This window comes from Pseudomonas sp. 2822-17 (assembly GCF_002742485.1).
In the GTDB taxonomy this organism is placed as follows: domain Bacteria; phylum Pseudomonadota; class Gammaproteobacteria; order Pseudomonadales; family Pseudomonadaceae; genus Aquipseudomonas; species Aquipseudomonas cyclaminis.
The window spans coordinates 57,672-114,544 of record NZ_LJRZ01000421.1 but is presented as its reverse complement, the minus strand read 5'-3'; the positions used below and the strand labels follow the sequence as shown (position 1 = coordinate 114,544).

Genomic DNA, 56,873 nt, shown 5'->3' with positions numbered 1-56,873 from the left:
ATGCTGCCGGCAGATGAACTGGGTCAACCACTGCTGCGGCGCATGAATGACCTGGGGTTTGCCCAGGATGACTTCACCCCGCTGCGCCCTGCCGCCGCACTGCTGGACAAGGTGCTACAGCGCAAACGCGGGCAACCCCTGGCCATGGGGTTAATTGCCATGGAGCTCGCGCGACGCCTGGAGATACCGATGGTTGGCGTGAACTTCCCCGGGCACTTCCTGCTGCGGGTGCCCGGTGCCGATCACTTGCTGGACCCGTGCGGCGGGCGGCGCCTGTACCCCAACGATTGCCGTGAACTGCTGCAACGCCAGTACGGGCCCAACCTCAAGTTGCAGGCCGACCACCTGCACACCGCCGACGCGCGTTCTATCCTGCAACGACTGTCGCGCAACCTGCGCCAGTTGCACCTCGCCAACGACAACCCGCTGGCAGCCCTGGTGGACGCCGAGCGCGTATTGGAACTGGGCAGCGCCAATGCCGCCGACTACCTGGCACGGGCCAGCCTGTATCAACGCCTGGACTGCCCGAACGCCGAGCGTTTTGACCTGGAACACGCGCTGATGCTCAGTGAAGATCCGATCCAACGCCTGCGCCTGACCGAGCGGCTAGGGCACTTGCCGCCCAATTCAGTGGTGCACTAACACTCAGGCGCCTTGAGAATATCGCCAGGCAGCGCGCTCTTCGGCACATCACCCCCTGGTGATCGGACCTGAATAATCAACAATGCCGCCATCACCGCCGGTATCGCGCAGAAGAAAAAAATCTGCTGCACCGGAATATGCATCGCCAGCAGCATGCTGCCAAACAACGGCCCCAGGATCGAACCAAAGCGCCCGACACCGAGTGCCCAACCGGTACCGGTGGCACGCACATGCGCCGGGTAAAAGTTGCTGGCGAAAGCATTGAGGGTCAATTGTCCCCCGATGATGCAGAACCCGGCCGCAAACACACAGGCCACCAGATAGTGCGAATTGTCGTGGTTCAGCCCCAGCAAAACGGTGCACACCGCAGCCGCCGCCAACACACCGGACAGCAGGCGTACCTTGCTTTTGAGCCGGTCGGCAAACCAGGCCATGCCGATCGCGCCCAAGGTGCCGGCAAACAGGAACATCGACGTCACCAAATTGGCCTGATTCAGCGCCAGGCCACTTTCCAGCAACAGCGACGGCAGCCAACTGATCATGAAATACAGCAAGATCAGACTGACAAAGAAGGTCGCCCAGATCAGCAGCGTCGGACGTGCATAGCCATGGCGGAACAGCTCGACCACCGTCAGCTTGCTGCCCTGCGCTTGAAGGTTTTCTGCCTCGTTCGCCGGCGGCGGTTGCCAGTCGGGCAGCATGCGCGAGGTCACGTTGCGCAATCGCCGATACGGCGGTGCATCGCGCAACAGGCGCGGCAACGATTCAGGCAGCAGCCACACCAGGAACGGAAACAACAGCAACGGTGTGACGCCACCGGCCAGGAACACCGCTTGCCAGCCGAAGCTGTCGATAAACCCCGCCGCCACAAACCCACCCGCCGCACCGCCGAACGAGAACCCGCACGCCGCCAAGGTCACCATCAGAGTGCGCAGGCGCGGCGGCGAATATTCCGACATCAACGCCATGGCGCTGGGCATCGCGCCGCCCATGCCGATGCCGCAGATAAATCGTGCAGCCATCAGGGAGGTCAGTGAGTGGGCGAACACCATCAGCAGAGTCAGGCAGGCATAGATCAACACGCAGCCCAGCAAGATGCGCCGTACGCCAAATCGGTCAGCCAAAGGCGTCACCAGCAGCGAGCCTAATGTGAGCCCCAGCAGGTTGGCGCTGAACACCGGGCCGAACGCAGCTTTTTCCAATCCCCAATCCGACGCCAAAGCCGGCACTACATAGCCCAGCACCTGAGCATCGTAGCCATCGGTCACCAGCAGCAACGCCAGCAACAGGAGGATCAACCACTGATAGCGCGACACCGGACGGGCGTCGAGTGCCGCGCGAAAGCTGGCAATCTGATTGTGCATCGCAAGGTACCTGTTTATTTTTATTGGTAGGTGACGCAAATCCACTGCGGAAGGGACGGTGCAAGCCTTGAGCGTTATGGGGTGTCAGGTTGGTTGGCGGGGTGGGCCTGAATGAACGCCGGATGCTGCGCCGCCAATGCCGCCACCCGGCCAATGCGCGGATACGCCGCCAACGGCACTTTGAAGCGCTCCGCCGCGTACAGCTGGGGAATCAGAAACGTATCCGCCAGCCCAGGCTGTTCGCCAAAACAAAACCCCGCATCGCCAATCAACTGCTCCACCGCGCCCAGTCCCTGGCTGATCCAGTAACCGATCCATTCCAGCAATTGCGCCTCATCGTGCCCCCACTGCCGCAGCAGGTTCTGGGTGCTGGAGTTGTGCAGCGGATGGATATCACAGCCGATGATCGACGCCACGGCACGCTCGTGGGCGCGGGTGGCCAGGTCTTTGGAAAGCAGCGGCGCCTGTGGATAACGTTCGTCCAGGTACTCGATGATCGCCGAAGACTGAATCAACAGTTCGCCGTCATCGGTGCGCAAGGCCGGCACGCGGCCTTGAGGGTTGATTGCCAGGTACTCCGGCTGGCGATTGGCGCCGCCCGCCGGTACCAGCAGGTTCACCGGCACCGCCGTGAAGTCCAGGCCCTTGAGGGCCAAGGCGATACGCACCCGGTACGACGCGGTGGAGCGGTAGTAGGTATAGAGTTCCATCACCCTGCCCTCTTAACGTGCGGCGACCACAGTGCCACGGCATTCGCCGAAGCCGATGGAGGCGAAACCGTCCCGGTTGCAGCGGGCGCGCAGGATGATTTCATCACCGTCTTCCAGGAACCTGCGCACTTCGCCGGATGGCAATTCGATGACCTTCTTGCCGCCTTCGGTCATCTCCAGCAGGCTGCCGAACTGCCCTTCCTGCGGCCCGGACAGGGTCCCGGAACCGAACAGATCACCGGCCTGCAACTGGCAGCCGTTGACGCTGTGGTGTGCCACCAGTTGCGCCACAGTCCAGTACATATGCAGGCTGTTGCTCAGGGCCAGGCGCTGCGCCGGGAGGTTCTGTTCGCGCATGGCCGCGGTGGTCAGCAGCACTTCCAGTTCAATGTCCAGGGCACCGGCGGCCTGGTCACGTTTATCCAGCAAGTACGGCAGTGGTTGCGGATCGCCCTCGGGACGAGCCGGTTGCGCCTTGCGGAACGGTTCCAGTGCTTCGGCCGTGACGACCCAAGGCGAAATCGTGGTGATGAAGCTTTTCGACAGGAACGGCCCCAGCGGCTGGTATTCCCAGGCCTGGATGTCCCGCGCAGACCAGTCGTTGAGCAGACAGAAACCGGCAATGTGCTCGGCGGCGTCGCCGATGGCAATCGAGTCGCCCATGGCATTGCCCTGGCCAATCCAGATGCCCAGTTCCAGCTCGTAATCCAACCGTGCGCAAGGGCCGAAGGTCGGTTCGGTCTGGCCGGCGGGCAGGGTCTGGCCCTTGGGGCGACGCACATCGGCACCGGAGGCGCGAATGGTCGAGGCGCGGCCGTGATAACCGATCGGCACGTACTTGTAGTTGGGCAGCAGAGGGTTGTCGGGGCGGAACAGCTTGCCGACGTTCTGCGCGTGCTCGATACCGACGTAGAAGTCGGTGTAGTCATTGATCCGGGCCGGTACATGCATCTGGCAATCGGCGGCACGGTGCAGTACCTGCGCCTCACGCGCTTGCAGCGGGCTGCCCTCGGCAAGCAGTTCCAACAGGCGCTCACGCAGCGCAACACGCGGGCCACGGCCCAGTTCAAAAAACGCATTCAACTGGCCGCCCGCGGTCGCTTCAACCGCTCGGCGTGCTTCACCCTCAAATGCTTCCAGAGCGGCATGCAGGTCGAAGATGCAGTCCCCAATCGCCACGCCACTGCGCGGGGCCGAACCGTTGATGCTGAACACGCCCAACGGCAGGTTCTGCAAAGGAAAGTCGCGGTGGCCATTGGCGCAGGCCACCCAGCTTTGGGTAGAAGTGGGCTGAGTCATGGGTTATCTCCGGTTCGGGTTGAAGGTGTTGGGCAGCGAGGCCCAGCACGCGTCATAAGCAGGTTGAAGTTGCGGGCAGTCCAGGGCGAACTGGGTGGGACGCAGCACTTGGCTGGTCTCGAACATGAAGGCCATGGTGTTGTCGATCTTGTGCGGCGCCAACTCGGCGTTGATCGCCTTGGTGCAGGTCTCGCCGTCCGGGCCGTGGGCGCTCATGCAACTGTGCAGCGACGCGCCGCCGGGCAGGAAGCCCTCGGCCTTGGCGTCGTAGGCGCCCTGGATCAGGCCCATGTATTCGTTCATCAGGTTGCGGTGGAACCACGGCGGGCGGAAGGTGTTTTCGGCGACCATCCAGCGCGGCGGGAAGATCACGAAGTCGAGGTTGGCCAGGCCGTGCACGCTGGTGGGCGAGGTCAATACGGTGAAGATCGACGGATCGGGATGATCGAAACTCACGGTGCCGAGGGTGTTGAAGCGGCGCAGGTCGTATTTGTAAGGCACGTTGTTGCCGTGCCAGGCGACCACGTTCAGCGGTGAGTGGTCCAACTCGCAGGCCCACAGCTCACCGAGGAATTTCTGCACCAGGGTTGTAGGCTGTTTCAGGTCTTCGTAGTGGGCAACCGGCGTGAGGAAGTCACGGGGGTTGGCCAGGCCGTTGCTGCCGATAGGTCCAAGGTCCGGCAGGCGCAGCGGCGCGCCGTGGTTTTCCGCGACATAACCGCGTGCTTGCGCATCCAGCAGTTCGACGCGGAATTTGAGACCACGCGGGAGCACGACGATCTCCAACGGCTCCACCTCCAGCACACCGAGTTCGGTGGCGATACGCAAGCGGCCCTGCTCGGGGACAATCAACAGTTCGCCATCGGCATTGAAGAACACGCGCTCCATCGAACGGTTGGCGCGGTAGGTATGGATGCTGATGCCTGAGGGCTTTTCTGACCCGGCGTTCGCCACCATTGCGACGAGGCCGTCGATAAAGTCTGTCGGCTCGCCAGGAATATCCAACGGGTTCCAGCGCAGGCGATTGGGCGTTACCGCGCCCAGAGGGCCACCGGCCAGCTGTCGCTCCAGCTTGATGAACGCCGGGTGATTGGCCGATGGCTGGATGCGGTACAGCCAAGTGCGACGGGCTTCGCTGCGCACCATGGTGAAGGCGGTGCCGGAAAACAGTTCGGTATACATCCCGTAGGGCGCTTTTTGCGGGGAGTTCTGGCCGACCGGCAAGGCGCCGGGCAGGGCTTCGCTGGCGAATTCATTGCCGAAGCCCGAAAGATATTCGAGGTTCATGGAGCTTCCTCTGGGGTCAGTTGTTTTTATCGTAATCCAGTTACGCATAACGTAATTTGATCACCATCGACCGTCAAGCTATAAAGACGCCCATTCATCTCTCGGATTCTCGCCCTTCCATGGAAAAGCCCCGCGACACCGGTAAACAGAAAGTCCGCTCGGCCGAAGTGGGCACCGACATCCTCAAGGCCCTGGCCGAGTTGTCGCCCGCCACGTCCCTGTCGCGCCTGGCCGAACATGTGCAGATGCCGGCAAGCAAGGTGCATCGTTATTTACAGGCGTTGATCGCGTCTGGTTTTGCCGAACAGAACACCGCCACTAACCACTATGGCCTGGGCCGCGAGGCGCTGCGGGTGGGCCTGGCCGCACTGGGCAGCATGGACGTACTGAAAGTCGGCGCGATGCCCCTGGCAGAACTGCGCGACGAGTTGAATGAAACCTGCTTCCTGGCGGTATGGGGCAACCAGGGCGCGACGGTGGTGCAGATCGAGCCGGCGGTGCGCGCAGTCACGGTGGTGACGCAATTGGGTTCGGTGTTGCCGCTGCTCAGCTCGTCCACCGGGCTGGTGTTCAGCGCCTTCCTGCCGTCGCGGGAAACCGTCGAGTTGCGTGAGCGTGAAATCCAGGCCGGTCTCGCCCACGCCCTGGCCGACGACCAGGCTTACGCCATCACCTGCGAGCAGATCCGCAGCCGTGGCCTGCACTTTGTGCATGGCCTGCTGATGCCGGGGGTGGATGCGCTGTCGGCGCCGGTGTTCAACGCGGTTGGGCAAGTGGCGGCGGTGATGACCGTGGTTGGCCCCACCTCGCTGTTCCATGCCGACGAAGATGGCCCGGCGGCGCAGCGTTTGCTGGCGGCGACCCAGGCCGTGAGTTGGCGGATGGGTTATCAGCCCTGAATCAGTCGTGCCAGTGCGCCAGGGCCACGGCCAGGCGGTTTTCCAGGGCGCGGATCGGCGCTGCATCGCTCAAGTAGTTATTGCTGATCATCGAAAACACCAACCGCCGCCCTTCGGCATCGGTGATGTAGCCGCTCAATGATGACACCCCGGCCATGGAGCCGGTCTTGGCGTGCAGGTTGTTTTCGGCAGCCGTCCCGCGCAGGCGATAACGCAGGCTGCCGCCGGTCATACGGTCGGCATTGCCGGCAATCGGCAAGGCGTTGTACCAGGCGTCGAACCAGGGTTGTCTGGCGCTTACCAGCAGCAGGTCCGCCAGGTTCTGCGCCGACACCAGGTTGCGCCGCGACAAACCCGAGCCATCCACCTGGCTGAGCGTCGCCGGGTCCAGGCCCTGGCGCTGCATAAATGCCGCTACCGCCGCCACACCCGCCGCCGCCGTCCCCGCGTTCGCCGTTTTACGGCCCATGGCCTTGAGCAACGCTTCGGACATGTTGTTGTTCGAGAGCTTGAGCAGCGGCGTGATCAGTGCCTGCAACGGTGCCGATTGATGCTCCGCCAGCACCCTGGCCGTCCCAGGGCTTGCACCGCCAATCACCCTGCGCCCCAGCACCTCGATACCCTGCTGCGCCAGGGCCTGCTCGAACAGATGGGCCACCAGTTGCGTCGGCTCCCACACGCTCACCCACTGCCGGCTTTGCTTGCCCGGCGCCAGCGTGCCTGTCAGTTGCAGCAGATTGGTGCCGTGCTGACGGGTGATGCCATAGCTGTTGCCGGGGCCGCTGACGGCGCGGTTGCTCAGTTGCACGTAATCCGTGGGTGGGCTTAAAGAAACAGTCACCGGCTGGCCGGCAATGACCGGCGCCTTGGCCGTGACGATCAGGGTGCCCGCGTCAAAATCCGCATTGGGTGACACCGTCAACGCCGAAATCTGCGCGCCATAATAGGTACTTTCATCGTCCTGGGCCCAGTCGACGCCCAGCCGTTCGGCGTCGAAAAAGCTGTCGTCGAACACCAGGTCGCCCTGCACCTGGCGCACGCCCTGGCTCGCCAGTTGGGCGGCGAGTGCCTGGTAGTCGGCGAACTGGGTGGTCGGGTCACCCAAGCCGCGCAGGTAGAGGTTGCCGACCAGGCGCTCACCTTGTTGCGGGCCGTTGCTCAGCAGTTGCGTGGAAAAGCGGTATTGCGGCCCCAGCACATCCATCGCCGCAGCAGTGGTGAGCAACTTGAGGTTGGAGGCAGGGATCAGGCGTGTGCGCGGGTTGTGTTGATAGAGGGTGCCGCCACTGCGGGCGTCGCGCACCATGACCGAAACCGTGGCGCCGTTGAGGGCAGGATCGGCCAACAGGCGGTCCAGCGTCGAGGACGTGGACGGCTGCGAAACACTCGCACAGCCGCCCAGTAAAATGCTCAGGCACAGCAGGTGTAGCCATCGTCCAAAGTGCATCGGTACCGTGTTCCGCAAAGCCATTAATGGCCGCAACGCTAACAGCTCCGTACCTTTGTGGCGAGCGGGCTGGGGTTTAGAACTCCAGGGTGCTGGACACCGACACCTGCCGCGCATCGCCCATGGACACAAACAGGCGGCTGGCCGCCGAGGTGTAGTAGACGCGGTCGAACAGGTTCTTCACGTTGACCTGGAACTTGACCTTCTGCCCGTCGATCCGGGTGTCGTAGGTGGCGAACGCATCCGCCACGGTGTAGCCCGGCAGGTCGAAATCGTTGGCGGCGTCGCCTGCGCGCTCGCCGACATACCGCGCACCCGTGCCGACGCGCAACTGATCACCGCCGAAAATGTTGCCGAAGTCGTAGGCCACCGACAACGAGCCGGTGTGCCTGGCCACGTTTTGCAGGCGGTTGCCTTGCAGCGTCGGGTCGTTGTCCTTGATGTCTTCGGCATCGGTGAAGGCGTAGCTGCCGATCAGGCTCCACTTGTCGGTCAATTGGCCGCTGGCATCCAGTTCCAGGCCACGAGAGCGCACTTGACCGGCGATGCTGTAGACGGTGTTCGCACCAGAACCCACCGACACCAGCACGTTGCGCTTGTCGATGTTGAACAACGCCGCGCTGGCGGTGATGCGCCCAGGAATGTCGAGCTTGGCGCCCAGCTCCCACGACTTGGATTCCTCCGGCGTGAGGTCACCGGTCAGCGTACTGCCATCGGCCAAGGCAGCGATGGTGGAGTTGGGCTTGAATGATTCGGTGTAGCTGCCGTAGAACGACAGCTCATCGGTGTAGCGATACACCAGCCCCGCACGCGGCACCCAGGCCTGGCCGTTGCCGTCGGTGTTGGCCTTGAACGGCACGCCTTTGCCGGCGTATTGGTCGTACATCTGGTAGCGCGCGCCCGCCACGAATATCCACTGGTCGGTGAGGTGGATCGCGTCCTGGAAGAACAGCGAGTCACTGCGCAGCAGGTCGGTCTGGGCGCTGTCGGCGGCGCTGACCGTAGTGCCCGCGACTTCGTTGCCATACACCGGGTTGTTGTAGTTGAACGTGGTGCGCGAGGCCTGGCGAATCAGGTCCGCGCGGTAGACCTTGCGGTACTCGTCGTCCAGGCCGAACACCAAGTCATGCTGCATGCCCAGCACATTGATCTTGCCTTCCAGGCTGGCCGTGGTGAAGCGGTCGGTGGTGATCGCGCCCTGGGTGCCGTCCATCCTGCGGGTCAGGGTGCCGTTGGTGTTCACCGCGCTGACGCGCACCTGGCTGGCGTCGTAGGTTTCGCGGTTCCAGCTGTAGCCGAAGTGGGCTTTCCAGTCGTCGTTCAAGTCGTGGTCGGCTTCAAAGCGGTACAGGTCGGAACGCCCTTCCATATTGTTGAATGGCTCATCCAGACGGCGGGTGGCCGGGATGTCCAGCGGGTGGTTGGACTTGTCGATGGCCGTGCCGCGGTCGAACGGCGAAAGAAATTCGCGGTGCTCGTAGGCAAACAACAACTTGGTGGTGTCGCCGTACCAGGCCAGGGATGGCGCCACCAGCGACTCGCGGTGAGTGCCGAAGTTGCGCCAGTAGTCTTCGTCTTCATGGTCGAGGATCAGGCGATACGCCAGGCCCGAATCGCCGATGGGGCCGGTGGTGTCGAGGTTGCCGCCGCTGCCGTTCTTGCCGTCGCCGAAGGACGAGCCGCGCACGGTCAGGGACGTGGCCTGGGTCAGTTGCGGCTTTTTACTGACGATATTGACCACGCCGCCCGGGTCCTGGATGCCATACAACAGCGACGACGGGCCTTTGAGCACTTCGACCCGCTCCGCGGTTGAGTTCAATGCGCGGCCCTGCACCACCGGCATGCCATCGCGCATGATCGAGCCGTTACGGTTGTCGCCAAAGCCGCGCAGCATCACGGCGTCCTGGGTGCTGGCCAAGGTGTTGGCCTGAGTAATGCCGCTGACGTTGGCCAGGGCGTCATCCAGGTTGCGCGGGGTCTGGTCGCGCAGCACTTGGGCGGGTACCACATTGACGGTTTGCGGGGTTTCCAGCAGCAAAGCACGGGAGCGCATCACCGAACTGGTGGGCGGCGGCTGGTAGCTGGTGCTGTCCTCGGTTTGGCCGACACCGCTGATGGTGGTCGCGCCGAGGTTGAGCGCACCCTCGGTGGGCACAGGTTCCAGGGCCAGGGTGCGGGCGTCGATCTGGCGGAAGGTAAAACCGGAGTTCGCCAGCAAGTGTTGCAGGGCCTGGGTCGCGCTCATTTGCCCGCGGACCGCCGGGGCACTGAGGCCGTAAGGCGCTTCATCGGTATAGATCACGCTGATCCCGGTGACCCGGCTGAAATCGCTCAAGGCCTGGGGCAACGGTTTGGCAGCCAGGGCAAAGGTGAACTGGGCGCTTTGCTGCTCCTGCGCCTGAGCCACGCCCAGGGGCAGCAATGCCAACCCCGACACCGCTAATACCGAGGCTCCCAGCCACTGTTTAACCAAACCGCCTGCCGTCGACTTCATGCTGTGAGAACCCGTGTAGAAAGCGCCGTTAATGCGAATAGATCGCAGTTTCAAGCACTACACGGATGGGCTGGCGATTTACCTCACCTGTATTTGCAAATATTTTTATTTATTGCGCCTGAATGCGAAATCCGAAACGCGGGAAATGCACGTGAACGGTACCGGCGCGTTCGTCGGTGCGGCGCAGAATCAGTTCTTCGCGCCCAGCGAAGAGCAATTCGCCAGCGACCGGGTCGACACCGTAATCGATGGCGCTGATGGTCACTTGCTGGCCGACCTGGAAGCCATTCAAGTCCTCGAACACTTCTTCCGGCAACGGCGCCGGTGTGGCCTTCTGTGCGATTTCCAACGCCTGCTCGGCGGTCATCTGGCTCGCGGTGCCATGGCCAAAACCGAGCACACGGCCCAACCACGCCGACACGGCCGGATACGCGTCCACCAACGGCGCGGTCACCGGCGTGGCCTTGAGAAACCACAGCGGGTGGGCCAGGGCAAAGTCGGCAATCGACGGTTCGCCAAACAGGAAGTCGCCCGGCTCTCGCTGCAATTGCTGCTCCAGCCGCGCCATAATCGCCGGCCATTGATGCTTGGCCAACTCGGCCGGAAGCTTGCTCGCGGTGCCGCCGCTGAACAGCGCGGCGCGGTCGGCGAGAAACGCCTTGATCGCTTCCGGCGGCAACTTGCCAAAACGCACCGCCACCGACTCCGGCTGGAACACCAGGCTCACCGCGTGGGCAAACACCACACTGTCGGCCCAGGTGGCGAAGGTTTGGGTGATCATTTCCTGGCCCAGAGGAAACAACGCAGGTGCAATTTTTTCCTGTTCCAGGCGGCGGGCGATCAGGGCCGTGTCGCAATAAATGTCGGCGCCCACTTGCAGCACCGGGGTTTTACGATAGCCGCCCGTCAAGGCCGTCAGATCCGGTTTTGGCATCACCGGGGAGATATGCACCGAATGCCAGGACAACCCTTTGAAGCCCAGCAACAGCCGAGCTTTTTCCGCGAAGGGGGATGTGGGGTAGTGGTGCAGAATTAGCTCAGACATGCTGGGGTCCACCTAACAAATGAACCCGCAGCTTAGCGCGCATCTTGCTCAGGTGGCGTGATGGGAACCCATCAGTCAGATCAATGAACCACTCGCCGCCAGACACTCCTTCGCACTCTTCTTCAGCTTCTTGATCAAGCGTTCCTGACGCAACGCGTCGCCCTTGCTCGCGCACTGCTCGGTGTACACCAGCGCAACGGCAGGGCTGGAGAGAAAAAACCGTGCGCCCTTGCCGCTCTGATGCGAGGCAAAACGGCGCACCGGGTCGTTGCTGATGCCGCAATACAGCGAGCCATTGGCGGCGCGCACCAGGTAGACGTACCAAGGTTTGGGTTCGACGGGATCAGTCACGGCCAGGTTCAACAGACAAGTGGAACACCCAGCGTATCAACGACTGGCCTGGAATGCCTTCAAGCCTTTATTGGCCTGGGCACGCACGGCGTTTTTCACCAACGGCGTCCAACCCAACAACAGGCCCTTGGTGCCGAGTGCCTGCCGCGACCAGCGCCACAAATCAAAGTGATCGTGGTGCTCGCAAATCTTGCCGTTGCGGAACACAAACCGCGCCTGGATATCGTTGACCACGGTGTTGCCCGTGGCGCTGAACAGGTAGGTGGCGACCCAATGCGCGCCGCCGCTGTGGTCATCACTGCGCACGTTGTCGAAAGTCAGGGAGAAGTCTTTGGCGCGGGTGGTGAGCATGCGCCACATATCGCCGGCATCACGTCCGCGCAGTTCGCCGAAGGCCGGGTCGCTGAACACCACATCATCGGTGTAGCAGGCCGCCATCGCCTCGGCGTCAAGGCGCTGGAAAGCGCTGTAGAACTCGGTGATCAAAGCGTTATGGGCGTCGCTCATGGACAGGTTCCGAAAAGCCATAGGGGTTGCGTACGATAGTGCGCAAACGCGCGGAACACTATCGGCATTTACCAGGCTAATACCGCAGGCTAAGCGCTAAGGCACCATGCCACAGCTACGCGCGTAGGCGAACAGGTCCACATCGGTGGAAATGCACAGCCGATGCATCGCCGTGCTTTTCTGTTTGCTGATGGTTGAAATACTGCGATTGACCCGTGCGGCGATCTGGCTCACGGTCATGCCGCTGGCCAGCATGCGCACCACCTCCCGCTCCTTGTCCGACAGCTGCGGCTGCTGAGACTGATCCCCGGTCCCCGCCTCCACCATTTGTACTCTCAGACATTCGCTGGCAAAGGTCTTGCCTTCACTGACCGCCTTAATCGCCAGAGGCAGTTCCTTGGCCGAGGCACTCTTGGCCACAATGGCCTGTGCCCCGTGGGCAAACGACGCACGCAACGTGGCCACATTGGCGAACATCGTCACCAGAATCACCGGCAACCCCGGGTACTGGCGCTGCAACAGGCTGAGCAGGCCGTAACCGTCAGCCTGCTGGCCACCCGGCATGGCGAAATCGGTCACCAGCACATCGCAGGGTGTGCTGCCCAGCAGCCTGAGCAACTCATCGGGCCCATCGGCCTCCCCCACTACTTTGCACCGTCCATTCGCCTCGATCACGACCCGCTGCCCGATACGCACAATGGGATGATCGTCAGCAATAATTACTTGAAGCATAGGCACCCACGGATGATGGCAACTTGGACGCAGGCAAAATAGCGCCGTGGGCGATCCTCAACAACCGCTCACGACAATGAGCCGGGAGTCTCGTCCAGTGTTTGGTAGCCAATAAGCAACTCCCCACAAAACAAAAAGAAAATACCTACATAAAAAAACCGATCAACACTCGGCAAACCGTCGGCCTCCTACAGGCTGGTCAAGTAGGTGATGTAGGCCTGCAGGTCCGCCTGGAACACTTCCAGCTCGGCCCTGACCGACATCACGCCGTGAGCCTGGACCTGCTCAATCAACTCAACGCCTCTGGCCTCAAGGCCAACCCCACCCAGAAAGGCCAGACTGCCCACCAGGCGATGCAAACGCTCGGCAGTCATTGCCGTATTGCACGTGAGGCGCGCATGTTCCAGCAGTGCACTGTCCTCCCGCGCGGCGACCAGCAGGCTTGCGAGCATCATGTCCACCGCCGATTGGCTGCCGAAGGTCTGGACAAGATCAGCACGGGTGGGCCATGCCACGCCGGGCGGGGTGGGCTTGCGCACCGGCGGCAGCGCACCGGGGCCGGGCAACCAGTACAGCAACACCTTGCGCAGTTGTTGCAGCATCAGGGGTTTGCGCAGCCAGGCGTCCATGCCGGCGGCGCGACATCGTTGCTGATCGTGGAGTGTCAGGTTGGCGGTCAAGGCAATCACCGGCATGCGTGCCAGGCCGTTGATGCGCTCGCGAAGACGGATGGCGCGGGTCATCCGGTAGCCATCCATCAGGGGCATCTGGCAGTCAGTGATCACCAGATCAAAGGGCCGGCTGACGATCGCTGCCAGGGCGCTGCGCCCATCGCTGAACAGCTCAAATCCCAACCCGAGCGCCCCCAGGTACCAGCCCAGCAAGGCGCGGTAGGTGGAATGGTCTTCCACCACCAATACGGTCACATGCTGCCAATGGGCCGACAGTGCCGATTGCAGGTCAGGCACTTCGCCAGGCGGTGGGCAGGACGGCATGATCACCTCGTTGTTACGGTCGGTCCTACTGCCCTCTTTTGACATTCAAATGACTGCTTAAAAACCCACCAAGTATCCCTATGACCATTTTTATGGCGATACAACAACTACGAAAGCTCAACACTTCCTACACATGCTCGGATTTCTTCCGACGCTATTCAGTGCACTCCAGCATTGTCGTAATAGTTGTATTCCCCCCGCCTCAGGTCGCCCGATAAATTGCGCCCCTCTCCAACGTCAGGCTTTGCCCTGGCACTGTAATTCGTCTGTTTTTGCACTGGAACAACCTGAAATGAAGATGTCCCTGATGAGCACCGCCCTGTTGCTCGCGACCACTCTACCCGCCTTTGCAGCCAGCACTGTGGACCTGACCGTAAAAGGCGTGATCACCCCAAGTGCCTGTACGCCTGTAATTGCAGGCGGAGGCGTGGTCGATCACGGAAAGATCGCCTCAAAAGATCTGGTGCAGGACAACCCTACGTCCCTGCCAAGGGTTATGTTGCAATTTTCCCTCAACTGCGAAGCACCAACCCACTTCGCCATCAGGCCCATTGATAACCGCACGGGTACCTCCATCGGAGGCAGCGACTTCGGCCTTGGCCTGATTAATGGCAACAAGAAGTTGGGGAGGTTTTCCCTGACGCCAAGAAACATGATTGCTGACAACACCGCCGTTCAACCGATCGCCTCTATAGATGGCGGGCAAACATGGTATGCGGAGTGGGCCTGGGAACTACAGACCCTATGGGGCGTAGGCGCCCTGGACGACGCCAGCATGCCGATTCCGGTGAAGGACCTGACCTTGGATTTTGAAGTAGGGACCCAGATCGCACGTGCAGACCAGTTCGACTGGAGTAACGAAGAGCCCATCGATGGCTCCGGCACTCTGGAAGTGGTTTACCTGTAGCCCTAACCCCCCCGTCCATCGACCTCTTCTCACAAAGGTTCTTTATCCATGAGCACATTTGCCACTCGCGCTGCGCTGGTACTGCTATTCACGCCAACGGTGTTTGCAGCCAGTAACACGGACCTCGCCATCAAAGGAAGCATCACTCCCAGCGCCTGCGAACTCTTGATGTCGAGTGACGGCGTGGTCGATTTCGGCAAGATGTCGGCCAAGACACTCAATGCTGAACAATTCACCTCACTGCCCAACCAGTCGATGGAGTTTAGCGTGCGCTGTGAAGGCCCGACCTTTTTTACCCTGAACACCATCGACAACCGCGCCGGCAGCTCGGCCAATCATGATAACTGGCATGGGTTGGGCATGACACCCGACGGAGAGAAATTGGGGGGCGCAGCCCTTGCCTTGCGCGAGCTGGTCGCCGACGGCATACCCGCCCGCCCCATCGTCTCGGAGGACGGCGGCATGACCTGGAAAGCGGCAGTGGCGCTCAATCACGTCATGCTGACCGCTGTTGCGATGGGCAACGAACTGGTGCCCATCGCCGTCAAGAACCTGGACGCACAGCTCAGCCTTTATACCCATATCGCACCTGCCGAACGCCTGACTCTCATCGATGAAGTCCCCATGGATGGTCATGCCACTGTGCAACTCAACTATCTGTAATTACTGCAGAAAAATGCAACCGAAAGGAACTCGCCCGCCATGAAAAAAATTTTTAGCACTCTCTCTGCCTGCCTGCTACTCGCGTCCCCAGCCGCTTTTGCGGCCTCCACGGTGGACTTGGCCGTCAAAGGCCTGATCGTCCCCAGCGCCTGCACCCCTAGCCTGTCTAGCGGCGGGGTGATCGATCACGGCAAGATTTCGGCAAAAGACCTGCGCCCGGACAACCCGACGCTGATCGGCACTCACACCATGACCATCGCCGTGATATGTGATGCGCCCATTCAGTTTGCCCTGCACTCGGTCGACAACCGCGCCGGCTCAGCCACTGGTCCTACCAGCTACGGCCTGGGACTGATCAACGGCAACCAGAAACTGGGGCGGTATAACCTGATCCTGAGCAACCCGATTGCCGACAGCGTACCAGTGCAACCGATTGCCTCCAATGACGCGGGTAACACTTGGTACAGCGAGCGCTTCTGGGACCCGGGCCTGTACATGTCCGTTGCAGCCATGGATGACGACACTCAACCGCTATCCGCCAAAGAGGTCGTCATGGATATGCAGGTCGAGACCGTCATCGCCCGCACCGACAGCCTGGACCTGAGCAACGAAGTACCCATTGATGGCTCGGCCACACTTGAAGTGAAGTACCTGTAATGCCTTGCCCACCATGCCGGGGCATATGCCCGGCATGGGTTTTCCCACAGTCGTGCTTATGTGTGCCAGTGATGAACCGATGAATTCGTATGCTCGCTTTCTAGTACTGCTTTTGCCGCTAACCACCAACGAAGTAATTGCCGACTCGCTTGTCGACCTCACGGTCACTGGCAGACTCACGCCCGATGCCTGCCGCGTCGAGCTGTCCGATGAAGGCACCGTCGAACACGGCAAGATTCCCACCTACCGTCTGAACGCCTCGGCACCTACCGCACTGCCCGGGCGGGTGCTCGAATTAAGCGTGATCTGCACACGCCCCATGCTGTTTGCCCTGGTGGGTATCGACAACCGTCCGGAGTCCGCGATAACCCCCGGAACATTCGGCCTTGGAGCCAACGCTCATGTACCGGGACAACGCCTGGGGTCGGTGTCGCTCAGCTACCGCGACTCGATAGGGGATGGACAGCACATGCAGGCGTTGGCATCGATCAACAACGGCGAGACCTGGGTCCCGCAGTCCGCTGCCACACCACAGACCTATATGGGCTTTGCACTACAAGGCGAGCGCCAGCCCGACTTCATCAGCCAGTTGTTCAGCCAGCTCTGGGTCGACACGGTAATCGACGCCACAGAGCACCTGACCCTGGATCGAGACGTGCCGCTTGATGGTTCCATCGTGCTGGACTTGCGCTACCTCTAACTTTTTTGCCTCAACGGATACCCCGTCATGACGACGTTATGTTCAAACACCGCCGCCGGTTTTATCGCCCTGATGCTCTTGCTCGGCACTCAAGTCAAAGCCGACGGCATGGTGCCCGAAAGCTCTGTGGTGATCGTTCACGAAGCCGAGGGCGAGGTGGCGATTTCGGTGACCAATACCGACAGCAAACTCGCCCTGCTGCATGTGACCCTGCAAGACGTCCCCGAAGACACTGAGCCGCTGCTGGTGGTCACGCCGCCGCTGTCACGGGTGGAACCGTCCAAATCGCAACTGGTGCGTTTCATTCTGCAAAACCAGACGCCACTGAAAACCCAGCGCCTCAAGCGCGCGATTTTCGAAGGGATGCCCCAGGGCCGGGCCGCTACGCAGGCAGGCCATGCACGCGTGGGTGTGACCGTGCGCCAGAACCTTCCGGTGATCGTGCATCCAAAGGGCCTGGCACTTAACCGCACGCCCTGGACTGACCTGACCTGGTCATTGCGCGATGGCATGTTGCAGGTGCGTAACGACACGCCCTATGTGGTGCGCCTGGCACAGGAGCTGCGTTTGCTGCCCGGTGACGGCAAGGCCATGTTGCCGCGCACCTATGTGCTGCCGGGTGAAGCATTGAGCGTGCCGGCCAGCGGAGGGCCAGCTAGTAAAGTCCAGTTACAGCCAGCCACGGTGTACGGATTTGCCGTTGCGGCCTACGAAGCACCCATCACGCCCTGACCCCACAAAACAGGCGCGCCAGATGCCTGGATAACGAAGTGATAGCTCATTGACTATCACCGGAACGCCTGCGTGCGCCGGAAAAACCGGGCCTGGGCGTTCACTATTCGAGTGCCTTTCGTGAAAACAGTATTGAGTTACCGTGACGGCAAAGCCATGCCCGAAACACCGCCCCGCCCCGCCTTGCCGATCACGTTGCTGCTGTGCGCCTTGCTGCCGGCCAAAGGCTGGGCAGAGGGCGCTCCGGCGTCCGGCTTCGACGCCATAACCCTGCACCAACGGGGCATCGACCCGCAATTGGCCAGCCTGCTGCTGGATGCGCCGCGCTTTACCGCCGGGCAACATCTGGTCAGCCTGCGGGTCAACGGTCAGCAACGTGAGCGGGTGCGGGTCAGCTTTGATCAGCAGGGCACACTGTGCTTCGACCGCGCCTTGCTGGACGCCGCCAACCTGGTGGTTCCTGACGACGACCAGCACTGTCATGACTTCATCGCGCGATACCCGCAAAGCCTGGTGGAGCCTGATCCCGCCAACCTGTCGGTGCAGCTGGTAGTGCCCACCGAAGCCCTGCGGCCAACACCCCAGGATGTATCGGGTTATCAAACCGGCGGCTTTGCCGGGTTGCTCAATTACGACCTGACCGGGTTCTACAACCGCTATGGCGGTGACGCCAGCCGGTTTGGCTCGGCCAATACTGAAGTCGGCTTCAATGCCGGTGACTGGATCGTGCGCAGCCGTCAGGTGCAGACCTGGCAGGATGGCCTCTCGCGTACGACCCATCTGGAGGCCTATGCCCAGCGCACCTTTGCCAGCCATCAAGCGGTGTTGCAGGCCGGGCAGATCAACCTCTACAACCCGGTGTTGTCCGGCGCACAGATCACTGGCGTACAGGTGCTGACCGAGCAGGCCCTGCTGGAGCAAGGCCAGGGCGCGGTGATCGAAGGCATCGCCAACAGTGCGGCGCAAATCGAAGTCCGGCAGAACGGCGCGCTGATTCACTCCACCGTCGTACCCGCCGGGCCGTTTGCGCTGAACGACGTACGACGCTTGAACACCCGTTCGGACGTGGAGGTCACGGTCAAGGAAAGCGTCGGCGGCGAACGACGCTTCACCGTGCCGGCCGCCATGCTCGGCCTCGGTTTGCCTGCACCGGGTTACTCGGTCGCCGCCGGACGGGTGCGGAATATCGGCGATGCCCAGGGCGATGATCCCTGGGTGGTGAGCGCCGGCTGGACAGGCACCGTGCACCCGCAAGTGACTTTGGGCGGCGGCCTGCTGGCGGCCGATGAGTATCGCTCTGCCGGTGCCAGCCTGGGCTGGCTGCCGTGGCTGGACAGCCAGATCCAGCTGTCGACGCAACTGTCCGATGCCAGTGGCAGAGAACAGGTCAGCGGCGCACAAACCGATCTGTCCTGGTCCCAGCGCTTGAGCGAACAATGGTCATTCAGCGCGGCCAACTCCTGGCGCACCCCCGGCTATCGCGAACTCGAAGAAAGCACCTACGAACGGGACACCGGCCAGCAGCACTCACGCTATCGCGATCAACAAAGCATAACGCTCGGCTGGGCCCATCCGTGGCTCGGCGCATTCAGTGCCGGGTTTTCACGGGCCAGCCGTTTCGATGGCGACAGCAGCAGCCGTGCCTTGGCCTCCTGGGGCACCAGTGTAGGCGGCGTGTCATTGTCGGCCAGTGCCGAATGGCAAATGGGCGGGCGCCAGCAACAGGACAATGCGGTGTACCTGAACATCAGTGCACCACTGGGCGAAAATCGCCGGGTGCGTGGCTGGGTGCGTAACTCTGCCGGTGAGAACCGCACCGGTATGGGCGTCACTGAACAGTTGGACGATCAACTCAGCTATCGGGTCAGCGCCGAACACGACAGCCGCGACCGTCAAGTGGAAACCACCTTGGGCGTGTCGGCACTGCCGCGCTACAGCCAGTTGGACGTCAGCTACAGCCGCTCCGACAGCGAGCGCTCCAGCTATCAAGGCGGCGCACGTGGCGGAGTGGTGATGCACGGCGACGGCGTGACGTTTTCACCCTACCCCGTGCGCGACACCTTCGCCCTGGTGTCGGTGGGCGACATGAGCGGCGTCAAGCTCAGCACCCCCAGCGGCCCGGTCTGGACCGACTGGCAAGGCCAGGCGGTGGTGCCTCAGGTCAACGCCTACGGCCGCAGCCTGGTGGAAGTGCAGACCCGTTCGTTGCCGCGCAATGCCGACATCAGCAACGGCCTGGCGATGATCTCGGCCGGGCGCGGTGCCGTGGACCGGGTCGAGTTTGGCGTGGGCCTGACGCGCCGCGCCCTGCTCACAGTCAGCACTGACCAGGGCGCACCGCTGCCCACGGGGGCCTCCGTCAGCAGCGCGCGTGGCGAGTTTGTCACCCTGGTCCAGGAAGGCAGCCAGGTGTTCTTGCCCAATGTGCTTGAGCAGCCAGCCTTATGGATTACCCGAGCGGACGGCAGCCGCTGCCAGTTGCGCTTCGAACTGCCGGAAAAAGCAGACCCCTCGGTGTATTTCGAAACCGCACCCGCCCGCTGCCATCAACCTTGAGGACACTGCCATGCCCCTTGTCACCCGTCTGCATCAACTGAGCCTGTGGCTATTGATTGGCGTTGCCGGCACCGCCCTGGCTGCGGACGAATGCCAATTGAATGTGAGCGAACCCTTGGTGGATTTCGGCCTGATGAGCCGCCTCGCCCAGGACGACAGCGCGGCTGAACGCTTGCTGGGCGAGCGCCGCCTGAGCCTGAGCTTCACCTGCCCCAAGGCCGACGACATGAGCCTGTTCTACCGCGCCCTGGCCGCCAATGCGCAGCGTCTGCAATTGACCGAGCACGGCAGCTACGCCGTCGAAGCCGGCCATGCCGTGCTCGATGGACACCGCGTGGAACTGGGCCTGCTCCCCGCACCTGGCCAGCCACCGTTGACCAGCGCGACAGCTCTGGACTGGCTTCCCGCTCATGGCATCGCACCCGTGCAACGAGGTGCGGTCGTCACCGGCCAGAATCTGTCGGTGCAACTGACCCTGCGCGCCTGGGCCGACCCGGCCGCCACCCAAGTACGGGATGCCACCACCTGGGAAGCCACCGGGACGCTCTATAGCCCCCAGCATGGCCGCTCTCGCGAACTGAACCTGCGTGCGCACTTCGCCCCCGTGGCCTGCCAACCCACGCTGTCGGATCACGGCATCGTGGACTACGGCACCTTGCTGGCCAAAGACTTGAATACCACCCTCGAAACGCCTTTGCCCGGCAGAACCTTGCGTTTTAGCGTGATGTGCGACGCCGCTACGCGTTTTGCCCTGCGCATGCATGACAACCGCCAGGGCTCGGCCACCGGCGGTATCGATGAGACCGCCTATGGCCTGGACCTGGATGCCAGCCACAATAAAATCGGGCGCTTCTATCTGACAATCGACCCAGGTGAATTCAACGCCGACACCTTCAGGACCCTGTACCGCACCGACTCCACCAGCAATGGCGCGGCGTGGAGCAGTTCCAGCCAACGGCAAATCCCCATGGCCGCCAACAGCTACATGGGCTTTACCGACAAGGCCGGCAACACCCAGGGCCCGATCGCGCTGCGCAACCTGTCCGGTACGGTGCGCATCAAAACCTACCTGGCGCCCACTCAATCCCTGGACCTGCGCCACGTAGTGCGCATCAACGGCTCCGGCACCCTCGAAATCATCTACCTGTAACCCTTGGGATCAGCCTCATGAAAAAGCACGACATCGCCCTTTTCACCCTGCTGCTGCTCGGTAGTACGCCCAATGCACAGGCCGCTTCGATCGTGGATCTGGCGGTCAAGGGTCGGATCACGCCCACCGCGTGCAACCCATTACTGTCCAACGGTGCAATGATCGACTACGGCAAAATGTCCCACCAAGACCTGAGCCCGGACAAAAGCACCCGTCTGCCGGTCAAGCTGCTGCAAGTCAGCATCGACTGTAGCGCGCCAAGCCGTTTCGCCTTGCGCATGCACGACAATCGGGACGGCTCGGCCATGGTCAACAGCGAGATTTACTACGGCCTGGGCTTGGACAAGAGCGGCAACCGCATCGGCCTGTATTCCTTGACCTTCGACCCTCGCCAGACTCAAGTTGACAGCACCACGCAGGTCTACGGCACCGAGTCCACCACGGGTGGGCTGGCCTGGCGTACCGCCAACCTCAACCCGATCAACATTGGCGCCAACAGCTACCTGGGCTTCACCGCCATCGCCGGCAGCACGGCCGGGCCGTCGGCGATCCAGGAGCTGATCAGCACGGTCAAGGTCGAGACCGTTATCAACGCCACGCAAAACCTGGACCTGAGCAGCGACACCCGACTCGATGGCCTGGCCACCTTGGAGGTCGTGTACCTCTAGCGTTTCTCGCTGTTGACTTGCACATACCGCGCACGCCCGGCGCCCAGCCCAGCGATGATTGCGCCCAGGCCGATCACCGCGAAAATCCAGCCGATGGCCGCCCAGCCACCGGTCCAGTCATGCATCAGCCCAACCGCCAACGGGCCGAGGGATGCCAGGGTGTACCCGATGCCCTGGGCCATGCTCGACAGGTTGGCCGCCACATGGGCATCTCGCGAACGCAACACGATTAAGGTCAGCGCCAGGCTGAAGGTGCCGCCCTGCCCCAGGCCGAGCAGAATCGCCCAGCCCCACAAACCGTCCAAAGGCGCATACAGGCAACCGAACAGCCCGCCCAACGTCAGCAGCATCACCACCAGGATTGCCAGGCGCTGGTCTTTGCCACGAGTGGCCAGCCACGGGGCGGCCAGGGAACTCAATAGCTGCACGATAATGGAGCCAGACAGCGCCAACCCTGCTTCGGTGGCACTCAAGCCTCGGTCAATCAGGATCGAAGGCAACCAGCCGAACACGATATAGGCCAGGGACGATTGCAGCCCCATGTACAGGGTCACCTGCCAGGCCAGCGGATCACGCAACAAGCCCTTGACCCGATACGCGACACGGTGAGCGCCGTGTTTCTGTCCGATCTGCGGCAACCAGAACAGCGCCGCCATCAGCGCCGGCAGCATCCAGAAGCCCAGGCCCACAGTCCAGTTGTCGCCGAAATAGTGACTCAACGGCACCGTCGCCCCCGCCGCCAGCGCTGCACCCAGGCACAGCGCCATGGTGTAGACGCCCGTCATGGTGCCCGCGTGCTTGGCGAAATCGCGCTTGACGATACCCGGCAGCAACACGCCGATGATGCCGATGCTTGCGCCGGCGATCAGGCTGCCGACGAACAGACCGACCTCGCCGAAGGAACTGCGCAGGATGATACCGGCAGCCAGTGTCAGCAAAATCCCCAGCACCACGCGCTCAGCGCCAAAACGCCGCGCCAGGATCGGAGCCATGGGCGCAAACAGCCCCAGGCACAGCACGGGCAAGGTGGTCAGCAGACCGGCCTTGGCCGCCGACAAGCCCAGGCTGCTGGATACGTCACCGAGCACCGGCGCCATGCTGGACAGCGCCGGACGCAGGTTCAGCGCCACCAGCACCAGGCCCAACAGCAACAGCCAGGGGCGGTTCACCGTCGCAGGCGCGTGCTGCACGACGTCATCGTCGGCTTCGGCGTCAATCAACAGTTCTTCGAGTTCGGTCGTGTGTTTGGATGGAAGGTTCATTGATCAACTATCGGCAGATGGATTTGGCACGGGGTCCACCAGGCGTCAGACCGACGCTGGTCGTCTGTCGTGGGATGCGGACTTTCGCCCAACCATAGGATGAATTTTCCTACAGCCTATTCAGCGCTGCCTACAAAGGCAACGCACTACGGTTCTTAGGCAGGAAAAGGAGCAGTATTTTCGATTGGTAAAATTACCCTTAGAGGGTAATTATTCGGCTCAGGTGTCTTATGGAAAAGTACACACCTCATTACGATCTGGCGGGGATAAAGGCGGATGTCAGGCGGCTTGGAAGGAAGGCGTTTACCCGCACTGCAGAAGAGTGCGGCGATGCTCTTGGCCTTAGTATCAAGGATATGCAGGAGGTCATCTATGAGCTGCAGAACTGGATGCTGCACAAGTCGATGACCACCTATGGAGACCATCGAGTTTGGCAAGATGTGTATCACATCCACTCAAAAGGTAAGGAGATTTACATCAAGGTCACATACCGCACTGACGGTAGGCCTCCGGTAGTCTCCTTCAAGGAGAAAAACCCATGAAAGAAAAAGAGCTTTGCTACATCTGTGGCGCTCCTGATGCGTTGAGCTATTACGAGGGACGCAGTGAAACCATCCGCATCAAAGGCATGGAGCGTCGGGTCGATAATCTTTCAGGCTGGGAATGCGAGGTGTGTGGCGACGGTTTCTGGGATCCCGACAACGACAGCGCTGACCGTTACGGCGAAGCGAAAGACGAACTCACCCTCGCCGCTCGGAAAATGATCGGCGCCGAGATTAAACGTACCCGCCGCAAACTGCACCTTACGCAAAAAGAGGCAGTAGATTTGCTGTCCGGGGCCGGCCACAACGCATTCTCTCGCTACGAACGCGGCGAGCTTCTTGCGCCCAAGCCCTTAGTGCTACTGATTCGGTTGTTGGATCGCCATCCGCATTTGCTGGCGCAAGCAAGAATTCTGGCCGAAGGTGCTGATTTGCGTGGCGCTTTCACCTATACCGTCCACGACGAGACTGAAACGCTGAAAGCCTCATAAATCACAAATAATAAACCCGGCGCCAAGGCCGGGTTTATTTTCAAGCATCATCTATCGATCAATGCAAAATCTGGCTCAAGAACAACTTGGTCCGGTCATTCTGCGGGTTGTCGAAGAAGTCATTCGGCGCTGCCTGTTCCACGATCTCGCCCTTGTCCATGAAGATCACGCGGTTGGCCACGGTGCGGGCGAAGCCCATTTCGTGGGTCACGCACAACATGGTCATGCCGTCTTCGGCCAGGCCGATCATGGTGTCGAGTACTTCCTTCACCATTTCCGGGTCCAGCGCCGAGGTTGGCTCGTCGAACAGCATGATTTTCGGCTTCATGCACAGGGCGCGGGCAATCGCCACACGCTGTTGCTGGCCGCCGGACAGTTGCCCCGGAAACTTGTGGGCCTGCTCCGGAATGCGCACGCGCTCCAGGTAGTGCATGGCGATTTCTTCGGCCTTGCGCTTGGGCATCTTGCGCACCCACATCGGTGCCAGCGTGCAGTTCTGCAGGATGGTCAGGTGCGGGAACAGGTTGAAGTGCTGGAACACCATGCCGACTTCACGGCGGATCGCTTCGATCTGCTTGAGGTCGTTGGTCAGTTCCACGCCATCGACCACGATGCGGCCCTGCTGGTGCTCTTCCAGACGGTTGAGGCAGCGGATGGTGGTGGACTTGCCCGAACCCGACGGGCCGCACAGCACGATACGCTCGCCCTGCTTGACGTTGAGGTTGATGTCTTTCAACACGTGGAACTGGCCGTACCACTTGTTGACGCCCTGCATCTGGATAATGCCTTCAGGGCTCACAGGCTGTTTGATTGCTTCGCTCATAACAACAACTCCTAACGCTTGTGGCCTGTGTCGAGCTTGTGTTCCAAATGAATGGAATAGCGCGACATACCAAAACAGAAAATCCAGAACACCAGGGCGGCGAACACGTAGCCTTCAGTGGCCATGCCCAGCCATTTCGGGTCGGCGGCGGCTTGCTTGACGCTGTTGAGCAGGTCGAACAGGCCGATGATGATCACCAGGCTGGTGTCCTTGAACAGCGCAATAAACGTGTTGACGATACCGGGGATCACCAGCTTCAGGGCTTGCGGCAGAATCACCAGGCCCATGCTGCGCCAGTAACCGAGGCCCATCGCCGCAGCCGCTTCGTACTGACCTTTGGGAATCGCCTGCAAGCCACCGCGCACCACTTCGGCCACATAGGCCGACTGGAACAGGATCACGCCGATCAACGCCCGCAGCAGCTTGTCGATGCCCATGCCTTCCGGCAGGAACAGCGGCAGCATCACCGAGGACATGAACAGCACGGTGATCAACGGCACGCCGCGCCAGAATTCGATGAAGGTCACGCAGACCACACGAATCGCCGGCATGTTCGAACGCCGTCCCAACGCCAGCACGATGCCCAGGGGCAAGGCGCCGGCGATACCGACAGTGGCGATCACCAGGGTCAGCATCAAGCCGCCCCATTGGCTGGTCGCCACGTTGGCCAGGCCAAAGATGCCGCCGTGCAACAGGAAGTAGGCGATGATCGGGTACAGCACCAGGAAGCCCAGGCCGTAGATCGCCTTGCGCTGAAAGCGCGAGATGAACAACGGCGCCACGCCAACGATGGCCAGCCACACGGTCAGGTCTACGCGCCAGCGCAGGTCGCCGGGGTAGTAGCCGTACATGAACTGCCCGAAGCGCTGTTGGATAAACACCCAGCAGGCGCCCTCTTTGGTGCAATCGGCGCGTGTCGTGCCGACCCAGTTCGCATCAAGGATGGCCCAATGCAGGATCGGCGGTACTACCAGGTAGACCAGGTACAGCGACAGCAAGGTCAGCAGGGTGTTGAGCCAACTGGAAAACAGGTTGGCGCGCATCCATGCCACCGGGCCGAAGACTTTGTTCGGCGGCGGCATATCAGGTTTGAACGTATGCGTACTCATGGGCGTTTCCTCACCGCTCGATCAGCGCAATGCGCTTGTTGTACCAGTTCATCAGCAGGGAAATGCTGATGCTGATCGCCAGGTACACGCTCATGGTGATGGCAATGACTTCGATGGCCTGGCCGGTCTGGTTGAGCACCGTGCCGGCAAACAGCGAAACCATTTCCGGGTAACCGATACCGGCGGCCAACGACGAGTTTTTTGCCAGGTTCAGGTATTGGCTGGTCAGCGGCGGAATGATCACCCGCAAGGCTTGCGGGATGATGACCTTGCGCAGCGTCGGCCCAGGGCGCAGGCCCAGGGAGCGCGCAGCTTCGGTCTGGCCGTGGCTGACGGACTTGATGCCCGAACGCACGATCTCGGCGATAAACGCTGCCGTATAAACAGTCAGTGCCAGGGTCAGTGCCAGCAGTTCAGGAATCAGCACCCAGCCGCCGACAAAGTTGAAGCCTTGCAGCTTGGGCATTTCCCAGTGCAACGGTGCACCGAAGATCAGGGCGCACAACGCCGGGATCACGATGAACAGCGCCAGGCCCGCCCAGAACTTGTGGAACGGAACGCCAGTGGCTTCAAAGCGCTTGTTGGCCCAACGCGCCATCAGCACTATTGCCACGATCGCCACCACCACGCTGGCCACAAAGGGCCAGAACCCGTCAGCGGCCAGCGCTGCCGGCATGTTCAGGCCTCGGCTGCTGACAAAGAAGGTGTCACCGAAGTTATGGCTATTGCGCGGCCCCGGCATGGTCAGGAACACCGCGAAGTACCAGAACAGGATCTGCAGCAACGGCGGAATGTTGCGGAACACTTCCACGTACACCGTCGCCAGCTTGTTGATCATCCAGTTCGGCGACAGGCGCGCCACGCCGATGATGAAGCCGAGCAAGGTTGCCAGGACCACACCAATCACGGTCACCAGCAAGGTATTGAGCAGGCCGATTACAAAGACGCGGGCATAGCTGTCCGATTCGGTGTAGTCGATCAAGTGCTGCGCGATGCCAAAGCCGGCACTGCGCTCAAGAAAGTCGAAACCCGAGGTAATGCCCCGGTGTTGAAGGTTGGTCTGGGTATTGTTGAAGAGGTACCAGCCCAGCGAGACCACCGCCACAATCGTGATGATCTGGAAGAGCCACGCACGCACTTTGGGATCGCTGAAGCTGAGCTTCTGCTTTGGTGCGCCGATTTGATTTTGCATGAAGTGCCCCGGAAAGAATGGAACAGAACATCACCCGGCGGTTGGCCCACCGGGTGACAGAACCATCAGCGATCAGCGCACAGGGGGTGCGTATTGAATGCCGCCGTTGTTCCACAGCGCGTTCAGGCCACGGTCGATTTCCAGCGGGGTGCTCTTGCCCAGGTTGCGCTCGAACACTTCGCCGTAGTTACCGACTTGCTTGACGATCTGTACGACCCAGTCTTTCTTCACTTTCAGGTCTTTGCCGTATTCGCCGTCAGCACCGAGCAGACGTGCAACGTCAGGGTTCTTGGTGGACTTGGCTTCAGCTTCAACGTTTTTGGAGGTGATACCGGCCTCTTCAGCGTTGAGCATGGCGTAGCCTACCCAGCGCACGATAGCCAGCCACTCGTCGTCGCCATTACGCACGACCGGGCCCAGGGGTTCCTTGGAAATGGTTTCCGGCAGAACCACGTAGTCCTTCGGCGAGGCCAGCTTGCTGCGCTGGGCGAACAGTTGGGACTTGTCGGAGGTCAACACGTCGCAACGACCGGATTCCAGCGACTTGGCGCTTTCGTCGGAGGTGTCGAAGGTGATCGGGGTGTATTTCAGACCGTTGCCACGGAAGTAGTCGGAAACGTTCAGCTCGGTGGTGGTACCGGCCTGGATGCAGATGGTTGCACCGTCCAGTTCCTTGGCGCTTTTGACGCCCAGCTTGTTGTTTACCAGGAAGCCGATGCCGTCGTAGTAGGTAATGAAGCCCGGGAATTTCAGGCCCATGCCTGCGTCACGGGAGCTGGTCATGGTGGTGTTGCGCGAAAGGATGTCGACTTCGCCGGACTGAAGCGCGGTGAAACGCTCCTTGGCGTTCAACTGGCTGAACTTGACCTTGGTCGCGTCGCCGAACACAGCAGCGGCTACAGCGCGGCAAACGTCAGCGTCGATCCCGAGGATCTTGCCACTGGCATCCGGTACCGAGAAACCCGGCAAGCCGTCACTCACACCGCATTGCACAAAGCCTTTCTTCTGCACGGCGTCCAGAGTGGCGCCAGCTTGGGCGAAACCACTGACACCCAGTACAGCGGCCGCGGAAACGATGGCCAGGGTGGATTTCAATACCTTCATTCAAACCTCCAAATACGCTCTTGTTGTGTCGAAGCTCCGAACCTCAGCGCACCCTTATGAGGCGATATCGACCCGTGTTGGTTTTTTTTAGGGCCGAGCGGCATGAGGCTGTCGCGGTAATTCCAGCTGCTTTCCTACAAGCGGCACTCACTGATAGTGTTACCGTCACAAGAAAGTTCTGACATCGACCTACACGTAGCAAGGCGCGTACCAGAGTCGCGGCTGAGTCGTTTCAGCCCATGGTCAATAGAAAAAGATTCAGCCTTGCGACATTCTCTTAACAGATCAACCTCTAGCGCACCGTTCCGTCGCACTTAATCGGAGCGCACGCACATTTATGGAGCAGACATGACCGACCCCTTGATTCTTCAGCCCGCCAAGCCCGCAGACGCCTGCGTAATCTGGTTGCATGGCCTGGGTGCCGATCGCTACGACTTCTTGCCGGTGGCTGAAGCGTTGCAGGAAGAATTGCAGACCACCCGCTTTGTATTGCCCCAGGCGCCGACCCGTGCGGTGACTATTAATGGCGGCTACGAGATGCCGAGCTGGTACGACATCAAGGCCATGAGCCCGGCGCGTTCCATCAGTCTGGAAGAGCTGGAAGTATCGGCAAAAATGCTCACGGATTTGATCGAGGCCCAGAAGAGAACCGGAATAGACGCTTCGCGAATTTTTCTTGCGGGTTTTTCCCAGGGCGGCGCCGTGGTCTTCCACACTGCGTTTATGAATTGGGAAGGCCCGCTGGGTGGCGTCATCGCCCTCTCCACTTACGCGCCTACCTTTGGTGATGAGCTGGAATTGTCGGCCAGCCAGCAGCGCATTCCGGCCCTGTGCCTGCACGGCCAGTACGACGACGTGGTACAGAACGCCATGGGCCGTACGGCGTACGAGCACCTGAAGAGCCGTGGTGTCACCGTGACATGGCAGGAATACCCAATGGGTCACGAAGTGTTACCTGAAGAGATACGCGATATCGGCACTTGGCTGGCCGAGCGCCTGCGCTGAAATCCACGTTTATGTAGCCGTATGACAGACGCACTACGCCGCGCCCGATTCTTGCATTACACTGGCCGGCGTACATTCCTTAACCAATTAATGAGATCACCGTGCTCAAAGCACTCAAGAAGATGTTCGGCAAAAGCGAGGCTGAGCCGCTCGCGCCTGTTCCCAGTGCTCCTGTCCCCTCCTCCGGCAGCCGCAATGACGGCCAACAGCCCGGCCGGACCGCACCTGTCGCGCAGCCGAAAACGCCGCCGGTGACACCGCCCGAACAGGCGACACCTCAGGCTGAAGCCGCGCCAGCCCCGAAGCCGCGCCGGGAACGTGCGCCCAAACCGGTCGTCATTCCCTGGAAACTCGAAGACTTCGTCGTCGAGCCCCAGGAAGGTAAAACCCGCTTCCACGATTTCAAACTGGCTCCGGAACTGATGCACGCCATCCAGGACCTGGGCTTCCCTTACTGCACGCCGATCCAGGCGCAGGTGCTTGGCTTCACCCTCGCCGGCAAAGACGCCATCGGCCGTGCCCAGACCGGCACCGGCAAGACCGCCGCGTTCCTGATCTCGATCATCACCCAGCTACTGCAAACACCGCCGCCGAAAGAGCGCTACATGGGTGAACCGCGCGCGCTGATCATCGCCCCGACCCGGGAGCTGGTGGTACAGATCGCCAAGGACGCCGCCGACCTGACCAAGTACACCGGCCTCAACGTGATGACCTTCGTCGGTGGCATGGACTTCGATAAACAGCTCAAGCACCTCGAAGCCCGCCACTGCGACATCCTGGTCGCCACCCCTGGCCGCCTGCTGGACTTCAACCAGCGCGGCGACGTGCACCTGGACATGGTCGAAGTGATGGTGCTGGACGAAGCCGACCGCATGCTCGACATGGGTTTCATCCCGCAAGTGCGCCAGATCATTCGCCAGACCCCGCCGAAAAACGAGCGCCAGACCCTGCTGTTCTCCGCGACCTTCACCGAAGACGTGATGAACCTCGCCAAGCAGTGGACCACCGACCCGTCCATCGTCGAGATCGAAGCGCTGAACGTCGCCAGCGAAAACGTCGAACAGCACATTTACGCTGTGGCCGGTGCCGACAAGTACAAGCTGCTCTACAACCTGATCAACGACAACGGTTGGGAGCGCGTCATGGTGTTCGCCAACCGCAAGGACGAAGTACGCCGTATCGAAGAGCGCCTGGTGCGCGACGGCGTCAACGCCGCGCAACTGTCGGGCGATGTGCCGCAACACAAGCGCATCAAGACGCTGGAAGGTTTCCGCGAAGGCAAGATCCGCGTGCTGGTGGCCACTGACGTCGCCGGGCGCGGGATTCATATCGACGGCATCAGCCACGTGATCAACTTCACCCTGCCGGAAGTGCCGGACGACTACGTGCACCGGATTGGCCGTACCGGCCGTGCGGGTGCTGCGGGTGTGTCGATCAGCTTTGCGGGAGAAGATGACTCGTATCAGTTGCCGTCGATCGAGACCTTGCTGGGCCGCAAGATCAGCTGCGAGACACCGCCGACGCACTTGCTGCGAGCCGTGGAGCGCAAGCGCCCCTAAGGCTTGGAATGCAGTAAAAATGTGGGAGGGGGCTTGCCCCCGATGGCGGTGTATCAGTCATAACATCATTGACTGACACCCTGCCATCGGGGGCAAGCCCCCTCCCACATTTGATTTGAGGTGATTTTAAGAGAGGTGTTCGGCGGGCTATTTCCAGCGATCCGCGGCAGCGTGGTCGCTGTCCCGCCCTTCCACCCAGCGCGCCCCTTCGGGGGTGTTCTCTTTCTTCCAGAACGGCGCCCGGGTCTTCAAGTAATCCATCACAAACGCACACGCATCAAACGCCGCCTGGCGATGGGCACTGGCGGCCGCGACAAACACAATCGGCTCACCCGGCTCCAACGCGCCAACGCGGTGCAGCACTTCGAGCTTGAGCAGCGGCCAGCGTTGCTCGGCTTCCACGGCGATCTTGGCCAAGGCCTTTTCGGTCATGCCGGGGTAATGCTCCAGGAACATCCCCGACACATCGCGGCCGTCATTGAAGTCGCGCACATAACCGACAAAGCTCACCACCGCGCCCACGCCCACGTTGGCCGCGTGCATCGCGTTGACTTCGGCACCGGGATCAAACGCCTGGACCTGCACACGGATGGCCATGCTCAGCCTCCGGTCACTGGCGGGAAGAACGCGACTTCATCGCCTGCTTGCACCGGTTCGTCGAGGCTGCACAACTCCTCGTTGCGGGCGCACATCAGGCTCGTCTCGTTGAGGACGGCAAACTCGGGGTCACCGGCCAGCGCCAGGCGCACGGCATCAACGGTGGCAAACTCACCTTCCATCTCCAGCGAATCGAAGCCCACCGCTTCGGCATAGCGCGCAAAAAACAGTACGTTAATGCTCATACTTGATCCGCCTTGAAATGCCCGCTCTTGCCGCCCAGTTTTTCCAGCAGGCGAATACTTTCGATGGTCATGCCGCGATCCACGGCCTTGCACATGTCGTAGATCGTCAACGCCGCAACACTGGCAGCGGTCAACGCTTCCATCTCCACGCCGGTCTGCCCGGACAGTTTGCAGCGCGCCACGATATGCACGGCGTCCACGCCATCGGCGCTCAGTTCAACCTTGACGCCGGTGAGCATCAACGGATGGCAAAGGGGGATCAAGTCACTGGTTTTCTTGGCAGCCTGGATCCCGGCGATGCGGGCCACGGCAAACACGTCGCCCTTTGGGTGGGCGCCGTCGACAATCATTTGCAGGGTGCCTGGCAACATGCGCACCCGCGCTTCAGCCACCGCCTCACGGAACGTCACGGACTTGTCGGTGACGTCGACCATATGGGCGCGACCTTGGGAATCGAGATGAGTCAGCACAGCGATACTCCTGATCAGGAGCCGCGAGTGTAAACCATGTGGGAGGGAGCAAGCGCCCTCCCACAGTGACCGCGTTTACAGATGGGATTCGGCGTATTCGGCCAGAATCGAGCGAGGCACCCCTTGCAGCGCAATGTGCACGCCGTTGGGGAAGTCTTTGAAGCGTTCCGTCAGGTAGGTCAGCCCGGAGCTGGTCGCGGACAGGTAAGGGGTGTCGATCTGCGCCAGGTTGCCCAGGCAAACCACTTTTGAACCGGCGCCGGCACGGGTGATGATGGTCTTCATCTGGTGCGGCGTGAGGTTCTGGCATTCATCAATCAAAATCAGGCTTTGCTGGAAGCTGCGACCTCGGATGTAGTTGAGGGATTTGAACTGCAACGGCACTTTGCTGAGGATGTAGTCGACGCTGCCATGGGTGTTTTCGTCATCCATGTGCAAGGCTTCGAGGTTGTCGGTGATCGCCCCCAACCATGGCTCCATTTTTTCCGCTTCGGTGCCGGGCAGGAAACCGATTTCCTGGTCCAGGCCCTGCACGCTACGGGTGGCGATGATGCGGCGATAGCGCTTGGTGACCATGGTCTGCTCGATAGCAGCGGCCAGGGCGAGGATGGTTTTACCGGAACCCGCGGCGCCGGTCAGATTGACCAGGTGGATGTCCGGGTCGAGTAGCGCGTACAGCGCCAGGCTCTGGTAGATGTCACGCGGTTTCAGGCCCCAGGCTTCCTGGTGCAGCAGGGGTTCCTGATGCAGGTCGAGGATCAGCAGCTTGTCGACCTGAATCTCCTTGATCCAGCCTACAAACCCCTGTTCGTCGATGATGAATTCATTGATGTGCACGGCCGGCAGGTTGTCGATCAGTTGCACCTGATGCCAGGTGCGGCCGTGGTCCTGACGGGTTTCGACCTTGCTCACGAGGTCCCAGAACGAGCCGGTCACTGTGTGATAACCCCGGGACAGCATTGAAACGTCATCGACCAGTTGGTCGGTGCTGTAGTCCTCGGCCGCGATCCCGCACGCTCGGGCCTTGAGGCGCATATTGATGTCTTTGGTCACCAGCACCAGGCGCAGGTCCTTGTCGCGCGCGTGCAGGTCGATCAATTGGTTGATGATTTTGTTGTCGTTGAGGTTTTCCGGCAGCAGGCTGTTGGGCTCGCTGCGCTTGCTCATCAGGATCGACAGCAAGCCCTTGGGCCCGCTTTTGCCACGCTGGATCGGCACGCCGACTTCAACATCCTCGGGTGAGGCTTCGCCCAGGGTCTTGTCGATCAGGCGGATGGCCTGGCGGCATTCGGCGGCAACGCTGTGGTGCCCACTTTTGAGCTTGTCGAGTTCCTCTAGCACAATCATCGGGATGGCGACGTGGTGTTCTTCGAAGTTAAGCAGTGCGTTTGGATCGTGGATCAGTACGTTGGTATCAAGCACATAAAGGATTGGCTGGTCGGAAGAAGGGGTGCGTCCATGATCATCCATACTCGGTCACCTTTGTGGGAGCCAGTCGACGCAATACCACGACAGTGCTGCGCCTCGATTGACCGCCGAACACACCGCAAAAGGAGTCTTGGAAGACGCCACCTGTGGTGCAGGTTTCGGCGATCTGACTTCGTAATACCGCAAAACCCATGACAGAAAAAAGCACTTTGACGCTTTTTTGAAGTTTATTTTTCAGGATGACGAATAGCACTAGCCGAGTGCCATGCACCCCGTTAAAGTCGGAAGTCCGCCTGCCTCGAAACGTCGCACAAAATCACCCCCATTTCGCCTTAAACCCAACAGGGGCGGGCACTTCATCTTTTTAACGAAAGGCTTCCCGGCAGTCCTGCCAACCCAAGCCACTTTGCGCCGTTGCCTGTAGCAACAGAGGCAATGCGACCCGCGCCTTGTCCTGGGTGTCGTGGAACACAATCACCCCTTTGCGCCACAGCAGCATCAGCGTGAGCACGCGCTGCATCGACTCATCGGCCTTGAGCTTGCCCGGCTCGTCCTGGGAATCGATGTCCCACAATGCCACCTGCAAGCCCTGCTGCTGGAAAAAACCCTGGCTGTCCGCACGACGCTGCCCATAGGGCGGGCGGAACAGCGGCACATAGTTTTCCGGCATCAGGTTCTGCGCCAGCGCGGCACTGCGGGTGATGGAGCTTTGCCAGTCGACCCAATGGCTATGGGACCGGTACTGCCAGCCCTGGGTGCCGACGCACTGGCCCTGGTACAACGCCTCCACCTCAGCGGCGGAACTGCGCTCAACGCGGGTTTGCAGGCTGCTGCCGAGGGCAAAGAAGGTGGCGTTCATCTTCTGCTTGCGCAGGTAGTCGGCGAGCCAGTCGGTATTGCCACTGACCGGCGCCGGGCCGCCGTCGAAGGTCAGCAGGAACAGACGGTCGTTGAACTCGTCGCCGTTACGTTCATGGTCGCCGAACCGCGCGACTTCGCTGCTGATCTGCGGGAACAACGCGGCTTTGCGCAGCAGTTCGTCCAGGTAGCGTTCGTGGAAGGTATGGCTGGGGGCGGACCAGCCTATATAGAAGGAGTCTTCGCTGACTTCGAACTTGCCGGCCTGTTCGCGCAGGTCGTCCATGTTTTCCACCAGGTAGCAGAACGAGGCATCCACCTCGCAGCTCTGTTGGGCGACGGTGTAGTTTTCCAGCAAGCGTTGCCAGAGCTGGCGGCGCAGGTCGTCGATGGCGGCCTGGTTGATGATCTTCAGGCCCAGGCGCTGTTTGAGCGCTGCGTCGCCCAAGGACTCACTGGCCAGCAGGCTGCGGGCGAACATCAGGATTTCGGCGCGCGAGGCGACGTCGAACAGCGCAGGGCTGCTGAGTTTTTCGGGCCAGGTGCCACGGTCCAGGCTGGCGACGTCCGTCGGCGCCGCATGGGCGTTCAGGCTTAACAGGCACGCGGCCAATAACAGTGCTATTCGCACACAGGGTCTCCCTCTCCAGAGTCGTCGGCCACTATAGCGGATCGCGCCTATCGGCATCATAGGTGGAGTCAAACCGCCCCAGCCCCTAGAATCCCCCCACGATTACAGGAGACGACTTCATGCTGATGGTGATTTCCCCCGCCAAGACCCTCGATTTCGAGTCAAAACCGGCGACCCCACGCTTCACCCAGCCGCAATATCTCGACCACTCCCAGGAGCTGATCGAACAATTGCGCGAGCTGAGCCCGGCGCAAATCAGTGAGCTGATGCACGTTTCCGACAAAATCGGCGGCCTCAACGCCGCACGTTTCGGCAGCTGGACGCCGGCCTTCACCCCGGAGAATGCCAAGCAAGCCCTGCTCGCTTTCAAGGGCGATGTGTACACCGGCCTCAATGCCGATACCTTCACCGATGCCGACTTCAGCTACGCCCAAGACCATCTGCGCATGCTCTCGGGCCTCTACGGCCTGCTGCGCCCGCTGGACCTGATGATGCCGTACCGCCTGGAGATGGGCACCAAACTGGCCAACGCCCGTGGCAAGGACCTGTACGCATTCTGGGGCACGCGCATCAGCGAATGGCTCAACGAAGCCCTGGCCGAGCAAGGCGATGATGTACTGCTCAACCTGGCATCCAACGAATACTTCTCGGCGGTCAAGCGCACGGCCCTGAAGGCACGGATCATCAATACCGAGTTCAGGGACTTCAAGAACGGCCAGTACAAAATCATCAGTTTCTACGCGAAAAAAGCCCGGGGCATGATGAGCCGCTTCGTGATTGAAGAGCGCATCAACGATCCGGCCAAGCTCAAACAGTTCGATGTGCAGGGCTATCGCTTCAATGCGGAGCAGTCCAAACCGGACAACCTGGTGTTTTTGCGCGATCACGCACCGGAATAAGGCCTCGCAGCCTTCTTTCAAACAATGAGATCCAAATGTGGGAGGGGGCTTGCCCCCGATGGCGGTGTGTCAGCCAGAGATAAGCTGGCTGATCCACTGCAATCGGGGGCAAGCCCCCTCCCACATTTTTGTCCGCATTTCACACCATGAATCGTCAAATTTATGGCGTCAAAAAAAATCCAGACACATCCCTAACATTTATTTCACTCGACATTTCCGATTTTTTTTCGTAGTGGCACCACTTTTTTTAAACACTAGTGGCACAAAACTATCCCACCGCGCCAACTCCCTGTAACTACTGGCTCAAATAGCAAGTGCTATCAATATAGTACCAGTGCCATCTCGGTTAATATTTCAAGAAATTTCCACGCTCGGGATAGGCGGTCTGGAACTTCGTCCAAAAGCACGGCTCATACCACCGGTAACGAAATTCTCTGATTCTGTAAGAGATGACTTACATGGCGACCAACGGAAGTAGCGAAGTTGTCACATTGAACTTTGACTCATTGGTCATATTGCCAACCGATTAATCAAGAGCGGCGACAAGGATGATTTGCTTCTCCCTATAAGGCCAGGGCCAAACCTCCCCTAATGGTCAGTGAGTCAACCCAAGGCATTGATATTTAAAGGTTTGCAGCCTCTATCAAAGCCCTGCGGCACTGGCGCCAGGCCCTTCTCCCAGGAAGGCCGGCTGCATTTGAGGGCAGGTCCCAACAACAAGGCCACGTTGCGCACAACTTGAGTGCACTAGTTAGCCACTCACTATTTAACATGCCTGTACGCGGTAAGTCGGCGTCTATTCGCCCAACTTTCGTGGCATCAGTGACGCTTGCAAACATGAACTCCGGCCATTAATTGGCATGTTTAACACAGTCTTGAATGACAAAGAGGTAAATGCGATGCGCATCAGCATATTTGGTCTAGGTTACGTTGGCGCAGTGTGTGCCGGTTGCCTGTCTGCCCGTGGCCACGAAGTGGTCGGCGTAGACATCTCCAAGGATAAGATCGACCTTATCAACGCTGGCAAATCGCCAATCGTTGAACCGGGTCTGGGCGAGCTGTTGAGCCAGGGTATCGAAACCGGTCGACTGCGCGGCACCACCAACTTCGCCGAAGCCATCCGCGATACCGACCTGTCGATGATTTGCGTCGGCACGCCGAGCAAGAAAAACGGCGACCTGGAACTCGACTACATCGAAGCCGTGTGCCGCGAAATCGGTTTTGTCCTGCGTGACAAAGCCACCCGCCACACCGTAGTGGTGCGCAGCACCGTGCTGCCGGGCACCGTGGCCAACGTGGTCATCCCGATTCTCGAAGACTGCTCCGGCAAGAAAGCCGGCGTCGACTTCGGTGTCGCGGTCAACCCTGAATTCCTGCGTGAATCCACCGCCATCGCCGACTACGACCTGCCACCGATGACCGTCATCGGCGAGTTCGACAAAGCCTCCGGCGATGTCCTGCAGTCGCTGTACGAAGAACTCGACGCGCCGATCATCCGCAAGGACATCGCCGTTGCCGAGATGATCAAGTACACCTGCAACGTGTGGCACGCCACCAAGGTGACCTTCGCCAACGAGATCGGCAACATCGCCAAGGCCGTCGGCGTCGATGGTCGTGAAGTGATGGAAGTAGTCTGCCAGGACAAGACCCTCAACCTGTCCCAGTACTACATGCGCCCAGGCTTCGCGTTCGGCGGCTCGTGCCTGCCAAAAGACGTGCGTGCCCTGACCTACCGCGCCAGCTCCCTGGACGTGGAAGCGCCGTTGCTCAACTCGCTGATGCGCAGCAACGAGTCCCAGGTGCAGAACGCCTTCGACATCGTTTCCAGCCACGACAAGCGCAAAGTCGCCCTGCTGGGCCTGAGCTTCAAGGCCGGCACCGACGACCTGCGTGAAAGCCCGCTGGTAGAACTCGCGGAAATGCTGATCGGCAAGGGCTACGACCTGAGCATCTACGACAGCAACGTCGAGTACGCCCGTGTCCACGGTGCGAACAAGGACTACATCGAAGGCAAGATCCCGCACGTGTCGTCCCTGCTCAACTCGGACTTCGACGACGTGATCAACAACTCCGACGTGATCATCCTGGGCAACCGTGACGAGAAATTCCGCGCCCTGGCGCAGAACGCACCGCACGGCAAGCAAGTGATCGACCTGGTGGGCTTCATGTCCAAGGCGACCTGCACGACCGGTCGCACCGAAGGCATTTGCTGGTAACAGCAACGGCAAGTTCCGCGCTGCACCTGTCCTGATCCCCAGCAGGTGCAGCCGGAGCCTTCTTCACCTTCGGATGACGCTTATGTCCAAGTTAAAACACGTACTGCTCCAATCCGCCGGCTGGCTGTTCTTTCTGAGCCTGCTGATGGGTCTCGCCCTGCTGTTGCCGGCGAGTACGTTCGACTCCGAGTCGAAGAATTTTATTTTCCTGATTGGCGCCGTCGGTATCTGGCGCTACTCGATGGGTGCTACGCATTTCTTTCGCGGCATGCTGTTTTTGTACGTGGTCTACCCGCACCTGCGCCGTAAAGTGCGCAAGCTGGGCAAGGCCGCCGACCCATCCCATGTGTTCCTGATGGTTACCAGTTTCCGGATTGATGCGCTGACCACCGCGCAGGTCTACAGCTCGGTGATCCGCGAAGCCATCGAATGCGGCTTCCCCACCACCGTGGTCTGCTCGCTGGTGGAAATGTCCGATGAGCTGCTGGTCAAGAGCCTCTGGGAAAAGATGAACCCGCCGGACCACGTCAAGCTCGACTTCGTGCGCATCGCCGGCACCGGCAAGCGTGACGGCCTGGCCTTCGGTTTCCGTGCCATCTCCCGCCACCTGCCGGACGACCGCGCCGTCGTGGCGGTGATCGATGGCGACACCGTGCTCGCCGAAGGCGTAGTACGCAAGACGGTGCCGTGGTTCCAGCTGTTCGGCAATGTCGGCGGCCTGACCACCAACGAGTTCTGTGAAGTGCGCGGCGGCTACATCATGAGCGAGTGGCACAAACTGCGCTTCGCCCAGCGCCACATCAACATGTGCTCCATGGCCCTGTCCAAGCGCGTGCTGACCATGACCGGTCGCATGTCGGTGTTCCGTGCCAGCGTCGTGACCGACCCGGGCTTTATCGCCGACGTGGAAAGTGACTCGCTGCAACACTGGCGCCTGGGCCGCTTCAAGTTTCTCACCGGCGACGACAAGTCCAGCTGGTTCAGCCTGATGCGCCTGGGCTACGACACCTTCTACGTGCCGGATGCCGCGATCAACACCGTGGAACACCCGCCGGAAAAGAGCTTCATCAAGGCCAGCCGCAAGCTGATGTTCCGCTGGTACGGCAACAACCTGCGCCAGAACTCCCGTGCCCTGGGTCTGGGCGTACGCCGCCTCGGTCTGTTCACCAGCGTGGTGCTGTTCGACCAGCGCGTGTCGATGTGGACCTCCCTGCTCGGCCTGACCGTGGCGATCATCGCCACCTTCAAATACGGCGGCGCGTTCATCCTCGCGTACCTGCTGTGGATCGGCATCACCCGCCTGATCCTCACGCTGCTGCTGTCGTGCTCCGGCCACAAGATCGGCCCGGCTTACCCGGCGATTCTCTATTACAACCAGATCATGGGCGCGCTGGTGAAGATCTACGTGTTCTTCCGCCTTGATCAACAGTCCTGGACCCGCCAGGACACCAAACTGACCCGCGATTTGGCCAGCTTTCAACGTTGGTTCAACACCTGGTCGTCTCGGACCATGACCTTCTCCGCCGGCAGCATCTTCGTCGCCGTTTTGCTGATGATGGTCTGAACCTGCCAAGCCTGAATTAACTTAGGAATACACCTGATGAATAGCCAAGCAAACGTCAACGTTGTCCACGAATCCGAAGCCCAGCGCCAACACGCACGGGTCAAAATCCCGGCCAAACTGCGCTTTTTCGGTAATGACGGCAAACCCACCGAAGCGCGGGTGATCGACCTCTCCGCCGGCGGCCTGGCATTCACTGCGACCCAACCGCTGAACGTTGGCGAAGTGCACAAGGGCCGCCTGCAGTTCGTGATCGACAACCTGGGCCTGGCGATGGACGTGGAGTTGCAGATCCGCTCCCACGACCGCCAGAGCGGCCGCACCGGTTGCCAGTTCCAGAACCTGGAGCCACAGGATATCTCGACCCTGCGCCACCTGATCACGTCGCACTTGTCCGGCGACATCGTGTCCATGGGCGACGTGCTGGCGACCCTGCAACGCGACAACTTCACCAAGGCACGCAAGGTCAAGGACGGCGGCAGCGGCATGACCGCGTTCGGTCGCCTGCGCGCCGTGGTGTTCAGTGCCGGTATCTTCATCGTTGGTCTGGCGGCGTTCGGGTTTGTCTTCAAGTCGGTGTACGGCATGTACTTCGTCAGCCACGCCCAGGCCGGCCTGGTGAGCGTGCCCGGCATGAACGTGACCATGCCGCGCGACGGCACCGTGCAAAGCCTGCTCAAAGGTGACGCGATTGCCGCCAAAGGCGCGCCACTGGCGACCTTCAGCACCAGCATGCTCGATGTGCTCAAGGGCCACCTGGACGAAGATCAACTGCAACCGGCCAAGGTCGAAGAACTGTTCGGCAAGCAAATGACCGGCACCCTGACTTCGCCGTGTGATTGTGTGGTCGCCCAGCAAATGGTCGCCGACGGTCAGTACGCCAGCAAAGGCGATGTGATCTTCCAACTGGTGCCACGCGGCGCCCCGGCCAATGTGGAAGCACGTTTCACTTATCGCCAGTTCGCCGACGTGCGCCCAGGTACGCCAGTGAGCTTCCAGGTCGCCGACGAAGACCAGGTGCGCACCGGCACCATCGTCAGCAGCACCAGCCTGAACAGCGCCGACCTGTCCTCCGACATCCGCGTCCAGATCAAGCCTGATGCACCGCTGGACAGTGCCTTCGCCGGCCGCCCGGTGGAAGTCACCAGCGACCGTGGCCCATCGCTGAACTGGCTGATCGATAAAGCCATGGCGCACGGTCTGTAAGCGAGGACATGCCTGTGAACCCTATCTCAATAACAACACCGACCCATGTGGGCGCCGGGCTTGCCCGCGATGCAGGCGACTCGGTACATCAGTTGCACCGCGCCGATACCATCGCAGGCAAGCCAGCTCCCACACAAAGCAGATCGCACTTCGCCTCGGCCTATTGCGCGCTGGCCCTTGCGGTCAGCCTCGCCGGTTGCGCCGGCCTGCCCGACCAACGCCTGGCCAATGAAGCGCTCAAGCGTGGCGACACGGCCACCGCGCAGCAGAATTACCAGCAACTGGCAGACCTGGGTTACAGCGAGGCCCAAGTGGGCCTGGCCGATATCCAGGTAGGCACCCGCGATCCGGCGCAAATCAAACAGGCCGAAGCCACTTACCGTGCCGCGGCGGACACCTCGCCGCGCGCCCAGGCGCGCCTCGGCCGCCTGCTGGTGGCCAAGCCTGGCGCCACCGAAGCCGAGCACCATGAAGCCGAAGGCCTGCTGAAAAAAGCCTTTGCCAATGGCGAAGGCAATACCCTGATTCCGCTGGCGATGCTGTACCTGCAATACCCGCACAGCTTCCCGAATGTGAACGCCCAGCAGCAGATCAGTAAATGGCAGGCCGCCGGTTATCCGGAAGCCGGCCTGGCCCAAGTGCTGCTGTATCGCACCCAGGACACCTACGACCAGCACCTCGATGATGTGGAGCGCATCTGCAAAGCCGCGCTGAACACCACCGACATCTGCTACGTCGAACTGGCCACGGTTTATCAGAAGCAAGCCGCGCCGGAAAAACAGGCCGAGTTGCTCAAGCAGATGGAAGCCGGCTACAGCCGTGGCACCGTCACCGCCCAGCGTGTCGACAGCGTCGCTCGTGTGCTGGGCGATGCCACCCTCGGCACGCCGGACGAAAAAACCGCCCAGGCCCTGCTGGAAAAAATCGCCCCCGGCTACCCGGCATCCTGGGTCAGCCTGGCGCAGCTGCTCTACGACTTCCCGGAACTGGGCGACGTCGACCAGATGATGAAGTACCTGGACAACGGCCGCGCAGCCGACCAGCCGCGCGCCGAATTGCTCCTGGGCAAGCTCTACTACGAAGGCAAGTGGGTCCCGGCAGATGCCAAGGCCGCCGAGGCGCATTTCGAAAAAGCCGTGGGCCGTGAAGTGGCCGCCGATTACTACCTCGGCCAGATCTACCGCCGTGGCTACCTGGGCAAGGTCTACCCGCAAAGAGCCCTGGACCACTTGCTGACCGCTGCGCGCAACGGCCAGAACAGTGCCGATTTCGCCATCGCCCAACTGTTTTCCCAAGGCAAGGGCACCAAGCCCGACCCATTGAACGCCTATGTCTTCAGCCAATTGGCCAAAGCCCAGGACACCCCGGAAGCCGTTGAGCTGGCCACCCAGCTCGAAGCGCCCCTGACGCCGGAACAACGCGCCCAAGGCCAACGCCTGGTGCAACAGGAACTGGCCACTCGCGGCACCCTGGCCCAGAGCTCGTTGCAACTGCACGCCCTGGATGAAGAAGAAGACGGCGAGGAATCCCTATGAAGCTCAACCCATTCGTCAAGGCCGGCATTGGCCTGACCTTTGCCCTGCTGTGGTCGTGCCCGACCCTGGCCGCGCTGACCGAAGCCAAGAACTTCGGCCTGGAAGTGAAAATCACCGGCCAGTCCGAAGATGACCGCGACCTGGGCACGCAAAAAGGCGGCGACGTCAACGGCGTCGGTATCGACCTGCGCCCGTGGATCTACGGCGAAAGCGGCAACTGGAGCGCTTATGCGATGGGCCAGGCGGTTGCCTCCAGCGACATCATCGAGACCGACACCCTGCAACAGTCGGCCGATGACGAAAACCAGCAAACCACCAACAACGACCGCAAGACCAAGAAAAACTACTTGGCGATGCGCGAGTTCTGGGTCGGCTACAGCGGCTTCACGCCCTACCCTGGCGAGATCCTCAAGCTCGGCCGCCAACGCCTGCGCAATGACGACGGCCAATGGCGCGACACCAACATCGAAGCGCTGAACTGGACCTTCGACACCACCTTGCTCAAAGCCAACGTGGGCGTCGCCGAACGCTTCAGCGAATACCGCACCGACCTCAAGGAACTGGCGCCCGTCGACAAGGACCGCCAGCACCTCTACGCCGACGCCGCCTACCAGTGGACGCCCGGCCAATGGATCGGCCTGCGTGGTCACCACACCCATGACAACGGCAAGCTCGACTACCCGGAACCCGGCCAGCCGACCGACTCGTTGGACAAACGCGAGAACGGCGACCTGACCTGGCTCGGCATCGAAGCCAACAGCGACGCCTATAACTGGCGCAACACCAACACCGTCAACTACTGGGCAAGCATCACGGGCATGCGCGGTGATCGCGACAAGGTCAACGCGCTCAAGTCTGACGGCACCCGTCCCGACCAGGCCAAGAACAGCGACGACCTGAGTGGTTGGGCCACCGATATCGGCGTGCGTCTGCGCCTCGACCCGCAATGGCAAGTGGGTGCGGCCTACGCCCGCGCCAGCGCCGACTACGAGCAGAACGGCCTGCAAAGCAACCGTTCGAACTGGACTGGCACCCAGTCCCGCGTGCACCGCTTCGGCGAAGCGTTTCGCGGCGAGATGAACAACATGCAGTCCATGAGCCTGTTCGGTTCCTGGCAGCTGCGCGAGGACTACGACGCCAGCCTGGTCTACCACAAGTTCTGGCGCGTGGACGGCAACAAGCCGGTGAGCAGCAACGGCATCGCCGCGCTGGATAACACCACCGACGCCGCCGGTGACATTATCGCCAGCACCTCCCTGCCACTGGCCGACGGCAAGAAAGATCTGGGTCAGGAGATGGACCTGGTCGTCACCAAGTACTTCAAGAAAGGCCTGCTGCCGGCCGCGCTCAGCCAGTCGGTTGACGAACCCTCGGCCCTGGTGCGTTTCCGTGCCGGCGTGTTCAAACCGGGCGACGCCTATGGCAGCAATGTCGACTCCTACATGCACCGCGCCTTTGTCGACGTGGTCTGGAAATTCTGATGGGAGCCTGCGCCATGAATCCTCAAAGCCTGCTCGTCGCGGCCATGCTGCTGGCCAGCGCCTCGGCCCTGGCCGACACGCCGGCCAAGGCGCCGACCATCGCCAAGGAACTGCAACAGGCCAAGACCTACACCATTTCCAGCCCGCCCACCGCGCCGCTGGAAATGGCCAAGCCGGCCCTGCCGGACCTGTCGGGCTACACCGCCGCCGCGATGGAAAAGAAGATCGTGCGCAGCAAGCCCGGCAAAATCAGCATCCGCCGCATGATGCAGGAAGACGCCCTCAAGGACTTTATCGGCGGCGACAACAAGATGGCCGAATGGGTGGTGCGCCAGCACGGCATTCCCCAGGCGATTTTTGTCGACGACGGCTACATGAACCTCAAGGACTTGCTGGGCAAAGTGCCCAAGCAGTACTTCAGCGAAACTTCGCCGGGCGTATTCCTGGCCAAGTTGCCGATCGTGGTCGGGCGCAAGGGCATCCTGGACATCGACAACAAGACCCAGGAGCTGCGCCTGTCCCAACAGGCCGGTTCGTTCCTGATCAACGACGGCCAGCTGTTTGTGCGTGACACCAAAGTCACCGGCTGGGACGAGAAGGCCAACGGCCCGGCGCTGTTCAAGTCGCCCAAGGAGTTCCGCCCGTTCCTGCTGGCCTGGGGCGGCACCGAGACCTACATCTCCAAGACCAAGATGGCCAGCTTCGGCTACGCCAACAGTAAGTCGTACGGGGTGAGTATTTCCCAGTACACGCCGAACATGGCCAAGGTGCTCAAGCGCGCGGAACCGACCGGCTGGATTATCGATTCCGAGTTCTCGGACATGTGGTACGGCTTCTATTGCTACGAGACCACGGGCTTTGTGATCAAAGGCAATACCTACAAAGACAACATCGTCTACGGCATTGACCCCCACGACCGTTCCCACGGTCTGATCATCGCGGACAACACCGTCTACGGCACCAAGAAGAAGCACGGCATCATCATTTCCCGGGAAGTGAACGACAGCTTCATCTTCAATAACCGCAGCTACGACAACAAGCTCTCGGGCCTGGTACTGGACCGTAACAGCGTCAACAACGTGGTGGCCGACAACGAGTTCTACCGCAACCATACCGACGGCATCACGCTCTATGAGAGCGGCGATAACCTGCTGTGGGGCAACAAGGTGATCAGCAACCGTCGCCACGGCATTCGGGTGCGCAACAGCGTGAACATCAAGCTGTACGAAAACACCTCGATGGCCAACGGCCTGACCGGCGTCTACGGCCACATCAAGGATTTGACCGACACCGACCGCGACATCGCCCTCGACCCGTTCGACGCCAAGGTCTCGCTGATCGTGGTCGGCGGTGAGCTGGCCGGTAACGGCAGCGGGCCGCTGTCCATCGACTCGCCGCTGAGCATCGAGCTGTACCGCGTGTCGATGCTGGCGCCGACCAAATCCAGCGGCATCAGCTTCTCCGGCGTTCTTGGCGAGCGCCAGGAAGAAATTCTCGACCTGCTGGTGCGCCAGCAGAAAGCCGTGCTGATCGACCCTGTCGAACGCCAGACCGAAATGCAGGACTGAGGATGACCCTTATGCACCCACACATGATCAAACTGCTGAGCCTCTCGGGTCTGACCCTCGGCCTGCTCGCGGCCAGCCAGGGCGTACGCGCCGACGAGCTGAAGGCTCCGACCTTCACCGCCGAGCCGTGCTGCAGCCTGTGCCCGGCCGCCCATGACGCGAAGAACTACACCACGCGCTACCAGCAGAACTTCACCACCCTGGTGCAAGCCCAGGGCGACTGGCTGTTCCGCACCCAGGAAGACCTGCGCACCGAATTCGACACCAGCCCCGCCGGCTACAAGCGCATGCAACAGCTGCACGATGCGTTCAAGGCCAAGGGCGTGGAACTGGTGGTGGTCTACCAGCCGACCCGTGGCCTGGTTAACCGCAACAAGCTCAACCCGGAAGAAAAAGCCAAGTTCGACTTCGACAAGGCCCTGGGCAACTACAAAACCATGCTCGGTCGTTTCGCCAAGATGGGCTACGTGGTGCCGGACCTGTCGCCGTTGACCAATGAGCAACTGCCGGATGAACTGCCGGCCCACGATTTCTACTTCCGTGGCGACCAGCACTGGACGCCATACGGCGCCCAGCGCACCGCGAAGATCGTCGGCGCCAAAGTGCGTGCCATGCCCGAGTTCGCCGATATTCCCAAGCGTGAATTCGAGACCAAGCGCTCCGGGCGCATGGGCAAGACCGGCACCCTGCACAACATGGCCGGGCAACTGTGCGGCACCAGCTACGCGATCCAGTACATGGACCAGTTCACCACCGAGCCGAAGGGCGAAGCCGGTGACGGCGACCTGTTCGGCGATTCCGGCAACCCGCAGATCACCCTGGTGGGCACCAGCCACAGCGGCAAGAACTACAACTTCGCCGGCTTCCTGGAACAGGAAATCGGTGCCGACATCCTCAACGTCGCCTTCCCCGGCGGAGGCCTGGAAGGCTCGATGATCCAGTACCTGGGCAGCGACGAATTCCAGAAAACCCCGCCGAAAATCCTCATCTGGGAGTTCTCGCCGCTATACCGCCTGGACCAGGAGACCATCTACCGCCAGATGATGTCGCTGCTGGACAACGGCTGCGAAGGCAAGACCGCGCAGATGAGCGCCAACACGACGTTGAAACCCGGCAAGAACGAATTGATGGTTAACAGTTCGAACAAAGACCTGCGCAACGCCAACCATCAGGTTGATATCCGCTTCGCCGATCCGTCGGTGAAAACCTTGCAAGCCACCCTCTGGTACATGAACGGGCGCCACGAGGACATCAAGATCGAGAAACCCGAAACATCCGATACAGACGGGCGTTTCGCCTTTGAACTGCGCACCGATGAAGACTGGGCCTCGCAGAACTTGCTGGCCGTGGAAGTGCAGGGCCCCGAAGCGGGCGCTGCGGCGCAGAAGGTCGAAGCGAAAATTTGCACACGCAACGTATTCGCCGCCGGTGGTCAACAGACTGCATCAACGGGGCAATGAGGTTACTTATGCAGAAGTTATTGATTCCATCGTTGCTCGGCCTGGCGATCTTTGCCGGCGCAGCCAACGCCGCCGCGCCACTGCGTCCGCCCCAGGGCTATTTCGCACCGATCGAAGCGTTCAAGACCGGCGACTTCAAAAATGATTGCGACAGCATGCCGACGCCGTACACCGGCCCGCTGCAATTTCGCAGCAAGTACGAAGGCTCCGACAAGGCCCGTTCGACGCTGAACGTGCAGTCGGAAAAGGCCTTTCGTGACAGCACCGCCGACATCACCAAGCTGGAAAAAGACACCAGCAAGCGCGTGATGCAGTTCATGCGCGACGGCCGCCCGGAGCAGCTTGAATGCACGCTGAACTGGCTGGTGTCGTGGGCCAAGGCTGACGCGTTGATGTCCAAGGACTTCAACCACACCGGCAAGTCCATGCGCAAATGGGCGCTGGGCAGCATGGCCTCGGCCTATGTGCGCCTGAAGTTCTCCGACTCGCACCCGCTGGCCAACCACCCGCAGGAAGCCCAACTGATCGAAGCCTGGTTCAACAAACTGGCCGATCAGGTGGTGAGCGATTGGGACAACCTGCCCCTGGAAAAAACCAACAACCACTCCTACTGGGCCGCCTGGTCGGTGATGGCGACGTCCATCGCCACCAACCGTCGCGACCTGTTTGATTGGGCGGTGAAGGAATACAAAGTCGGCGTGAACCAGGTCGACGACCAGGGCTTCCTGCCCAACGAATTGAAGCGTCAGCAGCGGGCCTTGTCGTACCACAACTACGCCCTGCCGCCACTGTCGATGATCGCCAGTTTTGCCCTGGTCAACGGTGTCGACCTGCGCCAGGAAAACAACAGCGCGCTCAAGCGCCTGGGCGACAAAGTGCTGGCCGGGGTCAAGGACCCGGAGATCTTCGAGCAGAAGAACGGCAAAGAGCAGGACATGAAGGATTTGAAGCAGGACATGAAATTCGCCTGGCTCGAACCCTTCTGCACCCTCTACACCTGCGCCCCGGATGTGGTGGAGCGCAAGCATGGGATGCAGCCGTTCAAGACGTTCCGCCTCGGCGGTGACCTGACCAAGGTCTACGACCCGGCGCACGAAAAAGGCAACAAAGGTTCCTGACGAAACGCGGTGAATAAAAAATGTGGGAGGGGGCTTACCCCCGATAGCAATGGCGACTGTTACACCGCCATCGGGGGCAAGCCCCCTCCCACATTTGAAGCCGGTTTCGACAGTGAGATTGCAATACAACCCTCCCCGAAATTCGTGGGGGGTTTGGGGGGGCTGCGGCCCTTGACTGTTGGTTAAACATGGAGAGATCGGGATGGTTTTCTCGTCCAATGTGTTCCTGTTTCTGTTCTTGCCGATCTTTCTCGGCTTGTACTACTTGAGCGGGCAACGCTATCGCAACCTGCTGCTGCTGATTGCCAGCTATGTGTTCTACGCCTGGTGGCGAGTGGACTTCCTGGCGCTGTTCGCCGCCGTCACGCTGTGGAACTACTGGATCGGCCTCAAGGTCGGTGCAGCCGGCGTGCGCACCAAGCCGGCCCAACGCTGGCTGCTGCTCGGCGTGGCCGTCGACCTGTGCATCCTCGGCTACTTCAAGTACGCCAACTTCGGCGTCGACAGCATCAACGTCATGATGAAGTCGGCGGGCCTTGAGCCGTTCATCCTCACCCACGTGCTGTTGCCGATCGGGATCTCGTTCTACATTTTCGAGTCCATCAGCTACATCATCGACGTGTACCGTGGCGACACCCCGGCGACCCGCAACCTGATCGACTTCGCGGCGTTCGTGGCGATTTTCCCGCACTTGATTGCCGGCCCTGTTCTGCGTTTTCGCGACCTGGCCGACCAGTTCAACAACCGCACCCACACCCTCGACAAGTTCTCCGAGGGCTGCACGCGGTTCATGCAGGGTTTCATCAAGAAGGTGTTTATCGCCGACACCCTCGCGGTGGTGGCCGACCATTGCTTCGCCCTGCAAAACCCGACCACCGGCGACGCCTGGCTCGGCGCGCTGGCCTACACCGCGCAGCTGTACTTCGACTTTTCCGGCTACAGCGACATGGCCATCGGCCTGGGCTTGATGATGGGTTTCCGCTTCATGGAAAACTTCAAGCAGCCGTACATCAGCCAGTCGATCACCGAGTTCTGGCGCCGCTGGCACATCAGCCTGTCCACCTGGCTGCGTGACTACCTGTACATCACCCTGGGCGGTAACCGTAAAGGCACGCTGACCACCTACCGCAACCTGTTCCTGACCATGCTGCTGGGCGGCCTGTGGCACGGCGCCAACATCACCTACATCGTGTGGGGCGCCTGGCACGGCATGTGGCTGGCGATTGAAAAAGCCATTGGCCTGAACACCGCGCCGCGCAGTTTCAACGTGTTGCGCTGGGCCTTCACCTTCCTGCTGGTGGTGATGGGCTGGGTGATCTTCCGCGCCGAAAACCTGCACGTCGCCGGCCGTATGTACGGTGCGATGTTCAGCTTTGGCGAGTGGTCGCTGTCGGAACTCAACCGCGCCAACCTCACCGGCCTGCAAGTGGCAACCCTGGTGGTGGCGTACGCAACCCTGGCGTTCTTCGGCCTGCGCGATTTCTACACCAACCGCCCTGCGGAAAAAACCAAGCCTGTCGACCCAAGCCTGATCAAGGCCGTACCGGGCGACAACCCCGGCAGCATCCACCAGCCAGGTTTCACCGTTGGCCAGGACGCCGCCGTGCAACCGGCCTACTGGACCGCTGACTGGCCACGCTACGCCATGCGCGCTGCGGTGCTGCTGCTGTTCGTGGCGTCGATTCTCAAACTGTCGGCGCAGAGTTTCTCGCCGTTCCTTTACTTCCAATTCTGAGGGAGCCGACCATGACCCGTTCATTACGCGTCCTCTATATCAGCCTGTTCATGGTGCTGCTGCTGGCACTCGGCGCCTGGTCGCTGCGCAGCTTTCTGGGCTTCAGCACCAACGCTGAGGCCACGGTGCTCAATGGTCGCTGGACCAAGGCCGTCGAGACGCACTACGACGACGAGTTCCCGATCAAGCGCATCGGCACCAACCTCTGGGCCGCGCTGGACTACAAGCTGTTCAATGAAGGCCGCCCCGGCGTGGTGCTGGGCCGCGATCATTGGTTGTACAGCGACGAGGAGTTCAACCCCGCCGTCAACGAGGACCAGAACCTGCAAGGCAACTACGCGCTGGTCGAAGGCGTACGCCAGAAGCTCAAGGCCCAAGGCATCCAACTGGTGATGGCGATCGTGCCGGCCAAGGTGCGCCTCTACCCGGAACACCTGGGTGAAGTGAAACCGGCGAGCATCCACGCCAACCTGTACCAGGACTTCCATGCCCGTGTCGCCGCCGACAACATCCCGGCGCCCGACCTGCTCGGCCCGTTGCAACAGGCCAAGCTGGGCGGCAAGCAAGTGTTCCTGCGCACCGACACCCACTGGACGCCGGATGGTGCCGAAGTCGCGGCCAAGCAGTTGGCCAAGGCGATTGCCGACAAGACCCCGCTGAGCGGCGAGCCTCAGCGCTTTGTCACCGAGGCCGAAAAGACCGAGCCGCACAAAGGCGACCTGCGTCTGTTCCTGCCCCTGGACCCGCTGTTTGAAAACCTGATGCCGCCTAAAGAGCCGCTGGAAAAACGCGTCACGCACCTGGCCGAAACCAAAGGCGACGACGCGCTGTTCAGCGACAGCGAAACCCCAGTGGCACTGGTCGGCACCAGCTACAGCGCCAACCCCAACTGGAACTTCGTCGGTGCCCTCAAGCAAGCCCTGGGCAGCGACGTGGTCAGCTACGCAGAAGACGGCCACGGCCCGATCCTGCCGATGCTCAGCTACCTGAAAAGTGACGACTTCAAGAACAGCCCGCCACAGGTGCTGATCTGGGAGTTTCCTGAACGCTATCTGCCTGTGAACAACGAAATCGGTGATGCCGACCCTGCGTGGGTTGCGCAACTTAAACAAGCCGGTTCACGCCAACAAAACATGGCACTGAACACCCCAGTTAAAAACCAAAAATCCGAGACGCCCGACCGGGCGCAAAACTGAAAGAGAGGTAACTCACATGACTTTCACTACAACTCCTCGTCGTCTCGCTAAAACCCTGGCCATTGCTGCCGGTCTGAGCTTCGTATCGATGTCCGCCTTCGCCGGTGGCGATGCGGCGCTCTACGGCCCTACCGCGCCAAAAGGTTCGAGCTTCGTACGTATCTACAACGCCAGCAACCAGGAAGTCAGCGCCACCGTGGGCAACACCAACCTCAGCGAGGTTGCGCCACTGGCCAGCAGTGACTTCAGCTTCATGCCGGGCGGTGACTACAGCGCCAAGGTTGGCAGCCAGACCCTGCCGGTCAAACTCGCCGCCGACCACTACTACACCCTGGTCAACAGCGGCAGCGGCCAGCCTCAGCTGATCGAAGAACCGCCGTTCAAGAACAAGCAGAAGTCCCTGGTGCGCGTGCAGAACCTCAGCGACAAGGCCCTGACCCTCAAGACCGCTGACGGCAAGACCGACGTGGTCAAGTCGGTAGCCGCCAAAGGCCGTGGCGAGCGTGAGATCAACCCGGTGAAGGTAAGCCTGGCGCTGTATGACGGTGACAAGAAAGTCGGCGATGTGAAGCCGGTTGCCCTGGAGCGCGGTGAAGCAGCGGTGCTGTATGTCACCGGTTCCGGCAGCAGCCTGTCGCCAGTGTGGGTGAAACGCCCCGTGTCGACCCGCTAACTATTCCCCTGTGGGAGCCGGGCTTGCCCGCGATGGCATCACCTCGGTGTCACTGACAGACCGAGTCGCCTGCATCGCAGGCAAGCCAGCTCCCACAGGGACCGAGACAAAAACAAGAGTGAAACGACAAACCTTCGTAGCTCTGACCCAAATTGATTCAAGGAGAAACACATGATCCCAGTAATCCTTTCCGGTGGTAGCGGCTCACGTCTTTGGCCGCTTTCCCGTAAACAGTTCCCCAAGCAATTCCTGGCCCTGACCGGTGAGCACACGCTGTTCCAGCAAACCCTGGAACGCCTGGTATTCGAAGGCATGGACACCCCGATCGTGGTCTGCAACAAGGATCACCGCTTCATCGTCAACGAGCAGTTGAGCGCGCGTAAGCTCGAATGCCAACGCATCCTGATGGAGCCGTTCGGTCGCAACACCGCGCCGGCCGTGGCCCTGACCGCGATGATGCTGGTCAACGAAGGCCGCGACGAGCTGATGCTGGTGCTGCCCGCCGACCACGTGATCGATGACCAGAAAGCCCTGCAACGCGCCCTGGCCCTGGCCACCGTGGCAGCCGAGCGTGGCGAGATGGTGTTGTTCGGCGTGCCGGCGACCCGTCCGGAAACCGGTTATGGCTACATCAAGTCCACCAACGATTCGCTGCTGCCCGAAGGCGTGAGCCGCGTTGAGCAGTTCGTGGAAAAACCCAATGAAAAACGCGCTGTCGAGTTCGTCAAAAGCGGCGGCTATTTCTGGAACAGCGGCATGTTCCTGTTCCGCGCCAGCCGTTTCCTCGAAGAGCTGAAAAAGCACGATCCGGACATCTACGACACCTGCGTGCTGACCCTGGAACGCAGCGAACAGACCGCCGACACCGTGTCCTTCGACGAAGCCACCTTCGCCTGCTGCCCGGACAATTCCATCGACTATGCCGTGATGGAAAAAACCCAACGCGCCTGCGTCGTACCGCTGAGCGCCGGTTGGAGCGACGTGGGTTGCTGGGCCTCGCTGTGGGCGGTCAACGATAAAGACGCCAACGGCAACGTCACCAAGGGCGACGTGGTGATCCAGGACAGCAAGAACTGCATGATCCACGGCAACGGCAAGCTGGTGTCGGTGATCGGCCTGGAAAACATCGTGGTGGTGGAAACCAAGGACGCGATGATGATTGCCCACAAGGACAAGGTCCAGGGCGTCAAGCAGATGGTCAACACCCTCAACGAACAGGGCCGCAGCGAGACCCAGAACCACTGCGAAGTCTACCGTCCGTGGGGCTCCTACGACTCGGTGGACATGGGCGGCCGCTTCCAGGTCAAGCACATCTCGGTCAAGCCGGGCGCGTGCCTGTCATTGCAGATGCACCACCACCGCGCCGAACACTGGATCGTGGTCAGCGGCACGGCTGAAGTGACCTGCGACGAGAACGTGTTCCTGCTCTGCGAGAACCAGTCGACCTACATCCCGATCGCCTCGGTGCACCGCCTGCGCAACCCGGGAAAAATCCCGTTGGAGATCATCGAAGTGCAATCGGGCAGCTACCTGGGCGAAGATGACATCGAGCGTTTTGAAGATATCTACGGTCGCTCGACGCCGGTTGAACGTGGCGTGTCGGTGAAAACTATCGCGCAGTAAAACAGTCGTACAAGAAGCCCTCGCCCAGCCGACTGCGTCCCCTATCCGCAGCCGGTTGGGTGGGGGCTTTTTTATTCAATCATTGCCAGCGCCAATGCCAGTGCCGCAGAGCGTCCGTCAATTGCGTCAAGCGTTACCGAACTTGACAGCACCGTACAACTGGGCCGCCTTACCACCCTCGGTCATGAGCGCGCCCAAGACTCTGGACAACGTACCACTACTGTTGGCCAGGTTTTTCCCAGCCTCTTGCGCAGCCATGCCACCCAAGGCAATACCCGCCCCCTTGGCATGCTTGGCATTCATACCGCTGTTACACAGCTGCGACGAAGGCCCTTGCAGCAGGGTTTGACCCAAACTTGTAAGTTTGTGGTCCCGCATGCGACCAGACGGAGGAGAATTCGCCGCGTGGTCCATTTGCCGGGACGCTCCAGCAGCGTTCTGCGCTGGCGCTTTAGGAGCAGTGATGAGGGAGGTCACCACCGACGACAAGACATTGGAGACAACGGGCACAAGAAGAGCTGAAGCAACCATAGTGGGTCTCACTTATTCTGACTTCGGTTATTACCCTCCTGGGCGGTCTGTATTTCCCTATGTTCGCTCTGTGGAGACAATGCGCCATCGGGTTCCTTCGTAAACGAAAACTGATGCCCACGATAGGCACCAAGGCCAACCCACAGGTAGGATGTTTTATCCGCGTATGAGGTTGTCATCATGTTTTTCGGCGTCCTACTGATCATCACCTGGCTGATCCTGCTGCTGCGCTACCCCGCCAAAGCCTTGCCGGTATCGCTGGCCGCCGCTGTCGGCCTGGGTTTTGTCGCAGTGTGGGTGGTCTGGCTGGACAACCGCGAGGCCTCGCAGCTGGCGCGCCTTGAACTGCGCATCGCCTACGCCCCACAGGACTGCCCCGCCGACCGTCCGCTGAAACTCACCCTGAACAACGGCAACGACGTACCACTGACCGAACTGCGCTGGCGCGTCGCCGCCTATGCGCCCGGCGACACGGTGAATCTCGCCGACAACGTCTATGCTGCCCCGCGCTATCGCGGCCCCGGTGAGTTGCAGGCTGGCGCCACTTGGGACGATTGCCTGCCCACCCCGCCGCTGCGCCCCGGCTACCGCCCGCAAACCCTGGAATTTCGTGCCGAGCACCTGCAAGGCAGCTTCTCGGACTGACAAAGGATTGATCCATGCCCAATGTTCTCATCACCGGTTGCTCCAGCGGCATCGGCCGTGCGTTGGCCGATGCCTTCAAAGCTGCCGGCTACGACGTATTGACCAGCGCCCGCCGCGAAGACGACGTGATCGCCCTCAACGACGCGGGCTTCCACGCTGTGCTGCTGGACGTGAATGACGCTGCCGCCCTGCAGACCCTGGCCGCGAACCTGGACGAACTGGATGTACTGATCAACAACGCCGGCTACGGCGCCATGGGCCCGCTGCTCGACGGCGGCACCGAGGCGATGCAGCGTCAGTTCCAGACCAACGTGTTTTCCATCGTCGGCGTCACCCAAGCGCTGTTCCCGGCGCTGCGCAAGCGCAAAGGCCTGGTGGTGAATATCGGCAGCGTTTCCGGGGTGCTGGTCACGCCGTTTGCCGGTGCCTACTGCGCCTCCAAAGCTGCGGTGCATGCCTTGAGCGATGCACTGCGCATGGAACTGGCGCCGTTTGGCATACGGGTGATGGAAGTACAACCCGGCGCCATCGATACACGCTTTGCCAAAAACGCCGGCGCCCAGGCCGAGTTGCTGATCAACGAGCAATCGCCATGGTGGCCATTGCGCGAAGGCATTCGCGCACGCAGCCAGGCCTCCCAGGACAAGCCGACACCTGCCACGGTGTTTGCGGCGGATGTGCTCAAAGCCGTGCAACAGCCGCAGCCACCACGCCTGTTGCGCTCGGGCAATGGCAGCCGGGCGCTGCCGTTGATGGCGGCGTTGTTGCCCAAGGGGTTATTGGAAACCGTGTTGAAGAAACGCTTTGGCTTGAAGGGGAATTTGTAAATGATCGACTACAGCGACTTTTTCGAAGAAGTCATCCAGACCCACATCGAGATCGAGCAATGGTTTGCCGGCGTTGCACCTGACGGCACCTTGCAAAACCTGCTTGCGCGCTTCTCGCCGGAATTCAGCATGATCGCTCCCGCCACCGGCACACGCGTCAATGCAGCAGGGGTGAATGCGCTGTTCACGCGCCTGGGCGGCATGCGGCCGGGGCTGAAAATCACCTTGAGTGAAATGGCCGGGATTGACCGGCATGCACGCGGTGCGACAGTGACTTATCGCGAGCATCAGGTGGACGACAGCGGCACCCAAACGGATCGGCGGGCCACCGTGGTGTTTGAGAAGCAGGCGAGTGGCGCGCTGTTGTGGCGCCATTTGCATGAAACCTATGTAGCTCAATGAACTAACTGCCCAGCCGGATCCTACGAAAAACAGCGAATGGGCTGACAGCATTACAAGGAAACTAACCCCAGGCTCTTTCACCTCTGTCTACTCACAGGTGAAAGGATGCCAAGGGATTTTATGCGAAGCGGTGTGCCGGATGCGCACACCACGACTCGCCAGCGGCTGACCAGCCTGCTGGACCTGCCCAAACTTTATCGAACCATTGACGCCGACCCGGCCATCGTCGGGGCAGGTGTGGTGCATATCGGCAGTGATTATCAGGTGACGGTGCTGCGTGAGTTTGTACCGCTGTGCAGTATCAAGCCCAAGCGGGTGATTCTGCGGGAGGTGGTGGGGCCGATGATGGCTGCCGATGATTATGCGCAATGGGTGGCAAACTCACCGCGCGAGTCGCATTTATGGCGCGAGGCGGCAGGGTTGGCCCTGGCATGCGGTGGAGCCGTGATAGGCATTGTCGTTGCCAAGGTAGGCATAGCGTCAGCGCCGCTCAGTGCAGGTTCCAGCCTTGCAGTTACTTACATTGCTTATACAGCGGCAGCCGCCAGTGCTATGCAATGTGGTAACGGCCTATGGCGGACATACAAAGAACTGACCAACCCGGCTGAAAACGATTATTACGACAGCCTTGGTTGGTATCAGGCAATGACCGTAGCCTTGGATGGCATTTCGCTGGTGGGGGCGGGCAGCACGACGTTTGTCACGGTAAAGACTGTCATGACTATCAAAAATACGTCAGGCCGCAACCTGACCGACATCTTGAGGCACATGAGCCGCCAGGAACGCGCAAAACTGACAAACGAAGTCCTGCGTTTGCAGAACCCTCGTCGTCCTCGCGAAATGATCCGGTTAAAGCAGTTGGCAGGAACACTCCCCAAGCGCTTCAGCAATGCCCAATTACGCCAGGACCTCCTCACTCAGTTAGCCGATCAAGTGGGCGCCGCTCTGGCGGTCACTGGCAGTGGCCTGTCCGGAAACGTCAATTCTCTCGTAATTGGGATTTATGAGGAGTTCGGCAGCCATGAGCAATGACGTTATCAGCGCCCAGGATCCCCGAACTTTGCGTTATTACACCC

53 protein-coding genes (2 of these 53 cut by a window edge) are annotated in these 56,873 nt (G+C 60.9%); 32 read left to right on the top strand and 21 right to left on the bottom strand.

Translation table 11 applies throughout. The features are described 5' to 3' along the window. A protein-coding gene (locus tag AOA60_RS14420) for a SirB1 family protein (RefSeq protein ID WP_099584978.1) crosses the window boundary here: on the top strand, positions 1–642 show its 3' portion. 162 nt of this gene lie to the left of the window's left edge; 642 of the gene's 804 nt are visible here — the last part of the coding sequence; its start codon lies off the left edge, out of view; it ends in the stop codon at positions 640–642. Here the strand turns inward: AOA60_RS14420 and AOA60_RS14415 are convergent. The 4 genes from AOA60_RS14415 to hmgA all read right to left on the bottom strand — a co-directional run bounded on the left by AOA60_RS14415 (position 639) and on the right by hmgA (position 5,302). Further along, a complete protein-coding gene (locus AOA60_RS14415; protein ID WP_099584977.1) occupies positions 639–2,006 on the bottom strand; it encodes an aromatic acid/H+ symport family MFS transporter in 1,368 nt (455 codons plus the stop codon). The genes AOA60_RS14420 and AOA60_RS14415 overlap by 4 nt on opposite strands. 74 nt (positions 2,007–2,080) lie before the next feature. Then, the gene (gene maiA, locus AOA60_RS14410; RefSeq protein ID WP_099584976.1) at positions 2,081–2,716 is read right to left on the bottom strand and encodes a maleylacetoacetate isomerase; all 636 of its coding nucleotides are present in this window, start codon (positions 2,714–2,716) and stop codon (positions 2,081–2,083) included. A 12-nt stretch (positions 2,717–2,728) separates the two neighbouring features. Then, a complete protein-coding gene (gene fahA / locus AOA60_RS14405) occupies positions 2,729–4,015 on the bottom strand; it encodes a fumarylacetoacetase (protein ID WP_099584975.1) in 1,287 nt (428 codons plus the stop codon). 3 nt (positions 4,016–4,018) lie between these two features. Continuing rightward, complete coding sequence (hmgA, locus tag AOA60_RS14400) at positions 4,019–5,302, bottom strand: homogentisate 1,2-dioxygenase (protein ID WP_099584974.1); 1,284 nt, start codon at positions 5,300–5,302, stop codon at positions 4,019–4,021. Positions 5,303–5,421: 119 nt separating this feature from the next. Between hmgA and AOA60_RS14395 the strand changes: the two genes are divergently transcribed. Beyond that, a complete protein-coding gene (locus tag AOA60_RS14395) occupies positions 5,422–6,201 on the top strand; it encodes an IclR family transcriptional regulator (RefSeq protein ID WP_099584973.1) in 780 nt (259 codons plus the stop codon). Between the two features lies 1 nt (position 6,202). Here AOA60_RS14395 and dacB read toward each other — a convergent pair whose 3' ends face one another. The 7 genes from dacB to AOA60_RS14360 all read right to left on the bottom strand — a co-directional run bounded on the left by dacB (position 6,203) and on the right by AOA60_RS14360 (position 13,772). Next, a complete protein-coding gene (gene dacB, locus AOA60_RS14390; protein WP_099585029.1) occupies positions 6,203–7,648 on the bottom strand; it encodes a D-alanyl-D-alanine carboxypeptidase/D-alanyl-D-alanine-endopeptidase in 1,446 nt (481 codons plus the stop codon). 76 nt (positions 7,649–7,724) lie between these two features. Next, on the bottom strand, positions 7,725–10,142 hold the full coding sequence (locus AOA60_RS14385) for a TonB-dependent receptor (RefSeq protein ID WP_099584972.1): 2,418 nt from the start codon (positions 10,140–10,142) through the stop codon (positions 7,725–7,727). A 109-nt stretch (positions 10,143–10,251) separates the two neighbouring features. Next, complete coding sequence (locus AOA60_RS14380; RefSeq protein WP_099584971.1) at positions 10,252–11,187, bottom strand: glutathione S-transferase family protein; 936 nt, start codon at positions 11,185–11,187, stop codon at positions 10,252–10,254. A gap of 75 nt (positions 11,188–11,262) precedes the next feature. Continuing rightward, positions 11,263–11,538, bottom strand: coding sequence for a GIY-YIG nuclease family protein (locus AOA60_RS14375; protein WP_099585028.1), 276 nt, complete (start codon positions 11,536–11,538; stop codon positions 11,263–11,265). A gap of 36 nt (positions 11,539–11,574) precedes the next feature. Beyond that, positions 11,575–12,045 (bottom strand): nuclear transport factor 2 family protein, encoded by a 471-nt coding sequence (locus tag AOA60_RS14370; protein WP_099584970.1) that lies wholly within the window; start codon positions 12,043–12,045, stop codon positions 11,575–11,577. Between the two features lie 96 nt (positions 12,046–12,141). Further along, positions 12,142–12,777: a response regulator transcription factor gene (locus AOA60_RS14365; RefSeq protein ID WP_099584969.1), complete on the bottom strand. Its 636-nt coding sequence runs from the start codon at positions 12,775–12,777 to the stop codon at positions 12,142–12,144. 188 nt (positions 12,778–12,965) lie between these two features. Next, entirely contained in the window at positions 12,966–13,772 is an 807-nt protein-coding gene (locus tag AOA60_RS14360; RefSeq protein WP_099584968.1) for a response regulator, read from the bottom strand. Positions 13,773–14,079: 307 nt separating this feature from the next. Here AOA60_RS14360 and AOA60_RS14355 point away from each other — a divergent pair, with 307 nt between their 5' ends. The 8 genes from AOA60_RS14355 to AOA60_RS14320 all read left to right on the top strand — a co-directional run bounded on the left by AOA60_RS14355 (position 14,080) and on the right by AOA60_RS14320 (position 21,805). Continuing rightward, entirely contained in the window at positions 14,080–14,679 is a 600-nt protein-coding gene (locus tag AOA60_RS14355; RefSeq protein WP_244653796.1) for a DUF1120 domain-containing protein, read from the top strand. A gap of 48 nt (positions 14,680–14,727) precedes the next feature. Continuing rightward, positions 14,728–15,342, top strand: a complete 615-nt coding sequence (locus tag AOA60_RS14350; RefSeq protein ID WP_099584966.1) for a DUF1120 domain-containing protein — start codon at positions 14,728–14,730, stop codon at positions 15,340–15,342. A 39-nt stretch (positions 15,343–15,381) separates the two neighbouring features. Continuing rightward, on the top strand, positions 15,382–15,999 hold the full coding sequence (locus AOA60_RS14345; RefSeq protein WP_099584965.1) for a DUF1120 domain-containing protein: 618 nt from the start codon (positions 15,382–15,384) through the stop codon (positions 15,997–15,999). 79 nt (positions 16,000–16,078) lie between these two features. Continuing rightward, positions 16,079–16,699, top strand: a complete 621-nt coding sequence (locus tag AOA60_RS14340; RefSeq protein ID WP_256592833.1) for a DUF1120 domain-containing protein — start codon at positions 16,079–16,081, stop codon at positions 16,697–16,699. Between the two features lie 27 nt (positions 16,700–16,726). Next, positions 16,727–17,431: a fimbria/pilus chaperone family protein gene (locus AOA60_RS14335; protein WP_099584964.1), complete on the top strand. Its 705-nt coding sequence runs from the start codon at positions 16,727–16,729 to the stop codon at positions 17,429–17,431. 156 nt (positions 17,432–17,587) lie between these two features. Next, entirely contained in the window at positions 17,588–19,987 is a 2,400-nt protein-coding gene (locus AOA60_RS14330) for a fimbria/pilus outer membrane usher protein (RefSeq protein WP_178075361.1), read from the top strand. 10 nt (positions 19,988–19,997) lie between these two features. Continuing rightward, complete coding sequence (locus AOA60_RS14325; RefSeq protein ID WP_178075360.1) at positions 19,998–21,137, top strand: DUF1120 domain-containing protein; 1,140 nt, start codon at positions 19,998–20,000, stop codon at positions 21,135–21,137. Between the two features lie 17 nt (positions 21,138–21,154). Continuing rightward, positions 21,155–21,805: a DUF1120 domain-containing protein gene (locus AOA60_RS14320; RefSeq protein ID WP_099584962.1), complete on the top strand. Its 651-nt coding sequence runs from the start codon at positions 21,155–21,157 to the stop codon at positions 21,803–21,805. Here the strand turns inward: AOA60_RS14320 and AOA60_RS14315 are convergent. Continuing rightward, complete coding sequence (locus AOA60_RS14315; RefSeq protein ID WP_099584961.1) at positions 21,802–23,067, bottom strand: CynX/NimT family MFS transporter; 1,266 nt, start codon at positions 23,065–23,067, stop codon at positions 21,802–21,804. The two genes, AOA60_RS14320 and AOA60_RS14315, sit on opposite strands and share 4 nt — an antisense overlap. A 230-nt stretch (positions 23,068–23,297) precedes the next feature. On the opposite strand from AOA60_RS14315, the gene AOA60_RS14310 reads away from it, so the two are divergent. Together AOA60_RS14310 and AOA60_RS14305 are read left to right on the top strand one after the other, a co-directional pair. After that, a complete protein-coding gene (locus tag AOA60_RS14310) occupies positions 23,298–23,609 on the top strand; it encodes a type II toxin-antitoxin system MqsR family toxin (protein ID WP_099584960.1) in 312 nt (103 codons plus the stop codon). Then, a complete protein-coding gene (locus AOA60_RS14305) occupies positions 23,606–24,100 on the top strand; it encodes a type II toxin-antitoxin system MqsA family antitoxin (RefSeq protein WP_099584959.1) in 495 nt (164 codons plus the stop codon). The genes AOA60_RS14310 and AOA60_RS14305 overlap by 4 nt, the downstream gene beginning before the upstream one ends. A gap of 58 nt (positions 24,101–24,158) precedes the next feature. Here AOA60_RS14305 and AOA60_RS14300 read toward each other — a convergent pair whose 3' ends face one another. From AOA60_RS14300 to AOA60_RS14285, 4 genes are all read right to left on the bottom strand, one after another. Next, positions 24,159–24,923: an amino acid ABC transporter ATP-binding protein gene (locus AOA60_RS14300; protein WP_003171943.1), complete on the bottom strand. Its 765-nt coding sequence runs from the start codon at positions 24,921–24,923 to the stop codon at positions 24,159–24,161. An 11-nt stretch (positions 24,924–24,934) separates the two neighbouring features. After that, positions 24,935–26,032 carry an amino acid ABC transporter permease gene (locus tag AOA60_RS14295; RefSeq protein ID WP_099584958.1) on the bottom strand — a complete coding sequence of 366 codons (1,098 nt, stop codon included), beginning with the start codon at positions 26,030–26,032 and terminating at the stop codon, positions 24,935–24,937. 10 nt (positions 26,033–26,042) lie between these two features. Beyond that, complete coding sequence (locus tag AOA60_RS14290) at positions 26,043–27,224, bottom strand: amino acid ABC transporter permease (protein WP_099584957.1); 1,182 nt, start codon at positions 27,222–27,224, stop codon at positions 26,043–26,045. A gap of 72 nt (positions 27,225–27,296) precedes the next feature. After that, positions 27,297–28,328 (bottom strand): amino acid ABC transporter substrate-binding protein, encoded by a 1,032-nt coding sequence (locus tag AOA60_RS14285; protein ID WP_017526224.1) that lies wholly within the window; start codon positions 28,326–28,328, stop codon positions 27,297–27,299. A gap of 348 nt (positions 28,329–28,676) precedes the next feature. Here AOA60_RS14285 and AOA60_RS14280 point away from each other — a divergent pair, with 348 nt between their 5' ends. Both AOA60_RS14280 and rhlB read left to right on the top strand, forming a co-directional pair. Next, the gene (locus AOA60_RS14280; RefSeq protein ID WP_099584956.1) at positions 28,677–29,333 is read left to right on the top strand and encodes an alpha/beta hydrolase; all 657 of its coding nucleotides are present in this window, start codon (positions 28,677–28,679) and stop codon (positions 29,331–29,333) included. A gap of 95 nt (positions 29,334–29,428) precedes the next feature. After that, a complete protein-coding gene (rhlB, locus tag AOA60_RS14275) occupies positions 29,429–30,892 on the top strand; it encodes an ATP-dependent RNA helicase RhlB (protein WP_177411600.1) in 1,464 nt (487 codons plus the stop codon). A 147-nt stretch (positions 30,893–31,039) separates the two neighbouring features. Here the strand turns inward: rhlB and moaE are convergent, their stop codons facing one another. The 5 genes from moaE to AOA60_RS14250 form a co-directional block, all read right to left on the bottom strand. Next, positions 31,040–31,489: a molybdopterin synthase catalytic subunit MoaE gene (gene moaE, locus AOA60_RS14270; protein WP_099584954.1), complete on the bottom strand. Its 450-nt coding sequence runs from the start codon at positions 31,487–31,489 to the stop codon at positions 31,040–31,042. A gap of 2 nt (positions 31,490–31,491) precedes the next feature. Next, entirely contained in the window at positions 31,492–31,734 is a 243-nt protein-coding gene (gene moaD / locus AOA60_RS14265; protein WP_099584953.1) for a molybdopterin converting factor subunit 1, read from the bottom strand. Beyond that, positions 31,731–32,204, bottom strand: a complete 474-nt coding sequence (gene moaC, locus AOA60_RS14260; RefSeq protein ID WP_099584952.1) for a cyclic pyranopterin monophosphate synthase MoaC — start codon at positions 32,202–32,204, stop codon at positions 31,731–31,733. The genes moaD and moaC overlap by 4 nt, the downstream gene beginning before the upstream one ends. A 75-nt stretch (positions 32,205–32,279) precedes the next feature. Further along, on the bottom strand, positions 32,280–33,674 hold the full coding sequence (locus tag AOA60_RS14255) for a PhoH family protein (protein ID WP_032886372.1): 1,395 nt from the start codon (positions 33,672–33,674) through the stop codon (positions 32,280–32,282). Positions 33,675–33,996: 322 nt separating this feature from the next. Then, positions 33,997–35,121: a polysaccharide deacetylase family protein gene (locus AOA60_RS14250; RefSeq protein WP_099584951.1), complete on the bottom strand. Its 1,125-nt coding sequence runs from the start codon at positions 35,119–35,121 to the stop codon at positions 33,997–33,999. Between the two features lie 119 nt (positions 35,122–35,240). Between AOA60_RS14250 and yaaA the strand changes: the two genes are divergently transcribed. The 18 genes from yaaA to AOA60_RS14150 form a co-directional block, all read left to right on the top strand. Beyond that, positions 35,241–36,020, top strand: a complete 780-nt coding sequence (gene yaaA / locus AOA60_RS14245; protein WP_099584950.1) for a peroxide stress protein YaaA — start codon at positions 35,241–35,243, stop codon at positions 36,018–36,020. A gap of 899 nt (positions 36,021–36,919) precedes the next feature. Beyond that, complete coding sequence (locus AOA60_RS14240) at positions 36,920–38,236, top strand: nucleotide sugar dehydrogenase (RefSeq protein ID WP_099584949.1); 1,317 nt, start codon at positions 36,920–36,922, stop codon at positions 38,234–38,236. Between the two features lie 82 nt (positions 38,237–38,318). Then, a complete protein-coding gene (gene alg8, locus AOA60_RS14235) occupies positions 38,319–39,800 on the top strand; it encodes a mannuronan synthase (RefSeq protein WP_160385045.1) in 1,482 nt (493 codons plus the stop codon). A 36-nt stretch (positions 39,801–39,836) separates the two neighbouring features. Continuing rightward, positions 39,837–41,003, top strand: coding sequence for an alginate biosynthesis protein Alg44 (locus AOA60_RS14225; RefSeq protein WP_099584947.1), 1,167 nt, complete (start codon positions 39,837–39,839; stop codon positions 41,001–41,003). A 110-nt stretch (positions 41,004–41,113) separates the two neighbouring features. Beyond that, positions 41,114–42,538: an alginate biosynthesis TPR repeat lipoprotein AlgK gene (algK, locus tag AOA60_RS14220; RefSeq protein ID WP_099585025.1), complete on the top strand. Its 1,425-nt coding sequence runs from the start codon at positions 41,114–41,116 to the stop codon at positions 42,536–42,538. Further along, positions 42,535–44,019 (top strand): alginate export family protein, encoded by a 1,485-nt coding sequence (locus AOA60_RS14215; protein ID WP_099584946.1) that lies wholly within the window; start codon positions 42,535–42,537, stop codon positions 44,017–44,019. Before algK ends, AOA60_RS14215 begins: the two co-directional genes overlap by 4 nt. After that, the gene (gene algG / locus AOA60_RS14210) at positions 44,019–45,587 is read left to right on the top strand and encodes a mannuronan 5-epimerase AlgG (protein ID WP_099584945.1); all 1,569 of its coding nucleotides are present in this window, start codon (positions 44,019–44,021) and stop codon (positions 45,585–45,587) included. Before AOA60_RS14215 ends, algG begins: the two co-directional genes overlap by 1 nt. Positions 45,588–45,598: 11 nt before the next feature. Next, positions 45,599–47,047, top strand: coding sequence for an alginate O-acetyltransferase (locus AOA60_RS14205; protein ID WP_099585024.1), 1,449 nt, complete (start codon positions 45,599–45,601; stop codon positions 47,045–47,047). 8 nt (positions 47,048–47,055) lie between these two features. After that, complete coding sequence (locus tag AOA60_RS14200; RefSeq protein ID WP_099584944.1) at positions 47,056–48,165, top strand: mannuronate-specific alginate lyase; 1,110 nt, start codon at positions 47,056–47,058, stop codon at positions 48,163–48,165. Between the two features lie 202 nt (positions 48,166–48,367). Continuing rightward, positions 48,368–49,900 (top strand): MBOAT family protein, encoded by a 1,533-nt coding sequence (locus AOA60_RS14195; RefSeq protein ID WP_099584943.1) that lies wholly within the window; start codon positions 48,368–48,370, stop codon positions 49,898–49,900. 11 nt (positions 49,901–49,911) lie between these two features. Further along, the gene (locus AOA60_RS14190) at positions 49,912–51,096 is read left to right on the top strand and encodes an alginate O-acetyltransferase (RefSeq protein ID WP_099584942.1); all 1,185 of its coding nucleotides are present in this window, start codon (positions 49,912–49,914) and stop codon (positions 51,094–51,096) included. Positions 51,097–51,112: 16 nt separating this feature from the next. Next, positions 51,113–51,769, top strand: coding sequence for an alginate O-acetyltransferase AlgF (locus tag AOA60_RS14185; RefSeq protein WP_099584941.1), 657 nt, complete (start codon positions 51,113–51,115; stop codon positions 51,767–51,769). Between the two features lie 171 nt (positions 51,770–51,940). Continuing rightward, on the top strand, positions 51,941–53,392 hold the full coding sequence (locus AOA60_RS14180; RefSeq protein ID WP_099584940.1) for a mannose-1-phosphate guanylyltransferase/mannose-6-phosphate isomerase: 1,452 nt from the start codon (positions 51,941–51,943) through the stop codon (positions 53,390–53,392). A gap of 711 nt (positions 53,393–54,103) precedes the next feature. Then, a complete protein-coding gene (locus AOA60_RS14170) occupies positions 54,104–54,568 on the top strand; it encodes a multidrug transporter (protein ID WP_099584938.1) in 465 nt (154 codons plus the stop codon). A 14-nt stretch (positions 54,569–54,582) separates the two neighbouring features. After that, a complete protein-coding gene (locus AOA60_RS14165) occupies positions 54,583–55,395 on the top strand; it encodes an SDR family oxidoreductase (protein ID WP_099584937.1) in 813 nt (270 codons plus the stop codon). Continuing rightward, positions 55,396–55,797 (top strand): DUF4440 domain-containing protein, encoded by a 402-nt coding sequence (locus AOA60_RS14160; protein ID WP_099584936.1) that lies wholly within the window; start codon positions 55,396–55,398, stop codon positions 55,795–55,797. A 105-nt stretch (positions 55,798–55,902) separates the two neighbouring features. Then, positions 55,903–56,829 carry an NAD synthetase gene (locus tag AOA60_RS14155; RefSeq protein ID WP_099584935.1) on the top strand — a complete coding sequence of 309 codons (927 nt, stop codon included), beginning with the start codon at positions 55,903–55,905 and terminating at the stop codon, positions 56,827–56,829. Further along, positions 56,819–56,873 carry the start of a hypothetical protein gene (locus AOA60_RS14150; protein ID WP_244643662.1) on the top strand. 389 nt of this gene lie beyond the right edge of the window, so 55 of the gene's 444 nt are visible here — the first part of the coding sequence; its start codon is at positions 56,819–56,821; the stop codon falls past the right edge of the window. The genes AOA60_RS14155 and AOA60_RS14150 overlap by 11 nt, the downstream gene beginning before the upstream one ends.

What these genes read in the sequence shown, in the direction of transcription:
- AOA60_RS14415 (WP_099584977.1), bottom strand. Translation starts at nt 2,006, where the DNA reads ATGCACAATCAGATTGCCAGCTTTCGCGCGGCACTCGACGCCCGTCCG.
- maiA (WP_099584976.1), bottom strand. Translation starts at nt 2,716, where the DNA reads ATGGAACTCTATACCTACTACCGCTCCACCGCGTCGTACCGGGTGCGT.
- fahA (WP_099584975.1), bottom strand. Translation starts at nt 4,015, where the DNA reads ATGACTCAGCCCACTTCTACCCAAAGCTGGGTGGCCTGCGCCAATGGC.
- hmgA (WP_099584974.1), bottom strand. Translation starts at nt 5,302, where the DNA reads ATGAACCTCGAATATCTTTCGGGCTTCGGCAATGAATTCGCCAGCGAA.
- AOA60_RS14395 (WP_099584973.1), top strand. Translation starts at nt 5,422, where the DNA reads ATGGAAAAGCCCCGCGACACCGGTAAACAGAAAGTCCGCTCGGCCGAA.
- dacB (WP_099585029.1), bottom strand. Translation starts at nt 7,648, where the DNA reads ATGCACTTTGGACGATGGCTACACCTGCTGTGCCTGAGCATTTTACTG.
- AOA60_RS14385 (WP_099584972.1), bottom strand. Translation starts at nt 10,142, where the DNA reads ATGAAGTCGACGGCAGGCGGTTTGGTTAAACAGTGGCTGGGAGCCTCG.
- AOA60_RS14380 (WP_099584971.1), bottom strand. Translation starts at nt 11,187, where the DNA reads ATGTCTGAGCTAATTCTGCACCACTACCCCACATCCCCCTTCGCGGAA.
- AOA60_RS14370 (WP_099584970.1), bottom strand. Translation starts at nt 12,045, where the DNA reads ATGAGCGACGCCCATAACGCTTTGATCACCGAGTTCTACAGCGCTTTC.
- AOA60_RS14365 (WP_099584969.1), bottom strand. Translation starts at nt 12,777, where the DNA reads ATGCTTCAAGTAATTATTGCTGACGATCATCCCATTGTGCGTATCGGG.
- AOA60_RS14360 (WP_099584968.1), bottom strand. Translation starts at nt 13,772, where the DNA reads ATGCCGTCCTGCCCACCGCCTGGCGAAGTGCCTGACCTGCAATCGGCA.
- AOA60_RS14355 (WP_244653796.1), top strand. Translation starts at nt 14,080, where the DNA reads ATGAGCACCGCCCTGTTGCTCGCGACCACTCTACCCGCCTTTGCAGCC.
- AOA60_RS14350 (WP_099584966.1), top strand. Translation starts at nt 14,728, where the DNA reads ATGAGCACATTTGCCACTCGCGCTGCGCTGGTACTGCTATTCACGCCA.
- AOA60_RS14345 (WP_099584965.1), top strand. Translation starts at nt 15,382, where the DNA reads ATGAAAAAAATTTTTAGCACTCTCTCTGCCTGCCTGCTACTCGCGTCC.
- AOA60_RS14340 (WP_256592833.1), top strand. Translation starts at nt 16,079, where the DNA reads ATGAATTCGTATGCTCGCTTTCTAGTACTGCTTTTGCCGCTAACCACC.
- AOA60_RS14335 (WP_099584964.1), top strand. Translation starts at nt 16,727, where the DNA reads ATGACGACGTTATGTTCAAACACCGCCGCCGGTTTTATCGCCCTGATG.
- AOA60_RS14330 (WP_178075361.1), top strand. Translation starts at nt 17,588, where the DNA reads ATGCCCGAAACACCGCCCCGCCCCGCCTTGCCGATCACGTTGCTGCTG.
- AOA60_RS14325 (WP_178075360.1), top strand. Translation starts at nt 19,998, where the DNA reads ATGCCCCTTGTCACCCGTCTGCATCAACTGAGCCTGTGGCTATTGATT.
- AOA60_RS14320 (WP_099584962.1), top strand. Translation starts at nt 21,155, where the DNA reads ATGAAAAAGCACGACATCGCCCTTTTCACCCTGCTGCTGCTCGGTAGT.
- AOA60_RS14315 (WP_099584961.1), bottom strand. Translation starts at nt 23,067, where the DNA reads ATGAACCTTCCATCCAAACACACGACCGAACTCGAAGAACTGTTGATT.
- AOA60_RS14310 (WP_099584960.1), top strand. Translation starts at nt 23,298, where the DNA reads ATGGAAAAGTACACACCTCATTACGATCTGGCGGGGATAAAGGCGGAT.
- AOA60_RS14305 (WP_099584959.1), top strand. Translation starts at nt 23,606, where the DNA reads ATGAAAGAAAAAGAGCTTTGCTACATCTGTGGCGCTCCTGATGCGTTG.
- AOA60_RS14300 (WP_003171943.1), bottom strand. Translation starts at nt 24,923, where the DNA reads ATGAGCGAAGCAATCAAACAGCCTGTGAGCCCTGAAGGCATTATCCAG.
- AOA60_RS14295 (WP_099584958.1), bottom strand. Translation starts at nt 26,032, where the DNA reads ATGAGTACGCATACGTTCAAACCTGATATGCCGCCGCCGAACAAAGTC.
- AOA60_RS14290 (WP_099584957.1), bottom strand. Translation starts at nt 27,224, where the DNA reads ATGCAAAATCAAATCGGCGCACCAAAGCAGAAGCTCAGCTTCAGCGAT.
- AOA60_RS14285 (WP_017526224.1), bottom strand. Translation starts at nt 28,328, where the DNA reads ATGAAGGTATTGAAATCCACCCTGGCCATCGTTTCCGCGGCCGCTGTA.
- AOA60_RS14280 (WP_099584956.1), top strand. Translation starts at nt 28,677, where the DNA reads ATGACCGACCCCTTGATTCTTCAGCCCGCCAAGCCCGCAGACGCCTGC.
- moaE (WP_099584954.1), bottom strand. Translation starts at nt 31,489, where the DNA reads ATGGCCATCCGTGTGCAGGTCCAGGCGTTTGATCCCGGTGCCGAAGTC.
- moaD (WP_099584953.1), bottom strand. Translation starts at nt 31,734, where the DNA reads ATGAGCATTAACGTACTGTTTTTTGCGCGCTATGCCGAAGCGGTGGGC.
- AOA60_RS14255 (WP_032886372.1), bottom strand. Translation starts at nt 33,674, where the DNA reads ATGGATGATCATGGACGCACCCCTTCTTCCGACCAGCCAATCCTTTAT.
- yaaA (WP_099584950.1), top strand. Translation starts at nt 35,241, where the DNA reads ATGCTGATGGTGATTTCCCCCGCCAAGACCCTCGATTTCGAGTCAAAA.
- AOA60_RS14240 (WP_099584949.1), top strand. Translation starts at nt 36,920, where the DNA reads ATGCGCATCAGCATATTTGGTCTAGGTTACGTTGGCGCAGTGTGTGCC.
- alg8 (WP_160385045.1), top strand. Translation starts at nt 38,319, where the DNA reads ATGTCCAAGTTAAAACACGTACTGCTCCAATCCGCCGGCTGGCTGTTC.
- AOA60_RS14225 (WP_099584947.1), top strand. Translation starts at nt 39,837, where the DNA reads ATGAATAGCCAAGCAAACGTCAACGTTGTCCACGAATCCGAAGCCCAG.
- AOA60_RS14215 (WP_099584946.1), top strand. Translation starts at nt 42,535, where the DNA reads ATGAAGCTCAACCCATTCGTCAAGGCCGGCATTGGCCTGACCTTTGCC.
- algG (WP_099584945.1), top strand. Translation starts at nt 44,019, where the DNA reads ATGGGAGCCTGCGCCATGAATCCTCAAAGCCTGCTCGTCGCGGCCATG.
- AOA60_RS14205 (WP_099585024.1), top strand. Translation starts at nt 45,599, where the DNA reads ATGCACCCACACATGATCAAACTGCTGAGCCTCTCGGGTCTGACCCTC.
- AOA60_RS14200 (WP_099584944.1), top strand. Translation starts at nt 47,056, where the DNA reads ATGCAGAAGTTATTGATTCCATCGTTGCTCGGCCTGGCGATCTTTGCC.
- AOA60_RS14195 (WP_099584943.1), top strand. Translation starts at nt 48,368, where the DNA reads ATGGTTTTCTCGTCCAATGTGTTCCTGTTTCTGTTCTTGCCGATCTTT.
- AOA60_RS14190 (WP_099584942.1), top strand. Translation starts at nt 49,912, where the DNA reads ATGACCCGTTCATTACGCGTCCTCTATATCAGCCTGTTCATGGTGCTG.
- AOA60_RS14185 (WP_099584941.1), top strand. Translation starts at nt 51,113, where the DNA reads ATGACTTTCACTACAACTCCTCGTCGTCTCGCTAAAACCCTGGCCATT.
- AOA60_RS14180 (WP_099584940.1), top strand. Translation starts at nt 51,941, where the DNA reads ATGATCCCAGTAATCCTTTCCGGTGGTAGCGGCTCACGTCTTTGGCCG.
- AOA60_RS14170 (WP_099584938.1), top strand. Translation starts at nt 54,104, where the DNA reads ATGTTTTTCGGCGTCCTACTGATCATCACCTGGCTGATCCTGCTGCTG.
- AOA60_RS14165 (WP_099584937.1), top strand. Translation starts at nt 54,583, where the DNA reads ATGCCCAATGTTCTCATCACCGGTTGCTCCAGCGGCATCGGCCGTGCG.
- AOA60_RS14160 (WP_099584936.1), top strand. Translation starts at nt 55,396, where the DNA reads ATGATCGACTACAGCGACTTTTTCGAAGAAGTCATCCAGACCCACATC.
- AOA60_RS14155 (WP_099584935.1), top strand. Translation starts at nt 55,903, where the DNA reads ATGCCAAGGGATTTTATGCGAAGCGGTGTGCCGGATGCGCACACCACG.